The 52,993-nt window shown below is 40.0% G+C and carries 52 protein-coding genes; 24 read left to right on the forward strand and 28 right to left on the reverse strand.

Translation table 11 applies throughout. The features are described from left to right. Positions 1–213: 213 nt before the first annotated feature. The 3 genes from NMK36_RS28445 (at position 214) to NMK36_RS28455 (ending at position 5,589) form a co-directional block, all read left to right on the forward strand. Positions 214–867, forward strand: a complete 654-nt coding sequence (locus NMK36_RS28445; protein ID WP_254175242.1) for a ceramidase domain-containing protein — start codon at positions 214–216, stop codon at positions 865–867. Between the two features lie 95 nt (positions 868–962). After that, entirely contained in the window at positions 963–5,204 is a 4,242-nt protein-coding gene (locus NMK36_RS28450) for an ELWxxDGT repeat protein (protein WP_254175244.1), read from the forward strand. A gap of 202 nt (positions 5,205–5,406) precedes the next feature. Beyond that, positions 5,407–5,589 (forward strand): hypothetical protein, encoded by a 183-nt coding sequence (locus NMK36_RS28455; protein WP_254175245.1) that lies wholly within the window; start codon positions 5,407–5,409, stop codon positions 5,587–5,589. A gap of 206 nt (positions 5,590–5,795) precedes the next feature. On the opposite strand, the gene NMK36_RS28460 is transcribed toward NMK36_RS28455, so the two are convergent. The 10 genes from NMK36_RS28460 to NMK36_RS28505 form a co-directional block, all read right to left on the reverse strand. Next, on the reverse strand, positions 5,796–8,792 hold the full coding sequence (locus tag NMK36_RS28460) for an ATP-binding protein (protein WP_254175247.1): 2,997 nt from the start codon (positions 8,790–8,792) through the stop codon (positions 5,796–5,798). 10 nt (positions 8,793–8,802) lie between these two features. Then, positions 8,803–9,387, reverse strand: a complete 585-nt coding sequence (locus NMK36_RS28465; protein ID WP_254175249.1) for a hypothetical protein — start codon at positions 9,385–9,387, stop codon at positions 8,803–8,805. Continuing rightward, a complete protein-coding gene (locus NMK36_RS28470; protein ID WP_254175250.1) occupies positions 9,387–12,452 on the reverse strand; it encodes a DUF1156 domain-containing protein in 3,066 nt (1,021 codons plus the stop codon). Before NMK36_RS28470 ends, NMK36_RS28465 begins: the two co-directional genes overlap by 1 nt. A gap of 21 nt (positions 12,453–12,473) precedes the next feature. Beyond that, the gene (locus NMK36_RS28475) at positions 12,474–13,202 is read right to left on the reverse strand and encodes a hypothetical protein (protein ID WP_254175252.1); all 729 of its coding nucleotides are present in this window, start codon (positions 13,200–13,202) and stop codon (positions 12,474–12,476) included. Positions 13,203–13,239: 37 nt separating this feature from the next. Further along, positions 13,240–14,493, reverse strand: a complete 1,254-nt coding sequence (locus NMK36_RS28480) for an AAA family ATPase (protein WP_254175254.1) — start codon at positions 14,491–14,493, stop codon at positions 13,240–13,242. 13 nt (positions 14,494–14,506) lie between these two features. Further along, complete coding sequence (locus NMK36_RS28485; protein ID WP_254175256.1) at positions 14,507–17,338, reverse strand: protein NO VEIN domain-containing protein; 2,832 nt, start codon at positions 17,336–17,338, stop codon at positions 14,507–14,509. A 221-nt stretch (positions 17,339–17,559) separates the two neighbouring features. Then, positions 17,560–17,817: a ribbon-helix-helix domain-containing protein gene (locus NMK36_RS28490; RefSeq protein WP_254175257.1), complete on the reverse strand. Its 258-nt coding sequence runs from the start codon at positions 17,815–17,817 to the stop codon at positions 17,560–17,562. After that, positions 17,814–18,404, reverse strand: a complete 591-nt coding sequence (locus NMK36_RS28495; protein WP_254175317.1) for a ParA family protein — start codon at positions 18,402–18,404, stop codon at positions 17,814–17,816. The genes NMK36_RS28490 and NMK36_RS28495 overlap by 4 nt, the downstream gene beginning before the upstream one ends. A gap of 122 nt (positions 18,405–18,526) precedes the next feature. After that, a complete protein-coding gene (locus NMK36_RS28500) occupies positions 18,527–18,970 on the reverse strand; it encodes a type II toxin-antitoxin system VapC family toxin (RefSeq protein ID WP_254175318.1) in 444 nt (147 codons plus the stop codon). Beyond that, positions 18,971–19,216, reverse strand: coding sequence for a hypothetical protein (locus tag NMK36_RS28505; protein ID WP_254175258.1), 246 nt, complete (start codon positions 19,214–19,216; stop codon positions 18,971–18,973). Between the two features lie 168 nt (positions 19,217–19,384). On the opposite strand from NMK36_RS28505, the gene NMK36_RS28510 reads away from it, so the two are divergent. From NMK36_RS28510 to NMK36_RS28520, 3 genes are all read left to right on the forward strand, one after another. Beyond that, entirely contained in the window at positions 19,385–19,801 is a 417-nt protein-coding gene (locus NMK36_RS28510) for an element excision factor XisH family protein (protein WP_254175260.1), read from the forward strand. After that, positions 19,789–20,124 (forward strand): XisI protein, encoded by a 336-nt coding sequence (locus tag NMK36_RS28515; protein ID WP_254175261.1) that lies wholly within the window; start codon positions 19,789–19,791, stop codon positions 20,122–20,124. Before NMK36_RS28510 ends, NMK36_RS28515 begins: the two co-directional genes overlap by 13 nt. A gap of 256 nt (positions 20,125–20,380) precedes the next feature. Continuing rightward, positions 20,381–20,650 (forward strand): relaxase/mobilization nuclease domain-containing protein, encoded by a 270-nt coding sequence (locus NMK36_RS28520; RefSeq protein ID WP_254175263.1) that lies wholly within the window; start codon positions 20,381–20,383, stop codon positions 20,648–20,650. Between the two features lie 99 nt (positions 20,651–20,749). Here the strand turns inward: NMK36_RS28520 and NMK36_RS28525 are convergent, their stop codons facing one another. After that, the gene (locus tag NMK36_RS28525) at positions 20,750–21,670 is read right to left on the reverse strand and encodes an IS5/IS1182 family transposase (protein ID WP_072717485.1); all 921 of its coding nucleotides are present in this window, start codon (positions 21,668–21,670) and stop codon (positions 20,750–20,752) included. Between the two features lie 79 nt (positions 21,671–21,749). On the opposite strand from NMK36_RS28525, the gene NMK36_RS28530 reads away from it, so the two are divergent. Further along, positions 21,750–23,084 (forward strand): IS701 family transposase, encoded by a 1,335-nt coding sequence (locus tag NMK36_RS28530; RefSeq protein WP_254173241.1) that lies wholly within the window; start codon positions 21,750–21,752, stop codon positions 23,082–23,084. Positions 23,085–23,191: 107 nt separating this feature from the next. Beyond that, entirely contained in the window at positions 23,192–24,043 is an 852-nt protein-coding gene (locus tag NMK36_RS28535) for a hypothetical protein (protein ID WP_254175265.1), read from the forward strand. Between the two features lie 176 nt (positions 24,044–24,219). On the opposite strand, the gene NMK36_RS28540 is transcribed toward NMK36_RS28535, so the two are convergent. From NMK36_RS28540 to NMK36_RS28565, 6 genes are all read right to left on the reverse strand, one after another. After that, a complete protein-coding gene (locus NMK36_RS28540) occupies positions 24,220–24,522 on the reverse strand; it encodes a fertility inhibition FinO-like protein (protein ID WP_254175266.1) in 303 nt (100 codons plus the stop codon). Positions 24,523–25,348: 826 nt separating this feature from the next. Next, the gene (locus tag NMK36_RS28545) at positions 25,349–26,215 is read right to left on the reverse strand and encodes an endonuclease/exonuclease/phosphatase family protein (protein ID WP_367997226.1); all 867 of its coding nucleotides are present in this window, start codon (positions 26,213–26,215) and stop codon (positions 25,349–25,351) included. 76 nt (positions 26,216–26,291) lie between these two features. After that, the gene (locus NMK36_RS28550; protein WP_254175267.1) at positions 26,292–26,516 is read right to left on the reverse strand and encodes a hypothetical protein; all 225 of its coding nucleotides are present in this window, start codon (positions 26,514–26,516) and stop codon (positions 26,292–26,294) included. A 151-nt stretch (positions 26,517–26,667) separates the two neighbouring features. Further along, positions 26,668–27,144: a hypothetical protein gene (locus tag NMK36_RS28555; RefSeq protein WP_254175269.1), complete on the reverse strand. Its 477-nt coding sequence runs from the start codon at positions 27,142–27,144 to the stop codon at positions 26,668–26,670. Positions 27,145–27,501: 357 nt separating this feature from the next. After that, positions 27,502–27,951, reverse strand: coding sequence for a hypothetical protein (locus NMK36_RS28560; RefSeq protein WP_254175271.1), 450 nt, complete (start codon positions 27,949–27,951; stop codon positions 27,502–27,504). 202 nt (positions 27,952–28,153) lie between these two features. After that, a complete protein-coding gene (locus NMK36_RS28565) occupies positions 28,154–28,453 on the reverse strand; it encodes a hypothetical protein (RefSeq protein ID WP_254175273.1) in 300 nt (99 codons plus the stop codon). A 333-nt stretch (positions 28,454–28,786) separates the two neighbouring features. On the opposite strand from NMK36_RS28565, the gene NMK36_RS28570 reads away from it, so the two are divergent. From NMK36_RS28570 to NMK36_RS28590, 5 genes are all read left to right on the forward strand, one after another. Next, a complete protein-coding gene (locus NMK36_RS28570; protein WP_254175275.1) occupies positions 28,787–29,239 on the forward strand; it encodes a hypothetical protein in 453 nt (150 codons plus the stop codon). Further along, on the forward strand, positions 29,184–29,963 hold the full coding sequence (locus NMK36_RS28575) for a hypothetical protein (protein ID WP_254175277.1): 780 nt from the start codon (positions 29,184–29,186) through the stop codon (positions 29,961–29,963). Before NMK36_RS28570 ends, NMK36_RS28575 begins: the two co-directional genes overlap by 56 nt. A gap of 183 nt (positions 29,964–30,146) precedes the next feature. Then, positions 30,147–30,677, forward strand: a complete 531-nt coding sequence (locus NMK36_RS28580; protein ID WP_254175278.1) for a hypothetical protein — start codon at positions 30,147–30,149, stop codon at positions 30,675–30,677. Between the two features lie 105 nt (positions 30,678–30,782). Next, entirely contained in the window at positions 30,783–32,399 is a 1,617-nt protein-coding gene (locus tag NMK36_RS28585) for a hypothetical protein (RefSeq protein WP_254175280.1), read from the forward strand. A gap of 145 nt (positions 32,400–32,544) precedes the next feature. Continuing rightward, complete coding sequence (locus NMK36_RS28590; protein WP_254175282.1) at positions 32,545–33,012, forward strand: hypothetical protein; 468 nt, start codon at positions 32,545–32,547, stop codon at positions 33,010–33,012. Positions 33,013–33,171: 159 nt separating this feature from the next. Here the strand turns inward: NMK36_RS28590 and NMK36_RS28595 are convergent, their stop codons facing one another. Then, positions 33,172–33,408 (reverse strand): hypothetical protein, encoded by a 237-nt coding sequence (locus tag NMK36_RS28595; protein ID WP_254175284.1) that lies wholly within the window; start codon positions 33,406–33,408, stop codon positions 33,172–33,174. 513 nt (positions 33,409–33,921) lie between these two features. Between NMK36_RS28595 and NMK36_RS28600 the strand changes: the two genes are divergently transcribed. Further along, positions 33,922–37,182 carry a DUF3987 domain-containing protein gene (locus NMK36_RS28600; protein ID WP_254175286.1) on the forward strand — a complete coding sequence of 1,087 codons (3,261 nt, stop codon included), beginning with the start codon at positions 33,922–33,924 and terminating at the stop codon, positions 37,180–37,182. 94 nt (positions 37,183–37,276) lie between these two features. Here NMK36_RS28600 and NMK36_RS28605 read toward each other — a convergent pair whose 3' ends face one another. Further along, entirely contained in the window at positions 37,277–37,957 is a 681-nt protein-coding gene (locus tag NMK36_RS28605) for a hypothetical protein (RefSeq protein ID WP_254175288.1), read from the reverse strand. A gap of 26 nt (positions 37,958–37,983) precedes the next feature. Then, positions 37,984–38,334, reverse strand: coding sequence for a hypothetical protein (locus NMK36_RS28610; protein ID WP_072717330.1), 351 nt, complete (start codon positions 38,332–38,334; stop codon positions 37,984–37,986). A 645-nt stretch (positions 38,335–38,979) separates the two neighbouring features. Here NMK36_RS28610 and NMK36_RS28615 point away from each other — a divergent pair. The 4 genes from NMK36_RS28615 (at position 38,980) to NMK36_RS28630 (ending at position 40,457) form a co-directional block, all read left to right on the forward strand. Beyond that, complete coding sequence (locus NMK36_RS28615; protein WP_254175289.1) at positions 38,980–39,519, forward strand: SWIM zinc finger family protein; 540 nt, start codon at positions 38,980–38,982, stop codon at positions 39,517–39,519. A gap of 13 nt (positions 39,520–39,532) precedes the next feature. Next, positions 39,533–39,775: a hypothetical protein gene (locus NMK36_RS28620; protein ID WP_254175290.1), complete on the forward strand. Its 243-nt coding sequence runs from the start codon at positions 39,533–39,535 to the stop codon at positions 39,773–39,775. Positions 39,776–39,830: 55 nt separating this feature from the next. Beyond that, positions 39,831–40,019: a hypothetical protein gene (locus tag NMK36_RS28625; protein WP_254175292.1), complete on the forward strand. Its 189-nt coding sequence runs from the start codon at positions 39,831–39,833 to the stop codon at positions 40,017–40,019. 138 nt (positions 40,020–40,157) lie between these two features. Next, positions 40,158–40,457: a hypothetical protein gene (locus NMK36_RS28630; protein WP_254175294.1), complete on the forward strand. Its 300-nt coding sequence runs from the start codon at positions 40,158–40,160 to the stop codon at positions 40,455–40,457. Between the two features lie 60 nt (positions 40,458–40,517). On the opposite strand, the gene NMK36_RS28635 is transcribed toward NMK36_RS28630, so the two are convergent. Beyond that, entirely contained in the window at positions 40,518–41,999 is a 1,482-nt protein-coding gene (locus NMK36_RS28635) for a relaxase/mobilization nuclease domain-containing protein (RefSeq protein ID WP_254175295.1), read from the reverse strand. Continuing rightward, positions 41,996–42,334: a plasmid mobilization protein gene (locus tag NMK36_RS28640; protein WP_254175297.1), complete on the reverse strand. Its 339-nt coding sequence runs from the start codon at positions 42,332–42,334 to the stop codon at positions 41,996–41,998. The genes NMK36_RS28635 and NMK36_RS28640 overlap by 4 nt, the downstream gene beginning before the upstream one ends. Positions 42,335–43,081: 747 nt before the next feature. Between NMK36_RS28640 and NMK36_RS28645 the strand changes: the two genes are divergently transcribed. From NMK36_RS28645 to NMK36_RS28665, 5 genes are all read left to right on the forward strand, one after another. Next, positions 43,082–43,402 (forward strand): hypothetical protein, encoded by a 321-nt coding sequence (locus tag NMK36_RS28645; RefSeq protein WP_254175299.1) that lies wholly within the window; start codon positions 43,082–43,084, stop codon positions 43,400–43,402. Further along, the gene (vapC, locus tag NMK36_RS28650; protein WP_254175301.1) at positions 43,392–43,811 is read left to right on the forward strand and encodes a type II toxin-antitoxin system tRNA(fMet)-specific endonuclease VapC; all 420 of its coding nucleotides are present in this window, start codon (positions 43,392–43,394) and stop codon (positions 43,809–43,811) included. The genes NMK36_RS28645 and vapC overlap by 11 nt, the downstream gene beginning before the upstream one ends. Before the next feature lie 97 nt (positions 43,812–43,908). Then, a complete protein-coding gene (locus NMK36_RS28655; protein ID WP_254175302.1) occupies positions 43,909–44,193 on the forward strand; it encodes a UPF0175 family protein in 285 nt (94 codons plus the stop codon). Continuing rightward, the gene (locus tag NMK36_RS28660) at positions 44,194–44,397 is read left to right on the forward strand and encodes a hypothetical protein (RefSeq protein ID WP_254175322.1); all 204 of its coding nucleotides are present in this window, start codon (positions 44,194–44,196) and stop codon (positions 44,395–44,397) included. A gap of 106 nt (positions 44,398–44,503) precedes the next feature. Next, complete coding sequence (locus NMK36_RS28665; protein ID WP_254175304.1) at positions 44,504–45,361, forward strand: tyrosine-type recombinase/integrase; 858 nt, start codon at positions 44,504–44,506, stop codon at positions 45,359–45,361. An 80-nt stretch (positions 45,362–45,441) separates the two neighbouring features. Here NMK36_RS28665 and NMK36_RS28670 read toward each other — a convergent pair whose 3' ends face one another. From NMK36_RS28670 to NMK36_RS28695, 6 genes are all read right to left on the reverse strand, one after another. Beyond that, positions 45,442–47,868, reverse strand: a complete 2,427-nt coding sequence (locus NMK36_RS28670; protein WP_254175306.1) for an ABC transporter substrate-binding protein — start codon at positions 47,866–47,868, stop codon at positions 45,442–45,444. Positions 47,869–47,894: 26 nt separating this feature from the next. Continuing rightward, on the reverse strand, positions 47,895–49,028 hold the full coding sequence (locus NMK36_RS28675; protein WP_254175307.1) for a DUF1822 family protein: 1,134 nt from the start codon (positions 49,026–49,028) through the stop codon (positions 47,895–47,897). A gap of 53 nt (positions 49,029–49,081) precedes the next feature. Then, positions 49,082–49,726 carry a sigma-70 family RNA polymerase sigma factor gene (locus NMK36_RS28680; RefSeq protein WP_254175308.1) on the reverse strand — a complete coding sequence of 215 codons (645 nt, stop codon included), beginning with the start codon at positions 49,724–49,726 and terminating at the stop codon, positions 49,082–49,084. 28 nt (positions 49,727–49,754) lie between these two features. Next, the gene (locus NMK36_RS28685; RefSeq protein ID WP_254175310.1) at positions 49,755–49,952 is read right to left on the reverse strand and encodes a hypothetical protein; all 198 of its coding nucleotides are present in this window, start codon (positions 49,950–49,952) and stop codon (positions 49,755–49,757) included. Positions 49,953–50,059: 107 nt separating this feature from the next. After that, positions 50,060–51,478 carry an ABC transporter substrate-binding protein gene (locus NMK36_RS28690; RefSeq protein WP_254175311.1) on the reverse strand — a complete coding sequence of 473 codons (1,419 nt, stop codon included), beginning with the start codon at positions 51,476–51,478 and terminating at the stop codon, positions 50,060–50,062. A 41-nt stretch (positions 51,479–51,519) separates the two neighbouring features. Beyond that, positions 51,520–52,221 carry a PspA/IM30 family protein gene (locus NMK36_RS28695; protein WP_254175313.1) on the reverse strand — a complete coding sequence of 234 codons (702 nt, stop codon included), beginning with the start codon at positions 52,219–52,221 and terminating at the stop codon, positions 51,520–51,522. Positions 52,222–52,473: 252 nt separating this feature from the next. On the opposite strand from NMK36_RS28695, the gene NMK36_RS28700 reads away from it, so the two are divergent. Then, positions 52,474–52,993: Crp/Fnr family transcriptional regulator (locus tag NMK36_RS28700; protein WP_254175315.1), on the forward strand; the 520-nt coding region annotated here is incomplete at its 3' end.

The raw sequence follows: 52,993 nt of genomic DNA on the forward strand, positions 1-52,993 counted from the left end.
TGGGAATTGCCCAAGAAACCTTAAGCCGAATTCGCGCGAAACAGGAAAAGCGTCAACGTATTTATCAGCATAAACTCCATTAAAATTAATTCCAAGAGAATTTGATAAAAATCAAAAATTAGCAGTTTTTTGATCAAGATCAAAAATAAAGACTTTACGGGATTAGGCTGGGAAGTTTATTATTAACAAGATAAGCTCTTGAGGAGGTTATCTGTGGATTATCTTGATTTGTACTGTGAACGTTTGGCTCCAGGTTTAACAGGCGAACCTCTCAATGCTTTGTCAAATATTGCTTTTTTTATTGCCGCTTTGGCTCTATTAAAATTAGCCCGTCATCAACAAAAGATTGCAACTGAAATTTGGCTGCTCATTGGATTAATGGTTGCTATTGGAACCGGAAGTACCTTATTTCATACCTTTGCCACTCAATGGTCAAATCGGCTTGATGTTATACCTATTCTTCTGTTTCAACTGTGTTTTCTCTGGCTATACACCCGTCGAGTTTTGAGAATTAAACCCTTATTTGCAGGGATTTTAATCGCTGGATTTGTATTAGCCAGTCAATGGAGTCAACAATTTTTTCATCTTCTTAATGGTTCCTTATCCTATGCTCCAGCATTGCTAATTTTAGGGAGCTTAGGAATTTATCACTATCAACAACAAAAGCAAGAACCGTTGATTTTATTGGCAGCAACAGGGGTTTTCTTCGTTGCTTTGTTTTTCCGTACCCTGGACAAAACAATCTGTCCTGAGTTTCCCTTGGGAACTCATTTTCTCTGGCATCTGTTGAATGGTGTTGTGCTGTACTTATCCACACGAGGATTGATTTTGAACTGGCTAAAAACTGAAAATTGTAAAGTTATGTAACGAATCAGGTAATCCTTTAGAAACAGCCTGACAAGCATATAGGGTTGATTAACCCAATTCCTAAAACCATGTATTTTATTAAGGAAATAACTGATATGGCTACACTTCAAGATTTAGCTAAAACTTCTGCTTTTGGAAATTCTTTTGGCTTCCCAACTTTTAATTCTGCTGCGGTGCAAGAAATTTTATTCCTCGATACAGGAGTAACAGATTATCCTTTGTTAGCTGCTGGAGTCAGAACAGGTGTAGAAGTGGTTTTAGTGCATTCCTATGAAGATGGAGTGCAACAAATTACACATGTTCTCAAACAACGGCAGAATATTCAAACCGTTCATATTGTTGCTCATGGTTCCCCAGGTTGTTTGTACTTAGGAAATAGTCAGCTTAATATTAAGACCCTAAGCTATTATGCTGATCAACTTCAATATTGGTCTGTATCAAATCTATTACTATATGGCTGTTATGTCGGTGCTAATCCAATTTTCTTACAAGAGTTAAAACAGTTAACAGGTGCAACCATTGGTGCAACACAAACAATTATTGGTAATTCTGAGCTAGAAAGGAATTGGGATTTAGAAGTAACAACTGGGGAAATGAATATTTCTCCTGTATTTGAAGAACAGGTAATAGCAAGTTATTCTTCCATTTTAGGTGCAGTTTTAGTTAAAGATATCAATCCTAACGGAAGCTCTTCTCCCAGCACTCTAGATATGGTTTACAATCTTACAAACATCAACGGTACTTTATACTTTAGAGCCAATGATGGAATTAATGGCTTTGAATTATGGAAAAGTGATGGGACTCCAGAAGGCACTATTTTAGTTAAAAATATAAACCCTGGTAGTAGTGATTCTTTACCAGGATTTTTAATCAATGTAAACGGTACTTTGTACTTTCACGCCAATGATGGGGTTCATGGCATTGAGTTATGGAAGAGTGATGGCACAACAGCAGGTACTGTTCTGATTAAAAATATACGGCTGGAAAATATAAAACCTGGCTTTGTTAGTTCTGTACCAGAGAATTTTGTAAATCTTAATAACAGTTTATTCTTTCAGGCTGATGATGGAGTTCATGGTAGTGAATTATGGAAGAGTGATGGTACAGAAGCAGGTACTGTTCTTGTTAAAGACATTTATCCATATTTCGGTTCAGACGGTTACCCTGGTATTGACTCTTATACTCAAATGGTTAATATCAATAATATTCTATATTTTTCTGCTGATGATGGTATTCATGAGAGTAGTTTATGGAAAAGTGATGGTACAGAAGCAGGTACTGTTCTTGTTAAAGATATCAATCCTTTTCCACCAGCTACGGGGCAGCCAGAGCACTTTAAAAATGTCAACGGTACTTTGTATTTTATATGCGATGATGGGGTTCATGGTAGTGAATTATGGAAAAGTGATGGTACAGAAGCAGGTACTGTCCTAGTTAAAGACATTAATCCTGGAACTGTTGGTTCATTTATCGTTTATCTTGCTAATGTTAATCAAACTCTGTACTTTGAAGCGACAGTCGATGATCCAAATCAACCTGTTGGCTTATGGAAAAGTGATGGCACAACAGCAGGTACTGTTCTTGTCAAAAATATTGAGATTTGGAACCCCCCCACGAATGTTAATGGGATTGTGTATTTTACAGCTTATGATAGTAATAATGGGCTGGAACTGTGGAAGAGCGACGGAACTTCAGAAGGCACTGTCTTAGTTAAAGATATTAATCTTGGGAGTAATAGTTCTAACCCTAACTATTTGACTGATATCAATGGAGTTTTATACTTTACAGCGACTGATGGTATTAATGGTGTTGAACTGTGGAAAAGTGACGGGACTCCTGAAGGTACTGTCCTAGTTAGCGATATTAATCTTGGGACTGGTAGTTCTTACCCCAATAACCTTATTGATGTTAATGGCACTTTATACTTTCAAGCTAATGATGGTATACATGGCTATGAGCTTTGGAAATTATCCGATGTTGATACTATCTCACCGATAGCCACTACTTTCACTCCCACTGATAACACTACCAACGTTTCAACAAATACTAACCTGGTAATTAACTTTAGTGAACCGATTCAAAAAGGAACTGGTAACATCGTAATTAGAAAAGTTCCTGATAACTCTACAGTTGAAACTATTGATGTTACCTCTACTAACGTTACTATCACTAATAATAAGATGACAATCAATCCTAATCTTCAGTTAGAGGGTGGGCTGCAATACTATATTCAGATTGCAGATGGAGCGATTAAAGATAGTAGCGGAAATAAATATTCAGGTATTACAAACAACACAGATTGGAATTTTGAAACCTCTCGAACAGGAACAGCAACCGATGATATTCTCAATGGTACAGAAGCAGATGATACCCTTTCCGGTGCGGGTGGTAACGATTTATTGATTGGCTATAGTGGTAATGATTTGCTCAACGGTGGAACCGGAGCCGATACATCTAAAGGCGGTACAGGAAATGATACTTATGTTGTTGATAATGGAGGAGATATTGTTACAGAATTAGCGGCTCAAGGAACGGATTTAGTTCAGTCTTCTATTACCTATACTTTACCTGCGGAAGTGGAAAATCTCACCTTAACAGGGACATCAGCAATTAATGGGACAGGCAATATTTTAGCTAATACCCTTACTGGGAATACGGCTAATAATATTCTCAATGGAAGTACCGGAGCCGACCAACTTAAAGGTAGTTCAGGAAATGATACTTACATTGTTGATAATGCTGGGGATATTGTTACAGAATTAGCTTCTCAAGGCACAGATTTAATCCAATCTTCTGTTACCTATACCTTACCTGGGGAAGTGGAAAACCTCACCTTAACTGGAACAACCGCTATTAATGGGACAGGGAATGCTTTAGCTAATATTATTACTGGAAATACCACCAATAATATTCTCACAGGGGGTGCAGGAAACGATACTTATGTTGTCGCTAATGCGGGAGATATTGTTACAGAATTAGCTTCTCAAGGAACAGATTTAATCCAATCTTCTGTCACCTATACCTTACCTGCTAATGTTGAAAACCTCACCTTAACCGGAACCACAGCTATTAATGGCACAGGGAATACTTTAGTTAATATTCTCACCGGGAATACTGCTAATAATATCCTGAATGGTAGTAGCGGAGCCGACCAACTTAAAGGCAGTACAGGAAACGATACTTACGTTGTCGATAATGCGGGAGATATTGTTATAGAATTAGCTAGTGGAGGTACAGATTTAGTCCAATCTTCTGTAACTTATACCTTACCTGCTAATGTTGAAAACCTCACCTTAACTGGAACTACTGCTATTAATGGTACAGGGAATACTTTAGCTAATATTATTACCGGGAATACTGCTAATAATATTCTCAATGGTAGTACCGGAGCCGACCAACTTAAAGGTAGTACAGGAAATGATACTTACGTTGTTGATAATGCTGGAGATATTGTTACAGAATTAGCGACTCAAGGAACGGATTTAGTTCAGTCTTCTATTACCTATACTTTACCTGCGGAAGTGGAAAATCAGATCTTAATAGGAACTTCTGCTATTAATGGTACAGGCAATACTTTAACTAATACCATTACCGGGAATACTGCTAATAATATTCTCAATGGCAGTACGGGAGCAGACCAACTGAAAGGGAGTACAGGAAACGATACTTACGTTGTTGATAATGCTGGAGATATCGTAACTGAATTAGTGGCTCAAGGAACGGATTTAGTTCAATCTTCTATTACCTATACCTTACCCGGGGAAGTGGAAAATCTGACTTTAACGGGAACTGCTGCTATTAATGGGACAGGTAATACTTTAGCTAATATTATTACCGGAAATACTGCTAATAATATTCTCAATGGCAGTACCGGAAATGATAACTTAATTGGGAGTAGCGGTGCTGACCAATTGTTAGGGAGTGATGGCAATGACTCTCTCAGTGGAGATGCTGCTAATGATACTCTAACGGGTGGACTCGGTGCGGATAAATTTATCTATAATACCAATGCTGTATTTGCGACTTCTGCGGTGGGTGTAGATACAATTACAGACTTTAATATCTCACAAACTGATCAAATTGTCTTAGATAAAACAACCTTTACCAGTATTAGCAGTATTGCGGGAACTGGGTTCTCTGTCGCCACTGAATTTGCTAAAGTCACCACTGATGCCTTAGCTGCTACCAGTGCAGCCGATATTGTTTATAATACCGCGACAGGCGGATTATTCTACAATCAAAATGGTGCTGCGGCAGGTTTTGGAACAGGCAGCCAATTTCTAATCTTAACTGAAAAACCTGTATTAGCGAGTAGTCAATTCCTAATTCAAGCGTAGGAAAAATAATAAATTGAATGACTTCTCTTGTTTAAATATCTGAATGTTTGGACATCCAATTCTGGATGAATAGCGCTGGTATATCGCTGGATAGTTTATGATAACTCTAATCTCAATTTGCAGATTATAGCTGAATGCCCTTTTAACCAAGACCCGATTATTTATCAACCTCAAGTGTGGACACAAATTACAACTTCTAACGATGAATAAACCGATTCCTGATAAATTATCAAGCCAAATTGACACAGGTGTAAAACTGGCTATTGCTAAAGCCGTAGATAGACATCGAAAATTAGGAGAATCCATTAGTATTTGGCAAGATGGAAAAGTGATCACGTTAACCGCAGATGAAATTCCTCAGCCTCCATCAACGAATCAAAGTTAGCTTTAGAGACGGAAAAACTGCCCCTGATGAGACAGTTTAAAGAATCATGATTTTGAGGTTGACAAAGGGATAAAGCCGAGATAGCCGCAAAACAGGACACGCTGTAACGATTTATTACGACTAATCGCTGCAACCCTTACACAGAGGGGATTTTCATGGCTACTTTGCGCTTCATGACACGTTCGCTATTTCGCTCTCGATCAACTTCAGTCTAAATGATCATCAAGTCCTAACTCTTGCAAAGCCACTTTGGTTTCATCTCGTTTTTGTTGAGAAATCTCCCCTTCAATAGAAAATTCGATTTTTAAGGTTAATTTTACATCCTGATCTGTTGTCAATTTAGATAGAACTCTCATATAAAAATTCATCCATTTTTGCGGTGTAATTTCTCCTTTCCAACTTAACCCTTGAGGGAGTTTAGTCGTTTCTTCAATGCCTAAATTCTCAGGAGTTTTATAAGATTCTCCTTTCTCCTTAACTCGTGCTACGGCGGGAGATAGAATCGAAACATTGATATTTGTCTTAATCTCTTCAACGGTAGCGGTAATGATAAAATTACCAACATCATGACCCGCTTGGAAAACCCCATCACTATCAATCGTACCTCCTGTTGCTTTCCAGGTAATTTCATCAAAAGTTAACTCTTGTTCATATTGATCAAATCCTTTGACGGTAAAGGTTTGTTTGCATCCGGGTTCTAGGGTTAGGGAACTGGGAGAAATGACTAATTTTGTTAATTTTGGGGGATCTGTAATCCGTTGCAAATAAGCTTCTGCCTCTTCTGACTTAATAATAAAAATATCGTCCGAAATTTCAACTTCATTAACGGATAAATCCGTTTTAAATAAAAAGGGTTCATAACGGTCATTTGACCCCTTGCTAACATAGGCTAAGGAACCTTCTTTAACGCCTCGTGCGATCGCTTCTTTAATCGCATCGGGTCTCAGAAGTCGGGGAAACTGGGGAGAAGCAAAAAACGCATCGCGCACAGATTTTGTACTCCATTCTTTAAACGCACCCGACCAATTTCTGATTAAAAACCGAGGACTAATTTGGTCTTCAACATCCCCATCTTGACGTAACCGATTGAGTATCAAACCGACTAAAGAGGTCGCCCCACTAGAGGTAATTAACCCCAAATCAGTCACCCGTAATTGATTATCTTTACCCAGTAATACCAAATATTTATAAGAACGCCAAATCGCTTCTGTTAAATCTCGTTGGGCTTTTTTCAAATTTTCTTGCAGTTGTTTTTTCTGATTTTCATCTAACCCTTGTTCCTCGTCTCGAATATCTTCCCAAGCGAGGAGTTTTCGAGCTTCTTCTCGCAGTGAATCATCAGAATCAGCGATCGCAAAAATTAAAGCACTTTTGCACGTCCGCGCCGAAGCTCCAGACTCTCGGATGATTGTTTCTACTAATTTTAACGTTTCTTCATCCCGTTTCTGTTGCTCAGGACTCATCACCACTAAGGTTAAAATCGGTCGGTCAGGAATCTGATTAGAATGGGTAGGAAAATGAACAATATTAACGCCTTGGGAACTGGTTAATAATTTTTGTACCTCAGTTTTAACTCGTTCTTGAATGCGTTGAGACTGGACATTTGCCCGACGATCTGCTAAAATTTTATTGAGATTCGGATATAAACTAAAGCGATATTTGGTTTGTTCAACGGTTAGATAATAACATTCACTGGCTAAGGTTTCTAAAACCGTTTCTACATTCCCAATATCTAAATCGGGTTCTCCAACCGCTAACCGAATTTCAGGAACCGTTGCTTCGGTTCGAGAGCAACCCCCATTCGATTCAAAGAAAATTGTCGTTCCGACTTTCCGGTGTAAGCGAGATTTTTTGATGGCGTCTACGGCTTCAATATCTAATCGAATTGCATGGGCATCTTTTTTCCCACAAATATCCGTTGTCACCGCAGATTCTAAGCGATTTTCCCCCATTTGATTAAACACGGCTTCTCGAAACATCGGGTCATCTAAGGGTGCAGTTCCTAACCCAATTAACGCATCTCGATGCTGACCTTTATACCCCTCTTGATACGCTTGAGACACCCAAAGGGCTAATAATCTTAATACCCCCCTCGTCCGTTGAAATCGAGGTAAAGATTGCCATTTTCGTTCAAAAACGGATAAAACGGTGGGATGAAAAGGGTAGGTCGAGGTAAAGATGTCACGAGCATAATCAACGGGAAACCAACTCGGAAGTTGTTGTCGATGGTCAAGCACCCAATCTGCATATTCAGAACAAGTGTTAATCGCATCTTTAGGGAGAAGAATTTTACCTTCGCTACTCACCGCTTGAGCATCCCATTCAAACAGGCGACGACGGATAATTTCTGAGGTTTCTGACTCCGCAGAAATCACCACCGCTTTCCCCAGTCGGTCTAACATTTTTTTGAACCGTTGTTCATCCGATTCATCGGCGGCGGTATATTCTAATTCAGAAGCCGGAATCGATACGACTAAAACAACATTATCTTCTCCTCTAGCGGTTTCTGATAACGCTTGAATAAAGTTATACAGTTTATCGCCATAGCCTTTTTGACGATAGGTACTGGCATAATTAATAATTTCATCTAATAAAATTAAACAAGGTTTATCTTTGGGGAGAAATTTCCGAATCACATCCCCTTTCGGTTCAATAAATTGGTTTTCATGTTCAGCAACGACCGCTAACGCGGCTTCTCCCCCTAATTGATAAGCAATTTCTCCCCAAGGGGTTTTCCGTTTCGGGGTTCCGTCGTCTCCGCCGCGTCCGGTGAGAGAATCAAATTCAGTTCCGACAAATACCGCAACGGCTGCTTCTGGAACTGAGTTAATTCCGGCTTTTTGAAGGAGTTTTTTAACGCCTGTCCAGTTATTGGCTAATTGACCGTTTTTAGCCAGATGATAGAGTAAAGTTAACGCATGGGTTTTTCCGCCTCCAAATTGAGTGGACAGGTTAAAAACGGCGGAAGTTTCTGTTTTTTCTCCTGATAAGCGCCGAATGACTTGGGCGGCTAAATCAATTAAATATTTGGTTAAATACGTTCGGTCAAAAAAACGTTCGGGTTCTTGATAATCTGCGGGTGCTTTTTGGTTGCGAACTTGATCTAAATGTACTGCAAATTCGGAAGCATCTAAAGGTTTTCCGTCTCGGAGATCTTCACGGGGAATTAAACCTTCTATTTTGTACCAGGGTTTAGTTACCATAATTCACCTGCTAGAGTATGCTAAAGTTTCCGGTATTTGTTTCAAACTGCCACCATTTAAAAAAACCGTAGGGAAAGGTAGCAGAATCATCTCGACTACCTACGACTACGATGGTTTCACCGTCAAGTTTCATCCTGTCGGGTAAACTGATGGCTTGTAGCACTTCATCGCGTAGAAAACTAATTAGGGAAGCGCGTTCTTCTGCACTGCTACGGTAGCAAAAAACGATTCTTAAAGATGCACGGATACATAATACTTTCCAAAGCGAGTAGGCACTGCGGTTAATATCTTTACTATTCTCTAGTTCCATAACGGCGATAGGAAACCGCCAGCTTTTATCACCAGCAGTAAAGGACATAACATCTAAAGCTAGGTATTCACTGGGAGATACAGGAAATAAGCCTAGTGGATGTCCTTTGGCGGAAGACTGCCAACCCATTGCTGTAGAAGTGGAGACAACGGTGGTAGTTAAGGCTGTTGTCCATTTACCAAGTTGTCCTTTTAAGGCTGCTTGTTTTAAGGGTTCAGCATTTTCAGGTTGCTGTAGGGTTTGCCAGAATTTAGTTTGCCACTGATAGGCGATATTTTGCATCATCAGAACCCCAACCCCTTTTTCCTTGCTAATACCCCATCGACCCAACGCTTTTCCTCACTAATACTAGGATACAACGCTGATAACGCTTGGGCTAATGTCCAGAACCGTTGGTCTTTTCCGACTTCATCATCGACTAAAAACCGTTTTAGGGCTTCACTGCGTCCGGCGGCGAATAAAATCATGCTTTGGTGAATGCGGTCTAATACGGTTTTACCGAGGGTATCAACGGCCGTTTCTCCCCAACTGTCTTCGGTTTCTGCTTCGGGAGTCTGGGCAAATAAACCGGGAATGAGAAGTTGTTTATCGGTTTTTTTCTTAGTTTTTTGGGTCGGGGCTTTGGCGCTTTCTTTTCCTAACAAATAGGAAGACCGTTCTGATACAGGTAAGAGTCGGGCTTTATCTCCTTTAACTTGCACGAGGGTTGTTAAGGTTTCTAAATAAATGCCTAACCCCTGGGCAATTTTGCGGGCGGCGTCGAATTCTAAAAGATAACCACTGACTTTGGGGGCTTTTTTAGCGGTGTCTTCTTCGTCGTCTTCTGACTCTACCGTGTCGGGGTCTTCTGTTTCGGGGTTTTGAGTTTGGCTATCGGTGGAAAGTGTCCACAACCAAATGGCGGTGAGTCGGGCGTCGGCTTCAAACCCGGTAGCGTCGGCGTTGGCAAAAATCATACTGAGGGCTTCTTTGGAAACGGCGGCCCAAACGTTTTCTAAATATTCCCGCAGGGTGACAATTTCCCCAGAGGCTTTTTCGACGCTGGAGTAACGGGAGAAGATTTCTAAGGCTGGGCCAAGGCAAGCAAAGATGGCATCTGCACCGACAACGCCTTCTGAGGCGAGTCTGGGCATCCAGTCGTGGATGCGTTGGGGGAGTTCTTGTAATACGTCTCGCCAGTCGCCGATATCATCTGTGCGGAAAGAACCATCAGAGTTTTTGCGAGGACGACAAACAAGGTGAACCGAGGAGGCTAAAGCAGCAGAATTCATCGCCCGAAGTCTTGTTCCCATTTCGGTGTCAATAGGCCATGAACCTGTAATTATCCAACCAGCGTTGACCATTGCTTGTAATTGTGCTTCCCATCCTGCTGTTGATTTGTGGGCAAATACAATAATGCCTATTCCTTCTGGGGCTAAAAATCGGCATCCTTCCGACATTGCTTTTTGCATTTGTTGTTCAAAATAGGTTTTATCTTTACCTTTTATCTCATCAACAATACACTCATCTTCTTTTGGGGTTAATTCATCAGTAAATACAGTTTTTAAGGAATTAGGTAATGTACGTTTTAACCAAACATAGAAAAAATCAGATAAGTCGGCGTAGGGGACAGCATCATAATAAGGAGGGTCTGAACATAGACATTGAATTGAATCAGGAGGAAGATAATAAACATTATCAGCATTTGCTTGTTGGGTTTGACCTGGATAAGGTAAAAAAGCATTGGATTCACAAACATCTAAAACCCAGTTAATAGCCCCATTTAACCCCCCCGTTGCACCTGAAAATAAATTAGCCTCTGCAATATCCCAAACCATAGGAATCGCTTGTCTAGCAAATAAACCTTCTATCTTTTCACCTGCTGTATTCCAACGAGATAAAGATGTTAATGTATTGGCTTGCCTATCAACTGCCAACGCCAAACAAGTTTGAACCGCATCAGCCAACCCTTTATCTTCACTATTAGCTAACTTTTCCCCTGTTTCTTTTATTAATCTTACTAAAGTAGTTAATGCCAAAGCTTGACGAGATGTAAATAAATTGCCCCAATATTCCATCCCGTAAAGCTGTACGCGAAAGCCTAATGCACCTTGAGGCGGTAAAGGTTCATTAGGAACTAAACTTAATTCTCCTTGATGCGCTTTAATTCGTTTTTCTAGCTCATTTTTTGCCTTTTCAATCGCTTCTAAATCAATAGGATTTGGTAAACGATAAAATCGACCTTGTTGATTAGGTTTTGTTACCACGACACAGAATAAACGAGCATCATTTGCACCGCCATGACGTGCTTTTAACTGTTTTCTCACAGAAGCCACTGGCGTTGTAAATCCACAACAGGGACAAGTTGCAGAACCCCGTTTTACTGTTCCTTCTAAATTAGGATTTTTGACCTCTAATTGATGATTATCTGCCTTAACCCATTTCTTCTTCACTTTTTCAATAATTTCAAAATCAACTCGCTTTTCTTCTGGGTTGGGAATCAGTTGTAATGCAACAGATTTATTACTTTTTTTACACAACCATAAAGATCGCATTAACGGTACTTCTGCCCCACAACCTGGCCCCTCACAAGTAATTGTTCTTGCCCATAAGTATGCAATTGGTGTACTACCATCAGCATCTTTGAGATAAAATTCTGCTAACTCTTTTTCCGCTTCTTCCTTCACCCATTGCCCCCATTTTCGCACCTCATCCGCTAAGGTTTGCCCATACCGGGGAATATATTCCAAAACCACTTTATTGAGTAAAACTGCAACGGGATTTAAGTCAGACGCAAAAGCATTCGCCCCCACTCGTAACGCTTCTAACGGAATAGACCCCCCACCTGCAAATGGGTCAACTACTAACGGTTTAGTTCCTAGAATTCCCCCTAAAGATTCATGGGCAATTTGCGTTAATAATCGACTGGTTTCTAAATAGTCCGGTTGAGTGGAATTATCCCAGTTGGCAAAATCCGCAATAAAATCTAATAACCGATATCGTAAAATATTGAGATGGTTAAAATTGCTGACATCCAACTGATTTTCGGGTTTCGCTAAAACCTGCCATTTCTTCAAATTGTCCGTTGAACAATGGTTCAATATTTTAGCATTGGTTGCCGCTTTTTTAGCAAAATTTGTGATAATTTTAGCCGCTTCCTCTTGAAACAGAGGTGAACAGTTTTTATCAACGGGGTCTGGCCATAATGCCGCACAAATCACCGCCCGACAAGCTGCTAAAGGTCGCCTCGCCCACCAAATATGTAATGTAGAAATATGTCCATGTCGAATCGATTTTTCTCGCCGCGCATGGGCAGAAATTTGTTTAATGGGAAGGTCAACTTCAATTAAGCGTTTCGGGTAATCATTCATGGTAACAAAAATAAAAATAATTTATAAAAAACAGGATACTTTATAAGCGGATAAAGTTTGAATAAAAGAGCGAGATTCGGGAATGTGATTAAAGATATTATTAATACCTGGGAGGGTAATAAAATTAAGTGCTTTTTCCTTTAAATCATCTTCGCTAACGGTTCTATCGTCAGGAACGTTATAAATCATTTGTTTTAATTCTAACGGTTTTTTATTATAGTAAGTCACGGGATTTAATCCTTTAGCTGCTGCAATCAGAATTTCGGTTGAAGGAAAGGTAATAATGGGTAAGACTAGGGGAATCTTATTCTGAGAATAACTCTGTTTGAGAATACTGTCATAAAATTTAATCGAGGCTTCTGATAACAGATGAAATAATTGAATCCCATATTTGAAATAATCCTGATCAGATTTTAAGACTAATTCAGAATCCGTTGTTAGAATAATTAGATCACAATTGCATAAATCAACTTGATAAATTAACTCTATAAATCCACTATACAATACACCGACTACCGCCTTAACTAAATCTTGAGGATTTTTGGTCTGGCTATTTCTTTTTTCTGCGATTAAATATTTTTCGATAGCATCATGGATGGTTTGGCGTTGTAACTCGATAATATTACAATCAATAAACTCTTGAGCAGTTTCTTCTGTTAAAATACAGTCCACCAGTTTAGCAAAAATTTTGCGGTCAGTTGGGCCGTCTCCAATTATCCCAATATTGCGTTTAACTTTACCTGTCGCCATATCCTCATTATTCCTAAATTGATTTGAATAAACTTGATTAGCCAATTGTTCCTGAGTACCACAGTTCTGCTAGTTGATATTTCGGGATTTCAACGCGGCGGTTTCCGGTTTTCTCATCTTCAATAATATCCCCTTCTACGGTTCCAATTCCGATTAAGGTATCTAAGGCTTGATTCAAGTTTCTGACATCGCTTTGATAGTTGCGTTTATTTAATCTAAAGGTATAAACTGAATCTAAATTTTGATGAAATTCTCGCAGCACAGAAGGACTATGAGAGGTTAAAATAAATTGGGGGCTAATGTCTTTTTGATTAGGCGCCGTTGCTTGCCAAATCCATCCGATTAATTCTTGAATATTACCCGGATTAATACCATTTTCGATTTCTTCCATTAACATTAAAGCCGGAGGATTTTTAATCGAAACTAATAAGGCAATGGCAGCCGCTTTTAGTAAGCCGTCGGAAATGACTTCAGGCGGAAATTCATCCAGTAAGCGATCTGTTGTGGTTCTTCCTAAATCAAATTCCCATAATAATTTAGACTTTCTTTCATTTAAACGAATCCCTACAAAGTTTCTATTGTCTGCAAATCGTCTCATTAATGCTAGAAACCGAGAATAAACTCGTTCTTCTTTAGTTTTTATATAATAAATTAATTTTTGCAAGTTTTTTCCTTCATTCCCTAAAACAGCAGGAATTTTTATCTCTTGATTTAAGATATTGTCAATTTCTAAATTATCATGAATGATTCCTTTTAAAAAAGAAGGTTGTAAATGGTAACTAAAAATGTTCTCACAATCTTTAAAAAATAAATTTAATAATTCTTTTTCTTCATTTCCCAAGATTTCAGATTTTTCCAGATTTAATCTCATCTCGATTGAATCTGTTTCTGGCTCATATCCATTGGTCAAGGTTTGTAGGTTTTCTGACAAATTAACAGCAAACTCTAGTTTTTCTCGACACCCTACCTTTTCTAAAAATTTCTCGTTCTGATAAAGCTCCAGATAATATCTGACAAAATGATTATTTTTGCTCCATTCAATTTCAATCGACATCGTATCCTCCTCAGAGGCTAAACGATAGCGATGGCTAAAATAATCTTTAGCTTGAACGGTTCGGTTTTGTTCTTTAAAAGGATTTCCTTGTTTAATTAATCCTGAAAAATGTTGTATTCCTGATAAAAAGTTGGTTTTACCAGAACTATTATTACCAATGAGTAAAGTAATGGGTTTAAGCTCTAGGGTTGTTGATTTATGAGTTCTGTAGTTTTTGAGGGTGATTTTTTTAAACATAATGTTAATTCAGTCAGTCTTTTTCTGGATAATTCTTGGGAAAACGCTCTAAAATTTCCGAAGGTTCTAGTTGATAATGCTCAATTTTGACTAAAGGTTGCCATCCTAATTTTACAGGATCTGGAATCGGATAAACCGTTGGAGTCGTCGCGCAATTAAACACCACATATAACCAATAGTCCTGTTTTAAACGTTCTGCGGTTTTATACTCATTGGTGGTTAATGCCACTTCCCCCACTTGTGACCGTCCTTTGACTTCAATAAATCGAACAGCAATGGCGGTTTGGGAATCTTCTGGGTGGGGTTTACGGGATATTAAATCAAAGCCTCGGTTTTCGGTTTCCACACTTTCCACTTGCCATCCTCGCGCTTGTTCATATTCAATCACCGTTTGAATGGCAATGCGTTCGATTTCTTGGTTGCTGACCATTGTTGCCAGTTCTGGAGAATGGCGTTGCGGATGGGGAAGTACCCAAGCGCGACCGTGATGTTGAATATCGGTAATGGTACAATTTTTTTCCTGTTTTAACTGTTCTCGGCGCGACTCTAACCGTCCATTCCGTTCAAATAAACGGTCTTCCATTTGTTTGAGTCGTCCCTCCAAACCGATTTCTTTTGACTCCGATTCTTTTTGCATTGACAGTTCAGCAAATTGACGTTGTACCCGGTCAATAATATTAGTCAGACTAATTTCGGTATGGCGGATAATAATTTCGACTTCCTTTTGCCTTTGGCTTTGAATTTCGGTTAAAAACGGTTGTAACGCTTGTTCAATTAAAGTTTGTTCAACCTGTTGGCGTTCAGGTAAGGTTAAGTTTTCGGGGGGGAGAGTGTCCGGGTCTGCTAACGTAAAATCGAGGAAAATCGTAGGTTGGCGGATATAAAAGGTTCCATTCATTGCCGTTTCAACGACAAATAAACGTCGATGTAAAATCCGTCCTCGTCCATCTTGAATGGTAGCGGAAAAAACATCTAAACCAGAGGGTTCACTGCGATGCAAATCATAGAAAATCGCCCCTCGGCGTAAATCATCTTGTACCTCTTCCCAAACTTTTTCTCGAACCGTTTCAAACAGAGGATGTCCCGGTGTGACCCATTCTAAAGTCGGGTCATCTTTTAAGCGGTCTTTATCGAAAATAATCTGTTTATAGTCTCGTCCGAGTTTACCATATCTGGGTTCTAAGCGATCGCCCACTGACCACAACGTGCGAGGAATTTTTCCGACTCGATAAGTATGAGAATTTTTTCTAACTTCTTTGGGATGAATTCCCGCAACGGTTGCAGCTTCTAAGAAAAAATATTCAATACTTTCAGGAACTAAACGCCGTTCTTTTGCTTCCACCGACTGACCAATGAGTTTAGATAAATTTAAGCTTTTTTTCGCTAATCCTTCTAAGGTAGAATGGGTAATTTTTCTAAACTCATTGAGGTTTACTTGTTCAACAATTCGGTCTTTTATGCTATCTTCGGTTAAGTTTTTGGCATACATTTCCCGCAACATTCGTTCTAATTGATTAGCCGGAAAAATATCCCCTAAAACATTAAATACTTTTCCCGTTTGTTCGGGGTCTAAATCTCTCTCAATCGCTTCTATGCGTTCAAAAAGTTTCCACAAAACTCGACCTTCCCGTGTATTGGTGGCGACAAAGTTAAAAATTAAACAATCTTTATCTTGACCATAGCGATGAATTCGGCCCATACGTTGTTCTAAACGAACCGGATTCCAGGGAATATCATAATTAATCATAAACCAACAAAACTGCAAGTTAATGCCTTCTCCGGCGGCTTCTGTGGCGACTAAAACTTGACAGTCTTCTCGAAATTCCCGTTCTGAGGTTTTAACCGTGCGATTGGTAAATAGTTTTTGGACTTGTCCGGTTTCCGGTTCGGGAAATGTGACTAAGGCTTCTTTGGTGCGACGTAAATAAAAGGGAGCCACATTCCGTTTCATGGCTTCTTCTAAACTTTTAATATCTCCATAAACATCAGGATCTAATAACTCTAAAAATAAACGGAAATTATCGGGATCTCCTTTATGGGGGGTCGCTGTCATCAGTAAATAGTGATCGGTCATTTCCGATAGTCTTTCCCCCAATTGGTAAGCGAGGGTTTTCTTATCGGAACTGTAAGCACTCATTTTATGGGCTTCATCGACAATAATTAAATCCCAATGGGATCTGAGTAAGCTATCTTTGGCATCGGGAATGCGAGAAACCCAAGAAACGGAAGCGACGACTTGGTTCTTTTCCTGCCAAGGATTTTGACCGTAATTCGCTCGAAGAATATCCCCTTTGACGACTTCAAAATCTTCTCTAAATTTATCTTTCATCTCCCGTTGCCATTGGAAGGTGAGGTTGGCGGGAGCGATAATTAATGTGCGTTGTACCAGTCCTCGGATTTTGAGTTCTTTCAGGAGTAAACCCGCCATGACGGTTTTTCCGGCGCCTGGGTCATCGGCGAGTAAGAAGCGAATTCGAGCGAGTTTGAGGAAATAGTCATAAACTGCTTCTAATTGGTGGGGAAGGGGATCTACACGGGCAATGGCCAAGGAAAAGTAAGGGTCGTATTCATGGGCCAGTCCCCACCGCAGGGCTTCTACTCCCAACCGAAAGTTCTGGGGGTTGCCATTAAAGGGTTCGTGTTCGGGGATGATTTGTAGTTGAGTTAATTGTTGAGGATTGAGAATGGGTTCATAAACTTTTTGGGTTTGTAGTCCTTTACCAATGAGTTTGATCGACTGTCCCATTGGAATTGTTGTGATCACTTGCACAGGTTCAGGAAATAACGTCCCTTGCACAATCGTATTGGGTTTTAACCGATCAAAGTCAATCTCAGTTGGAGTCATGAGTTAAAAGGAATGAGGAATGAATACCGGAAATTTAATTAAGTCGCCGGATTCGGGTTAAGTTAATTCGATTGTGTAGCGGGGATTTAATTATTACTTTAAAGCTCTAGGAACAATTAACCAAGCGTATATTTACGGAAATTTAGATCATTTATATTTTTTAAATCTCTGTAAATATACGTTATTTTCAACTTTTTTGTTGCCTTCTCAAAGGCAAATGTTTAAACATCTGAATGTTTAGACATCCAAGCTTTTAGGAGTTGTTCTACAATTTCGCTCATCTCTTCCCCTTCGGTGGCAGCGATCGCTTTCAGTTGACGGTGTAATTCCTGGGGTAAATACACCGTTGTCCTGACATAGTTCGGATCTTTGCTCTTACTTAATTTTTTAGAAGGTTGTTCCGTTTTGTTGGGGGGAGCTTGTTTTTCTGGAGGGTCTTGTTTTTTGGCTGACTTAAATAAATCATCAAAACGGCTCATTGCAGTACCTCCTTCCCGACTTGTTGGTAACATTGCCATCCCGCTTTGGCATAGGGGTCATTCACTTGGTTGACAGGAACCCCCTCTAAAGCAGCTTTTTGAAATACGGCTAGTCGTCTAATTCCCGTTTTAAATAAAGGCAGTCCGGCATTTGTAATCGCCAGTCGGGCTTCGTTTCCACTGCGGTTGGGTTTAGGGGGAATTAAGGTCAGAAGGATTTTATAGTTACTTTGAAGACTATGCAAAGCATCAACCATTTGTAAGGTAGCTCGGAGAGCTAGAGCATCAGGGGAAGTGGGCAGAACGAGTAAGTCGCATCCCTGAGCAATGGTTTTCAAGTCTTCTGGGTCGGGTCGGGCGGGAGTATCAATCACGATATGTTCAAATTGTCTGGCGAACTTGACTCCCTGTTTTTCATCGACAACTTTTATGGGAAGATTGCCTCGACTTGCCCAGTCCAAGGCACTGCGGTTTAAGTCCCCATCAACTAACAGGGTGTCTGCATTGGATTGCAGGTAAACCGCCAAATGGAGAGCCGTTGTAGACTTCCCAACTCCCCCTTTGAATGAAGCCACTGTTATGATCATCTCAACATCTAAATGTTTAAACATCTAAGCTTTATTATACTGAGCATAGGAGCTTTGAGCTTTAACTGGGTTAGCTAGATGTTTAGACATTTAAGTGTTTAGATGCTTGGATGTTCAACAGATTAATCAGTAACATCTCCAGGGTTTACGGGAGTAATTTCTACATAACGGCGAAAATCCTCAATATTAAAAGTTAAAATATGCGTTAAATTATGTATCAACATAGCAGCCACTAAACGAGCATCATGAACATTAACACCTTTGACTTCATAAGTGCTGACTAACCTTTCCCATTCTGTATAAATAGCACTGGTATCCAGCAATAAGGGAAACATCGTCTTTAATTTGGCAACTTCCTCTCTAGTTTCTGTAATTGAATATCCTAATCCATTTTTATTTTTAGGACGAGTGCAGACATTCCAAAACTCAATTAAATTTTGCGGTGTAATATACAATTCTTCACCCCATTTTAACAATAGACTAATGGCTGTAGTTGCACTAGAAAACATTGGATGGGAGGGTTCTGAACTTCTGAGCAAAATATTAGTATCTATTAAATAAGATATTTAACCTCTGTCTCCATAAATGCTTTCTCTACTAATAGCTTCATCCGATAAAAGGGGAGTATTCAAAGGATGACTATTCGCCCACTTTAGAAAAACCTTAGCTTTTTCTTCTGGGCTGGCTACTTCATAAAAAGGACGGTGTTGAATCTCAGTATTTAGATTGATTTTCCGGTTTAATAAATCCTTTTCTTCCGCCGTTAAAGACTGAATAATTTCAGCCAAAGATTCCACTAATTTAGGATTCATAACAATTTCCCTCCCTAATTGATTCTAGCCATTAAACGGAGATCATCTCTATTGTAGACGATTTGGCTAAATTTCTTCTAGGATTAAGGTGCGTGATTATTAGTTTTGCTGCGGGGATTGTATAATTGTTAATAAAGATTAGTCAACCTGAGTAAACTTGATATCCTGATGTCTGCCAAGGATGTTTATCACGATATAGTTAAGGCAGCCCTGCAAAAAGAGGGTTGGCTGATTACCCATGACCCACTGGTGTTAGAGTTGTCTTCCGGTCGGCTAGAAGTTGATTTAGGCGCAGAGCAATTAATTGCTGCCGAGAAAGAAAGCTTTCAGATTGCTGTTGAAATCAAAAGCTTTTTATCCCCTTCTCTAACAACAGAATTTCATCATGCTTTAGGGCAGTTTCTTAACTATCGGGTCGCATTAAAGGTCAAAGAGCCAAATCGCGTTCTTTTTTTAGCAGTTCCAACTAAAATATATCGTAACTTTTTTTCTGGAGAATTAGCACAGTTGAGTGTTTCTGAATACCAGGTTAAGGTTCTCGTTTTCGATCCCGGACAAGAGGTGATTGTACAATGGCACAACTAGAACAATATCGTCAATTCATTCAACAATTACTTGCAGAACACAATAAGTATAAACCTTCTTACGGAGACCTAGAGCAATTTACGATCATCGATACGCAAAATGACCATTATCAGTTAGTAACAGTTGGCTGGGAGGGCGATCGCCGTGTGTTTAGTTGCTTGATCCATATTGATATCAAGGGCGATAAAATTTGGATTCAGCATGATGGTACAGAAGTAGGGGTTGCCAATCAACTGATTGAGTTAGGAGTACCTAAACAAGCCATCGTCCTTGGTTTTCACGATCCCAATGCTCGGAAATTCACAGAATTTGCTGTGAACTAAAAAAATAACTCACCGAAAATTTCCACGAATCTAAAAATAGCCCATTAATTTCATTATTAAACTGCGTTTAGCTTTTTGGTTTTCAAGAGTTCAATCAAACCCTTAAGTGACAACAGGAAAAAAATAAATCAACCCATTGGCTGATTTACACATTAGAACAAGATGACCAGAAGTTAGAGCCTTTTTCCTTTGAAAAGCCAATAGACTAAACAGGAGACGAACTAACTTTTATCAGTTCAACACAAAACTTAGGTCAATGATTGGCAAACAAATCATCGGGAAAAACTTCACGAAACTGCTTAATTACCTCTTTTCTAAAGAAGGTGCTTCTTTAATTGGAAGCAACATGATGGGAAAAACACCACAGGAATTAGCTGTTGAGTTTCGCTCTTTTCTCCATTTGAACAATCGAGTGCAAAAACCCGTTTATCATGCAGCGTTAAGTGTTCCCCAGAGTGAGGCTTTATCCAATAGACATCTCCGAAAATCTCCAAATGCCCTCTATCGCTACTTTTGGAATCTCTAGCACTCCTGTGCCGGCTTCTCCAAAAGTAACGGATTCATAGGCTTTTTCAGTCACATTAATAATAACTAATGAATTTTATCTCTGATATACAATTATTTCTCAAAAGAATTCTGGGCAATTCTTAGATGGTAATACAATCGCTCCTATTCGCCATCTTATTAATCCACATACTGTCAAGATTACTGCTTCATAATTTTGCCTCTTTAACCGAAATCTTTCTGAAGCAACTCGATAAATTTTTATCAGTCTTATTAAATGTTCAACTACAATCCTTTGTTGGGCTTTTAACCGATTTTCTTCTCGCTTTTCCGCCGACATCTCTTGATTCCTCGGTTTCTTATACGGTGTATTAATTGCTGTTTCTCCTACATAAGCTTTATCCCCTCTGTATTTTTGATTATTCCCCAATTCCTGGCTTCTTTCTCTCCACAATTTCAGATCACTTGTTGCTCCGGTATAACCCACAGCTACATCCACTATTTCTTTTCCATTTGGCATGACAATGACTTGATTTTTAAAGGTATGTGTCTTTTTCTTTCCTGAGTAATATTTTTTCTGCTCTTCATTGTCTGTTGGTCTTTCCCTGGGCTGTTCATAGCTATCTACTACTAACTCAAATTCCACCAGAATTTTTTCTACCCACTCCCAATCACTCTCGTTTTTTTTTACTTGCTCTAGCAAACTCGCTGGTAGTAATTCTCTCAAGATTTTTATCCAGTTATGGAAAATATCATTCGCTGTTGATTCACTGACTTCAAACTGTAACCCTAACATTTGAAATGTGGGCATTTGATGCAGATAAATTAGAGTCAGTAAGATTTGTTCCTCCACAGATAATTTCTGCCGACGACCCCCACCTGCTTTAATCAACCTGATTTTAGTTTTTTCTTTTTCCTGTCGTTTTTCTTCTTCTAATAACTCCGCAGCTTGAATGAGTTCTATCATCTGTTCATATTCCATCCCTAATAGCCTTTTTGCTTGCTGGGGATTCTTGTCCAGATAGTCTCTTAATTTACTCATCTCTAACCCTCTTCTGTCAGTCTCCGAGGAGTAAAATTAGAAAATAAACCAGATGGGTAGCTAGAAGGGGGATAGGGTAATGGATGTAGAATTACAGATGCTCAAACATTTAGCCCGAGATGCACAACCAACAGTTTCAGTGATTGATGAATATTGTCAAGGTTATAAAGACCTATTCCCAGAAGTGAGAAGTTACGAATGTTTTAAATACTTACATCTAGGAATTATCTCACCAATTCCGAGAAAATCTTTACCGGAAATTGCTAAAATAGTAGGAATTAGGTCGCCACAATCACTGCATCATTTCTTAGCCAATTCGCCTTGGTCAGCAAGGGAATTAAAGGAAAGAAGATTAGCCCGAACTCTAAAAGCATTGAAAGGAGAGAAGATTATAGTAATAATTGATGAGACAGGAGATAGGAGAAAGGGAAAAAAAACCGACTATATAGCTAGACAATACTTGGGAAGTGTGGGCAAAACAGATCGGGGAATAGTATCAGTTAATGCTTACGGTGTTTATAAAAATATAACCTTTCCTTTAGTGTTTAGAGTATTTAAACCCAAAGGAACATTAAAAGAAGGAGATGTCTACAAAACTAAGATTGAAATCGCATCAGAAATTCTAACAGAATTGGTTGATTGGGGATTTCAGATTGAATTGGTATTAGCAGATAGCCTTTATGGTGAAAGTAGTTCGTTTATCAGTACATTAGATCAATTTCAAATTCCTTGGGTACTAGCAATAAGAAGTAATCATGGAGTCTGGATGTCAAGCGAGCAGAAAGTTAGAGCCAACAAATGGTGTAAATTTGAGAGGATTTTTAGCAATCAAGAATCAGAAACCAGATATATTAGAGAAATCATATTTGGGAAAAGAAGTACAAGAACCTATTGGGAAATTACCACAGATCCAGAAACGATGCCAGAAACATCAACTTCGTTTGTCATGACAAATTTAACAGAGAAGAGAAGCCAGATGAAAAAGACATTAGGTAATTTATACGGGTTAAGAACATGGGTGGAATATGGATTTCGACAATGTAAACAAGAACTGGGTTGGACTGATTATCGGTTGACGGATTTTCCCGATATAGAAAAATGGTGGGAAATCATTTTCTGTGTGTATTTAATGATTAGTTTCAACTCCGAAGTTTTCCGGTCTTTAAGTCAAGGCAGTCCCCGAGAATCTGAGAGCAAAAAAAACACCACCGATTGCTCAACTCATCAACAATGGAATCACAAAGAGGGATGGAAAAATGTTTTAAATAATCTGCGTTTAATAATTCAGCCTACTATTATATTGTGGTTGATTGTCCCGTGGCTAGATATTTTTCCCGACCGCCATTTATTAGTGGGTTTTCATAAATTAATTGAGAATATTAATCAATTTCAATCTTATTTTCCCAATGGATAACTCTACTTTTTATTACTTGTTGATTTCGGAGAGTGACAGAAGAGGGCTAATCCGGGGTAAAATTTAATTTTATCATCTTTTTACCCCTCCTTTTTTCTATTTTGGAGATGTCTATTGAGCATTCACAACTTGAATTTGAAGACAATTATCAAGACAATAATAATACTCATTTACCCGAATTAAACTGGATTGAGCATCAACAAATTGAATGGGGAAACGATTCCAAAGTCAATAATACTAATTCAACACAATTTAACTCAATTTATCATCAGCTAATCGAACCTATTAACAATGATAAAATTGATCAGTTAAAATTAAGTTATTATTGGGATTTAGTTCGAGAAAATTTAGTAGAAATTTGGGAATTACCGGCTGAACTAATAGACTTAGTACACCAGAAAGGATGGATTAATACAGACGAGCAAAATTGTGCTGTTTTTACGCTTCGTACCTTGGACGGACACAACACAGGAACTAGCACTTTAGAGCCGAATGGAGAATTTTCTATTCGTCTTAATCTCGAAGATGATCTCGTTAAGAATCAGTCGAGTGAAAGCGGCTTTTTCTGGATAGCGACTCAACATAATATTGAACGAGCTATTATTACCAGTGATCCGATAGAAACTTTATCTGTACTCGCTTTAGACCCGGATTTTAATATTAGACCAACCTTGTACTTAAGCATTGATGCTATATCTTCATTACCAACAGATTTTTTAAGGGATATTCCCACTATAGTTGTTGGTTTAAAAGGAGATGAATTCGGCGAACAACTCTCTCAACAAATTATTGAGTTTCTCCCACAAGCTCAACGAATCAATCCAGGGTTTTATGGGTGGAATCAACTCTTAATAGACCAAAATCAAGACCTAGAAAACCAACGGGATAAACCTGATCAAGTTAACAATCAAGTACAGCAAGAATTACAACAATGGACTGAAGGCATTAATTTGAATTAAAATAGGATGTGGTGATTTTCGCTAAAAATAAAAAGTTGACTTTTGCTAGATAAGGCTTTAATAACAAAAATCAACTTTTTAGTGGTGTTGGGTTGGACGACGATGCTACGCCTAGCCTTCGGGCGATCGCTTCCAACATTCAACATCTTTACCTGGCTCTATCTTGATGTTTTTATCTACTGAGGTGCAGCTTCCTTGGGTTCTTTCGGTTTTTTCTCAAACACTTGAATTGCGGGTTCGAGCAAGACAAAGCCATTGGGAGTGGCTTCTCCCAGTTTCCCAGCTATCGCTGCTACCCACATCGGATAATTCGCTTGCGCTTCCTCTAGTTTTTTAAACATTTTCGGCTTCACTGTTATTGTGAAGATTCTGCCATCACAGTCCACAGTAAATTGCTTCCAGTTATTCTCAACAATCTGAACATCCGTTGGGTATTCCGTAATTTTCAGGGTTAATTCCAGCTTTCCTGTAACTGCCATATCTGAATGGGGATGATTTCAACACCATCCAGATTGTAAACCCCAACGTGAGTTCTGATTGTGATTGTGGCAACTTGAGTACCCAAGCTGAGGGTCAACGAGTTTTGAGAGCGTTCCTTAATGACCCATTCAAACTTGATAGCGATAAGGACAGGGTAGCGTGTGAGTCGTTGCCGAAATGAAATTAACCGCCTTTGAATAGGCAAAGCTTTGACGGTGATGAAAGCACTTTTTCCACGAGTGTCGGCGGCAGCCCCTATTGCAACTCTCTATGTCATCACACAGGAGTCAATGGAAAATTTTCCATTGGCTTTTGTTACATTTGTAGTATTAAAATTACAGATTGACTCTTTCTTTCCACACAAGCCCAAAAAACGGCTAAAAACAGGGAGGAAAAAATAGGGAAAAGTAGGGGAAAAATGCACTATTTTTCCTCTTATTTCCTCCTGTAATACGGTGTATTATATTAAATTTGGTATCTTATGTAACATTTTGCCGTTTTGTCCAAATCATAAAGAGGGAATTTATGCACTGTTTTCCCTTCTTTTTCCTTTTGTTTCCTCACTCGTGGAACAGCAAGCCATGTCAAAATTCCGTATCCCAATTTAGTAAGTAAAACTACTCATTTTAGTGGGTTATGATTTTGATTGATTTGAATCGGAATGAATGCGAGAAGTCTAACAAGTTGGGATGTGATCAGCCTTAACCCTCTACGATATGGTGTTGGGTTTTGCGATCGCGCGCGCCCAGCCTTCGGGGGATCGCATCTCTCAGTTGCGTAAGTCCTGTTGGTGTTTCTGACCCATTCGTTATCGGTGTTTAGGGCTTAATGGAGGATGTACAAATCAGCCATGATGCCAAAATGGTCAGAAGGATAGAGAGTACGACTGTTAGAAGCGGGTTGGTTCAGTATTAATTGGCAGTTCTTGACCCGCAGATGGTGATTGACAAAGATGTAATCTAAGGTGCCTCGCCAAGGGCGAAGGGTCTGATTAAAGCGCAATTGCCTCAACCCATGCCACAGCACTTTCTTCCAATTGCGTCGCACTAGGGGAGTCGGGCAGGTATAGACTGGCTCTTGACCGTGGTGTGTGGCATAGGCAGACGTGAACTGTTGCCGCATAAGGGCGATCGCTGAGGTCTCAGGGGTTCCATTAAAGTCTCCGACTGCGACAACGGGTAGTTCTGGTGGAAGCTGTCCTAGCCAATCTAAAACCTGCTGCACTTGAATATCCCGATCCCGATGAGATCCGGGGTACCAGTAATAATGTCCATTGCAGAGGACAAGCGGTTGCCCATCTACCACAACCTGAACATATTGAGCAACGCGGTTCTGCCCTTTCAATGCCAGCATCTCTTGCTTGACGAACGGATAGCGGCTGAGAATGGCGATTCCTTCAGACAGAGCGGTTCCTTCATCGTTGACTTTAGGAACGAGGTACACGTAGGGCATATCTAGCTTTTCTGCAAGCCAGGCTCCTGTATCTTCCGGTAATTTGACGACCTCCTGCAAAGCAATTAAATCAGCATTCTCTGCCGCCAGTCCTTCAACCAGGAGTTCCCGTCGCTGTGTCCATTCTTTGAGGTCAAATAAGATGTTGATTGTTGCAACTTTAACCATATTTGTTTTTCTATAAAAGTTGAGTTTAGCTGATGGTTTTTCAGCAATCTTGCGTGCAAGTTTTGAGAGCATTGCGCTTTCTCAGTTACTTGGGGAACTTCAAAAGTTGGGGAGTAAAACAAGTTAGCCGCGTTCCGAGTGCTCAACGTTAAAAATCATCATCATCAATAATTAATGGGTCGCCCTCAGAGCGAGTGATTACCCCTTCTATTGATGGTTCTTTCTTATCTCTGTTGGCTTCAATTCCCATCAAAAATTGGTTGATTTCATTAACTAAAGCCCCAACTTCTGAGTCCTCTTGGGTGAGGCTTTGCAATCTAAGGATAAGTCCTTTTAATCGGTTAAATTCTTCCTCTGAAAGCGTTGTAGGCATAGTTTCTTTCCTAATAATTAAACTCTGACTTCATCAAAACCATTAACTCGCATTAATTAGAATTTTTTCGTCTGGTAAATTTGTCATGGTTTCAATTTTCAATCCCCATTACTGAGGATTGTTAGGTTCCGATTGCCAATCACATCACTAACTAGGAAGCTGTTACCACTTCTCTTGCATCACGATGAGCTAAAGCCAGTTCTCGGAATGTGGGATTATCTAGCTTTTTAATCGGGGTAATTTGCCAACAATTCCCACGATATTCGAGCAAGGCAACCAAGGCGTAATTATCAACGGAGTAAACATAACTGGTTTTTGTTCCTTCAGGGGGTGCGGGTTCATCCAGTCTTGTGTTTAAAAAGCTAGATAAGGCGGTTAATGTCAACAGATCATCAGTAGTTAATCGATAACGACATTGTGAATAATTAGCTAACACTTTTAACTGTGCTTCGACAACCCGCCGTTTTTTCCATTCATCCTCACTGGAGTTAAAGTTAGCCCATTTCTCATCAGATATTTGCAATGCTTCCATCGCTTGTTCAACAAACTGGGATTTTAAACCCGGTATCGGAACAACCCCGCCCGAACTATGGACTATTTGATTGTTTTTGATAGTAAAATAGCTCATCTGTTTTCCCCTAAATTTCTTTGATAATACAGGTGTAACGTTTGAATCCTGGGAGTAAATCTCCTTTTTTTGCATTGTCTTTAACTCTTAGACGAAATCGAGTACCGGGGTAAGTTTCCTCATATATTTCTTTGATTTGCTGACACTCCTCTAAGTTGTCTGTCTCATGAATAGCCGTTAATTTTTCGTTCAACTCCTACACCCTTTTTTTAGGTTTCCATTTCACTTTGATAGTGTTTCTATTAGTTCCCAGTCAGCAAGTCCTGAGACACCTATTCTGACAGGAACACCCAGATAATTAGCGGTGTAATAGTCCGTCTGATATTGTGCCATTGACCCATCCGGTCGTCCTCAAAATCAAGCGATAGGACTCAAACAGGGTACAACGTCCAAACCGCAAGTAACCTCATAAATTGCTTGAGTAACTGGACATTGGATTAACCGAAATTCCGAAGTAAACCGTCTCCAGTTGTTGTGCGTGGTGTCATGGACAATATAGGAATATTCAAGCTTAGAGTTAGGATTGTTAGGTTCTAAATCTTGGCTAATCCGTTGCCAGTTGTCAAGGTTGGGCAAGTGCCAGTAATCTTGTCGCCGCCGTTTTACAACATCCTCTAAACTTACTCCCGACTTTAGAACCTGAGAGCGCACCGCCTCAGATACAGCAAGTTGTCTTTGATCAGAACGACGGACTAGACCATAACGACGCTCTGGAAATTCTAAAAATTCCTCAAACACTTGCAGTAAAGGGATTGAAAGCTTGATACTGTCCAGTTGTATTCCGGGTAAATAAATAGATTGAGTCATCTTGTTAACCTCTTGTGGCTCTAAGCAAACTGGAATTCTAATTGGCTGTTCACACCGGGGGTAATAAACTCGACACTCGTTACATCCCCAATTAACAAGCCATTGGATAATCACATCAGTCTGGTGTCTAACAAAATTAATAGCTTCAGATTTTGATGGGGCAGTAAGTACAAAAGCACCGCCCCCTATTCGGATATCCCAATCACTTACGAGCTTTGACACCATCATGGTTCCTCACACAATCACAGAGGGCTTTTAGTAATTCAACGCTTACCCCAATCTCATGCGCTGCAACTACCAACTCACCATTTTGGGGTAAATTTTTTTCTTCCAACCTTCTAAGGAATTCACTGGCAGGGATATCGGATTTAGGTACTCGGCGCTCAATGCCTTCCTTAATCATGATTCGGATCATTTGGTTAAGGGTGCGTTCATCATCAGCAGCCAGTTTTTCCAGTTCACCCCTATACCCCTCTATATCAATAGAAATCCTATCCGGCATACATTTTTATAGTTTTACGCTTCACCTTAAGTCTATCTGATTCTTTGTGGTTCAGTTTTTTTAATGCTTGGTGCATTTCTATAATGGTTCAATTTATGCAACAACTGGTGCATTATTTTAAATTTTTGGTTCATTATAATTGACAATAGCACCAATTTGGTGCTAACTTCTAATCATGCCCCCTGAGAACCGACTCACGGAACACTCAGGAATCACTCAGGGCCGACTCTGAAACCCTGAACCTCGACAAACGAATAGCAAACCTAGCCTTACCCTGTGGGGGATGGTAAAGGGCATTTTTGAAACAAATTAGTAGATTTTGGATGAACAAAAATGGATGATATTCCAGTAATCACACCTGAAATCATCCCCAATGAAATTAAGCGATTCAGACCAATTCGCACGGGGGATGAGAACAGTAAATATTGTTCCAAAGAAAAGTTTGCAAGGCGACTCATCACAGAAATTGAGGGTGATAAAACCAGAAGTAGAAGCGTAGCAACAATCAATAAATGGATCATTTTATTACTTGAAAATGAACCCAACTTCTATCGCTTTTATAAACCGGAACAGAACCTTAATGACTATGTGATGTGGTGTTTGGAACAGATACACCAAGAGGATTTAACCCTACCCAAGCGGGGGAGAGGAAATCCTAAAATTATTGCCGAATTCGTCAAAAACAACATTCATCTTTTTTCAGCACAACGCTATCAGGAACTATTAAGAAATGAACACGCAAAAGAACAGCCAATCGACTCTGCAAAAGCTATCATCGCAGCTTAAAATTAATGAGCAAAAATTAATCATTGCTATCCGAGAAATGGGTTTAAATCCCTGTGAAGCTAACGAGTCTTGGTTGGATGCGATTAAAGCACATTTAAACGGAACAAAACCGCAGGTAATCAAGGGAACAAAACCCGAAGCTACCAAGGGAAATGATGAACCGGAAAGCTTCAGTATTGAGGACTCAGACGACTTTTGCTCAATGGATGAAATTATTGATGAGTTGGGAGATGAACAAACCGCCATCACTTTAATGTCGGAACTGGGTTTAGAGCCGGAAGCAATTACCCGCAGTGACTTGGCAGCACTCAAGGAATTGGCTCTGATCAACCCAGTGGCAGAAGACATGATGAACCATATCTCTGCCGTTGGTGGTTTATCCGGTGGGTTAGTGGATGAGTATCTACGGCAGCAACGAGACAATGCTCAAGCCCTTGCAGATGCCGGAAATATTGAATTTGCTAAGACTTTATTACAGGGACAAATGGAGGGAATTAAGCAGGTTGTCGGGCTGCAAAATTTGTTAGCCGATGACTTCCAAGCCTCAATTCAACAACGGATTGAAGAACTGGGAAACCGGGGGAAGGAACGCCCAGAGGAACTGATAAAGGACTTGGGAAAAAAAGCAACAGTTGCCCAACAAAGCAGTCAAAAATCGACAACAGTTCGACACAACAAACTGGATTTAGTCGGGCTGAAGTCGAAAGTCTCAAACAAGAAATAGAGCAATTAAAACAGGCGGTTCAACGGATTGAGAGCCGCCTCTGTGACAGAACATCTACACATGAGGAATTATCATCTATGAAATTTATTTTATCAGGAATTCGGAAATTAATTTTAAGATTAGAGGAAGTCACGCCTCATTATTATGATGCCTTAGCCATGCAAATGTTAGGAGGATTATAAAATGGGAATTTTTGATTTAATTGGAAAGATTTTTGGCGGTTCTCAATCTAACGAGGTAGATTCTCGTATAACTGTCAGGGGGGATGTTAGCCCTATTCCTCAAAAGCTTATTACTCCTGATTATCGCCCTAAAGATGGAGTCTACATTACCAGTGCCGCCGACCTTTTAAGGGAATGGGAACAGAGAAGTTGGATGCTTTCACCCGAAGATTTGCAGCAACTTAAAACAATGCACCAAACCTTACAGAATTACGAAAAATTATCAAAAGAGTACGGCAAGGAACTCGGTAAATTTGCAAGGACAGAAGCCAAGGTAGTTAACACCGTTACAAAAGCCATCCCACAGGTTGCCGGGGGAAATTTTGCTCAATATGGTCACAACCAACGGCTTAATAGTGACATGGATAAAATTGCTGCGGAATACCAGAAAAACATTGCTTTGAGGCAAGCTGAAGCCCAAAAGGTTCAGCAATCCTTATCGGAATTTAAAGCCAAAATGCAACAGCGAAAAGATGGGTTAAGAGGTCAGTAAAATGTCAAGATTTAGTCTCTACTTTGGGACTGGATTAACGAGTACAGGATTAGGTCATTTTCTCAGCTTGATAGCTCGTTCCGTTCCTAACTTTAACTGGCTATATTGGTCAGTTTTTTTATGCTTAATTGTCGTTTGCTTGGTGATGTGCACCCGAATAGGAAGGCAAATTTATTCAGGGCAGTTTGCAACATCATCAAGCGTTTTATTAACAATTTCAGCCATTACTTTGATTGCATATTTAATGGGGGTGATTTGGGGATGGGGTTTTTGAATGATTTTATAGATTGGCTAGAAAATCATGAAGCTGCGGTTAGTTCCTTAGTCTGTTGCGCTGGTGGGTTCCTTGCCCTTGGTTGGAGTACAGTAAACCCCGGACTTAACCCTAGTCGCTTCTACTCGGCAGGGGTCACTGGACTGTTTGGAGTTGGGGCGATCGCCCTTTCAATCAAGGGCCTGAAGGAGGAGGAACGCAGCATTATTAAACGCGACACCCATGACGAGATTTTTTCGATTTATCAAGCTGCGGAAGTGCAAACGGTTCAGGGTGCTTTATTCCCGCCGCCTCCAATGCCTTCACCACCGGGGGTGATGAGTAACTACTATCAGATGGAATTTAACCAACTCTCTGAACAGTTGGACTTTTACAACTGGGAAAATTTAGCCGATGAAGCTTCTGGAATCTTAGTTGGGGGGAACAGTGGGAGTGCTAAGACTTCACTCGCTGCGGGGTTTATTGTCGGAAAACTAACGGCCGTTACTCCTGCGGAAGTAATCGTGTTGGACATCCACCAAAGAAAAAATATCATCTGGAAACAGATGGGTTTCCCAAGGGTTGAAAGTGATGTCGAAACCATCTTTCAGATTATGAAATGGTTGATAGATGAAATTGAGCGCCGGAAACAGGAGGATGGACATCCGATGATCATCTGTTTGGATGAAATTAACGATACTCTCTCTGAGTTGGAACAGTTGGATATTGTTAAACCATTGGGCGGTAAGGAAAAACGCAGAAACACCTTTATCTATGCCATCCGCAAACTTTCCAACGCTCGAAAGTTTGATATCTGTTTATTGGGCTTCATGCAGTCTCATAACACGGAAGCCATAGGGATTGATGGCAAGTTCAGGAATAACTTTTTATTGGTGCTTTGTGGTGCGAGTGCTAGGGGAGAAATTCAGAACATTTGGAAACATGATGACCCCCGTTTTCTGCACATTAAGAATACAGCTTATCCGGTTGTTATTTCAGGATCAAACCCTCACCAAATTGCGGAACATCCAACCCATAAGCATCATACCCAGTACCGGAAAAAAGGGAACGCACCCGCTAATTTAATACAACCTAGATTCTTAGATAAATCATCTATTCCGGTCTATGAATCAAGGGAACAATCAGAGGACTTTGAGGAGGATTACCAACCCCGTCAAACCTCAAAGCCAGAGCCACAGTTAGCTAAATTTAACTTTCAAAAAGCACCGGAACCACCAAAGGCTAAACCAATCATTAACGGGGTGGAGTTACAACCGGAATGGCTGGATATCTTAGAGTTAGCTAAACAGAATGGGTCAATCTCTACCCGTGATGCTTGCCGTTCTGCCATGGGTCAAAGGCTTAAATTAAATGCAATAACCGCTAGATACATCTTTGAAAAACTGCAAGATGCAAAGCTTGGAACTGTTGCAGAAAATAACGGTAGTTGCACTTTCACCTTGTCATGAGTGTCATGGGTGTCATGTCATGTCATGGGCTGTCATGGCTGTCATATTGTTGTCATGACACGGTATAGGGGGGTAATTTCTGACTCATGACACGATGACATGACATGACAGCTTATTGATTTACTAACATTAACCCTGTGGGATTATGCAAACAATTAATATTAGCCCGACAACTTCAACACTGGATGACAACAAACCGCCTAAGCTAATACTTCTAAAAGGGATTGCGATCGCTACCATCACAGTTAGCTTGATTGGGGGAATTGTTCATGTAGTTAATAGCCGTCAAGCTATGACCAAAGCCAACCCAGAAGACGTTATCTACCCCGGCAGCGGGAGACGAAAACTAACAACACCAATCCAACCATCGGAACCGCCTTTAGTTGTCACCAAAAAGCCACAGAAGCCTATTGAGATTGAGGAGGGGTCAGAGGCTTGGTTTTGCATTAAAAACAATGGTGGGTCATCTTGTGTTGACCGTTCGAGAACTGCTCCTAATTATCGAGTAGTTCAACAGCAAAAAAACTATGAAGATTATCTTGTTCAGTACGATATCAGACCCATTAACAATTGCCCACCGGAGATTTCTTGGCAACCCAATTGTCAACATTAAAATAAAGTAGAATAGAATTAAATTTAGGTAAAAAAATGAATAAAAAATTAGAAAGTTAAAATTTTAAAATGATGCGTGAAAATTTAATTCAAAAAATCCGGCGTAACAACCAGATTTTTAATATGGATGATTGTTGCACCTTTAATTTTTATATAAAATTTACTTAATTTTAGCAACAATTTTCTGTTGATTTTCACCAGATTTTACCACCTCAATCTCACCAACTGCAAAGGCTTCTAAAAATTCTGCTAAATTCATTTTTAATTCTTTTAATTTTTGTTGCAATTCTTTTTTTCCCGATGGAGTTAAACGGGCTGAGGCATGAACTGTCCGGGCTTCACCATTGGCTGATTGTCTGGCTGCGATGGTAAGGTTGGCTAATGATGCCTCGTTCATTCTCCTTTTCATTGTTTTTGTTGTCATAGCGTTTGGTGTTCGCTTCCCTTTATTTATATTGTAACACATTCGATTCTGTGTTATACTCAAAATATCAAATCACCCTCTACCGTTAGCGCGGTCAAGGGTGGAAATCGAAAAAAATCTAATAAATTCTTTTGTTACTACCATGATAAGACTTTTGTTATCTGTTGACAACCCCCTAGGGTATACGTTTCAACCATCAAACGCTATCAACCCCTCACAGCATAGTTTTCCGATACATGGGGAAATTTTAGGGACTGCCTTGGGTATGTTCCTCGGAACTATCGCAACATTCAAAACTCTTATAGCAGAAAAAAGATAAGCTCTGGCATTCCCTTGAATCCCAGAGCTTATCTTTTTGTTGATTTTAAATATAGGAATTTAATTTTTCATCTTCTGACCTATCATCCATCACTCAAGTAATAGACCCCAAGGAGAATCTATACCATGACCTCGACAAATAACATGAACCCTACAAACAATATTAACATGAACAATGACAAAAAATCAACGATTAACTGGATTTTAAAGTACAACCGGACACCGTACCCTTACTCACCCCAAAACGCCGCACTAAAAGGGATGGAACCAAAACAACCGGGGTATTTCGACGGGAACTATTTCAAGCAATTAAAATGGAAAGATTACCAAGACTGGGGAAGCCTTGATGAGAATTTTAAATCTAAATTAATTAAAACTTGGCATGACGATGAACGAATAGAAGGCATCGGGTGCAACGCAGGTTTCAACGGTGAATTTTACTTTTCAATGATTGATTTTGACCTCAAAAATTTTGAATCATTAGAGGCATTAGAACAAGCGGTTACGGGGTGGGAAAACCGCAATCCTGGTATAAGCTTATGCCCAAGGGTGCGAACTCAAAGCGGTGGCTATCGGTATTTTATAGGGTTTGAATCTATCCCTAAAAATTGGGGAAATACGATTCAATTCACCTTGACTCAAGGGGGTGAGAAATCTTTAGGTGAATTGATGGTTGGGTCGGGAGGATTGGGGATTATTTTAGGCAAAGGTTTGAAGGGGGATTACTCGTGGGATAGGAATGCTTGTGGTGATGTTTCGGTGTTTCAATCTCCTGAATCGGTCGGATTATTTGAAAGAGACAAAGTTCAAAAAATTAATTCAATTTATGACAATAAAAGCATCTCAGAAGAAGCACGGGAAGCCCTAAGTTTTATCCCAGTAAGCCAATTTGATGAAGATTATCAAGGCTGGATTAATTTGGGGATGGCTTGTCGTGCGGCGGAATTAGATTTTGAAGATTGGGATAATTGGAGCCAGGGCAGTTCAAAGTATACAAATAGTAAGGAAACATTTAATCATTGGAAAACGTTCAAAGGTGGGGGAGGCATCACACCGGGTACACTTTTTAAATTTGCTAAAGATAACGGATGGAACCCACCCAAGCGGAACTCTAGCTATCAGAAGCCATTAATAAATACCTCAAATTCTCAAGGCAATGTGTCAGGAAATAATGCGTTAAAGCCAGATAATCAATCAAACGTAGTGCCTTTTCAACGGCAACAACCCCAATTCAACATTGAGGACATAGAGGAAGAATTACGCCAACTCGCTGAACAAAATTTATCTAAATCTAAACAGCAATTAAAGCTTAATGAACTGGCTAGAAAATTCAACCTTAATTCTAATAAAGCCTCAGAAATCTTCAAAAGTATTAAAGATGAAGCGGAGGAAGAAACCAACCTAGAATCGCTAAAAGTCGAACTTGAGGAACTCCTAAAAAACCGAAATCAATCCCTCGATTTAACTCAATATTTACCCGGTAATCTGGCTAAAATTGGGGAGTTTGCTAATCGGTTGTGTTTGCGTCCCGAAATGGGTTTGAGTGCCTTTTTGACAGTTGCTAGTTCTTTATTGGCTGTGGGTTCAAAAATCGATTTATTGGATTATACGGATTTTGACCAACCGATGGGAATGTACACGGCTATCTGTGCCGAACCTAGTCAGAAAAAATCACCATTAATTAACAAGATTGCCTTAGAACCGTTGCTCGAATTACAGGAGAAAGCCCGGAAACAATATGAGCAAGAAATGATAAATTATCAGATTGATTATGCAGATTGGGCCAGCGATAAGAATAACCCCGACCCGGAGCCGGAAAAGCCTATTTTACGACGATACTTTATTAATGGTGGGTCGCAAGCGGGTATTAGAAATGTGTTGAACACCCACAGCCAAAAGGGTTGGGGTGTATTGGTTCTCACTGATGAACTCGCGGCTAATTACAAAAATAATGGTAAAACCTATAACGCGGGACTTTTGGAGGACTTCCTAACCTATTATGACGGCGTTGGAAAGATTGAGGCGTTAAAGGATGGTTTTCTGGGTGACTTCTCCCAATGTTTGGTGAGTATGCTTGGAGGGATTCAGCCCGGAGTGATTTCAAATTACATGAATGGTAGCGACGGGAACGGCCATTGGTCACGAGTAAATATTGTTAACCAACCCGTTAGCCCTTTCCTGATTCCCGACAACCCACCGCCTTCACTCGATATCAAAGTAATGTTGGTTGACTTCTACAAAAAATTATCTCAACTGCCACGACTCAATTTAACGTTAGATGCCAAGGCAAAAGCAGGATTTACCAGAATAAACAATAAATGCGAGTTGTACCGGGTCGGAGCCAAAACCCAAGCCTTGGCTTCCTTGTGGGGAAAAATGCCCGGTAAGATTGGACGGTTTGCAGCGATGATTCACATCATCGAACAGGTTTGGCAATATGGCACGGTTCAGAGCTTGGTTGTGGGGAAAGCGACGCTAGACCGGGCAGTTAAACTCGCAAAATTCTATTACCAAGAATCATATTCGTTGTACGCAGATTGCAGCCCGGTTAAAGAAGAGTTAGCCCCTCAACTGATGAAAATTATCTCTATCGCCGAAAAACGTCAAACTGCCATCGGAGCAAGCGATGTTAAACGTTTTGACCGTGAACTCTCAAAATTAGCTCCTGATGATATTCGAGCCTATTTTATCCAATTGGTAGAGCTTGGTTATGGTGAGTTAGTTGGTAAGGGGTGTTCCTTGAAATTTCAAATAATAGACAAAAATAGACAGAAAATAGACAAAAAAATAGACGCTGAAACGACTGTGGATAATGGGTTACAGCCAATAATAGACAAAATAGACAAAAAAATAGACAAAATTTCAAATGAACCTCAACCTAACCCTTGGGATGACATCACCCATATAGATGATGTTGCGGAAAATGCGGAACAGGGGGAAAAATTGTCTATTCTGTCTACTAATCCCACAAACGCTTACACAGAGCCGTTTACAGCGTCTACTGATTTGTCTATTAATTGTCTATTTTTGTCTATTATTCCGTCTGATAGTGACGAGCGCCCTCCTGAACCCACCCCAACACCCGACCCTGAACCACTAAATTTTGATGATTTGAAGGAAGGCGATATCCTATTCGATGATGAAGGGAACCTGCATCAAATCACGAAATTTGACACCAGGAATAATATGTGGCAGTCGCACCGCCAGGACAGATACATCTCACGGAACGATATCTCTACCGGACAATTTCACCGGGCAACTGTTGAAGATATCACCAAATTAATCAAGCTAGTCATCAAAGGTAGAAACAAGATTCAAGCTCAATGGTTGTGCGGCGTTTATGGTGGTGATGCTAATAGCTTGATGGCTTTAGCCATTGATTCCAATGATTCATTAATTGAAATCTACGATTTTGATTATTGGGAGTAAAATTAATAATTGACTGACTGAGAGATAGCGATCGCGACTCAATCAAAAAGCCCCAATTGTGGGGGCTTAATGGAGTTTGGAATGTGGGAAAATTTTACAGCAATGTGAAATGAAGGGTTCCCCTTTTGTCCTTGTGGTTGAGTCTAAACCCGTATTTCTCCTGTACCGCAGTCCGGTTTTTGTCTGAATTTTTTTTAGGGTTGAACCAATCACGGACATTTTGATCACTGATGGGCTTCTCTGGATGATGGGTTTTATTAATCCATTTAGCAAGTTCACCCGGCGTTAATAATTTGGGTTTGGTGGTGCCGCTTGACGGTTCAGAGTTGACTGTTAACGGCTTTGCACTGAGCTTGCCGAAGTGTTGACTCTTGACGGGGGGTGATTCAGTATTTTCTGTTTCGGTTTTAGGAGTAACGGCGGCTTGTTCCTCCGGTGTGGGGAATAACTGCAATTGTTCGCCATGTGGCTCATCCGAAGCAAGGGATACCCCATACTTGAATCGCTGTAATTCCTCACTGAGAAAAATCTCATTCTTAGCCGCTTCAATTAGAGAGGCTTTTAGCTTCTGGTTCTCGGTTTTGAGTGTGGCGATCGCCCTATCCTTCTCCTCAATCTGTTTGATGAGTTCCTCTGCTCTAAACCGTTCTGTCTCTAGCCGTTCCTCAGCCAGTTTCCGGTCACTTGTTGCGTTTGCCAGTTCTAAAGCGAGTTCACCACGAATAACCCTCGATGCTTCTAAATCACGTTGAGCGGTTGCTAGTTCCTCCCTCACCCGGTCAAGTTCACTGGTGAGGGCCGCTACTTTTTTTCAGTTATGCTGTTAGCAAGTGTTACCAGTTCCTCACGCAGTTGCCCTAATAACTCAGCCTTTAACGCTTCAATGTCCAACTGCTTACCCGGTATAGTATCAGGTACTAACCCGGTACTGTCACCCCCCAATCGATTCTGAGACGAATAATGGTGTAATCCTATCTCCAATAATTCCAGAATCACAGGGGACACCATCGGACGGCCAGTGATGTGGTGCTTCTTCATTCCCTGTTCATTGGCAATGGCTTCGAGTTGGGCATACATCTCAACCGGAATTCTTAAATCGGCTCTGACGACTTGCTGGTTAATCCCCTCGACTCTGGCTTGTGTTTTACTCATGGCTGTTCCCTCTATCGGGTTCTATCATGTACTACCCCATACTAACAGACAATAACCGCTAGTAACCGACAAATAAGCGGCTGAACAGGAACCCGATACAGTACCGGACACTACCTCCCAAAACAGAAAACAACCCCTATCAGTCGGTAGTGCAGCGTTTAACCCTTCAGAAGCCTCACTGGATGACCTTAAGCGGTATGTACGAACCTATCAGCCAGATGACACTACCCGGCAATATGGAACCCTCACCCGTCGCAGTACATGGGAAGTCGCAGCTAAAAAACTCTTAAACTCCTAACCACTGACAACTCTATAACCTCTATCAGATATCAATCCTAGGCACGGTATCTGGTATAAACCCGACACTAACTGATAAATAAGTTTAGCTTACCCAATCTACCTGGTACTATCAGGAATAACAATTAATAAATGATTGACAGTAGCAGATAGTATCAGTTATAACTAAAGTATGGACAGATGAGAGGAAAGCAAACCCTGAAGCTGGGAGCCGTGAAGTTTGAGACGTAGCGGTGATTCAAAAAAACTCTCTGATGCCTATAAAAGCCAAGAGACAAGCGGTTCTAGTTTGGTCGCTGTACCGCTTGCCTCTCTCAATCCCACACTTTGTAAATGAGGATTAATCTCATGGTAGCTCAAGTCTTCACCGACATCATAGATGTTGAAATCCGTGTCGTTTGGCATGATGCAACCACTGGTTACACAAACGGGTTTTTGTTTGAAGTCGATAACGAACAGGTGATTTTCCCTAACTCCGACATCGACAAAACTGACCGAGACCTGTACCGAGCGTTGGGCATGGCAGTCCGCAAAACTCCAGAATTCACCGACGCCAAACGGGAGTCAAAATCAAATCATTTAACAGTAACTAACGGCAATTTTCCGGGTGTCTACAGCGTCTTTAATCCTTTAAATAGCAGTATTTACAACGTCATAATCCATCCCAACAAAACATTCTGTGAATGTGCAGACCATCAGTACCGAAACATCCAATGTAAGCACATCAAAGCTGTTAAAAAACACATCGAAAAAGCTTTAGAACCTAAGCTTAAACTCCGGTCATGGAACATCGGAAAGTTGCCAAGTGCAGGGAAATTGAAAGCTATTCACGATTATGAAATCACCGATGAAATGATTTCCAACGCACGGGCTTCTTTAGGGATTTAGGAGAGAACAACCGATGAACGAGATTAAACCCTTCCCTCGTTCTCGGTGTCAGTTCCTTCGACACCTGAGAACAGCCCCAACCCTTGATGCACGGCTTTTAACACTCGATTTAGGGCGGATTATTCAGCCAGAAGACATCATTATCGGTGCATCATTTTCTAATGGTTTAGTAGCTTGGTTATTGCGAAATGGTGAGCGAGTTTGTATGGCTCAAAACCAACTTTCACAATACCTTGAAGACTTAGCAGAACTGTAAATTATTGGGGGGTGAAATCCCCCCTCTGACCGCCACAAATTAACGGAGCAAAATAATGAATAGATTTGAGCAAAATTGCCTTGAAAGTGAGGAAATAGCAGAAGACTTCATCATCAACAACATCGAGTTAGTTGACGTGGGAAACCCTGAGTTCTGTAAGTTTGAACGTGCTATTAAATTCGAGGGTTCAGTCCCGATTGAATGGATTAATGTTTACGGGTTTCGGTTAACGACTCAGATTTAGGGTGCAAAACATACCCAAACCCCTACCCCATAAAGCTTTAACCCTGCACCCTAAACCAATCTAACGACTCAGATTTAGGGTGCAAAAACACCTCAACACCATACCCCATAAGCCTTTTAGCTGCACCCTAAAAAAACTATGGCACGACCCAAACAAATCGGACTCAACTTAGAAACTGTTGTTAGATGGGCTTCTACCTTAAGCCAGTCCAAACTGTGGGAACTGATTAATGCACTGTTGGCACTGGCTGAGGCTGTAGAAGATAGCGATCGCTCTCTCAGTACCAACGGCAGTAACGGCGGTGGCAACGGCAGTGGAAGATTAGGGGGATATGTGGAACTGAAGATGATTAATGGCTGTGGGCCGTATCGGTACTTACGATTCAGGAGTCAGGGACAATACAAGTCGGTTTACTTGGGCAAGGCTGAATCAGATTGATTTTTCTGTCCCACTTGCGATCGCAACACTCACACCCTAAAAAATCCTTAATGGATGAAGCTAAAGCTCAGGCTCTAACAAGTTTGTTTTTTTCTGGGTACAGGGAAAGGGTTGAACCGGAAGTTGAGATGAAGACAAAGGCAAAACTTGTTCCGTTTGATTTGTAGTCATTTGATTTGTAGTAATAACAGAACTTTTCATCGCCTTCATAATAGGGTGAGAAGAGCCATTATGAGGGAGATTAAGCAATTCAGGAGTAGTCACAAACGATGCCCAATCTGTTAAATGGGATTGATTGAGGTAATGAGAAACTACTCCTTTCCCGATCCATTGTTGATGGCCATAGTCATATTCAGCCAAGAGAATAGGAAACAAGCGATCGCCATCATCCGGTTGACTACAATAAAGCCTAAGTTCTTTCGTGGCATCATCCCAAGTCATCGTGTAGGTAGCGTTGCGAGTTGAAACAGAATCCTGGGTTGTGTTAGCTGTAATTAGAGAGTAAGCGACCCTAGTAGCTACAAAATTGATGCGTTGCTGTAGCTGACTCATTCGTTTCTCATATTCCTGTTGTTCAGTCTCAAATATGCCACGAGGACGACTTAAACTATAGCGTGGCACAGGAAGTTGGCTCTTCTCCTGCTCCCTTTGAACCAATAGAGATTGAGGTAAGCTGGCTTGAGAACTTAAAGACGGGGAAGACTCTGAGCTTAGTTTTTGCTGCCATTGTTGTTGTTGTGCTTTTCGTTTTTGTTGGAGACGAAGTTGTAGCTGAATCGCCCTTAATATATAACTCTCACCCAATTGATAGCCAGCAAAGTGAATTCCATTCAGTTCATATCGAATTCCCTGGGAACTTAAGGCTGATACAACTCCCCTCGACTGAAGGGCTTTTGTCAGTTCCCCAATGGAGGTACTATCCACAACAGTTTCATCAACAGCCTGCTGAAGAAGTTGCCGAACAGAAGGTTGGGGCTGTTGGGTGCGGGGATGATCTACAGCCAGAAATTCTGCCGTTTCCCGTGCTAAACGTTGAATTTGCCCTTTGGAATTACTGCGTTTAGCAACTTCCCAAGAGCAAGGCACAGAAGTTAAACCATAGCACTTCTCAAGATGTCGCAGTACCTTCTCAGTTTTGGGGTAGTCCCACCAGACATTAGCGACTTCTCCTGTACTGCTGACTAAATTAATGACTAAATGGACATGGGGACGCATAGAACCATCGGGGTAAGTGGCATCCCTATGAAGCACCGCAATATATTGATGCTCTGCTAGATGACGTTGCTTTAATAAATCCTTGATCAATTTTAGCCATTGAGCCATAGATAAAGTATCTCCTTGTGCTGGAGAAATGCTAAGGTGATACACTGGCTTTTTGACTCTAGGATTAGTTGCTGCTGTGACTCGAAACGCTTTGGCTAAATCGGTTAATTCTCCATATCCACTCGCTACATTAGACATCATCAATTCAGCATTGGGCTTGCCCATCACATAGCGCAATACTCCAGTAAAGTTAGAGCCACGGGTAATATTGGCAATCATAAAGACACCTTATAAATTTCTGACAGCAGTTGGGCAATGGTAACAGCCCGTTCACTAATATCACGGTGGTTGGTGCTGCGCGCAATTGTATTCAAGGCACTCAGTTCCTCAACAAGCTTTGACACCAAGATAGAAAGAGTTGTCTGTGAGGAATGAGTTGGAGGGCGAGGTAAATTCCGCTTCAAACTACAACGGCGCAGATACTCAGAGATGGAAAGCTGACACTCTGTTGAATATTGCTGCAACAAAAGTAACTCAGCTTCGCTAACGCGAACATTAATTTGTTTGAGTTTAGGTTGATTGTGATTAGGATTGGGAGTTTTCGACTTGTTCATAATAGCCTTAAATTAGCCAAGATTTTAATGAACCTAACTCTAACTTTAGATATACATTTGTACGGACAATCCTATTGCTTGCTCCCTCAATTCTCCTCAGAAAACATCAAGCTTTGTCTGAAACTGTCGTGAGTTGCTGGCGAGTGATTTTGAGCAAAATTTGAGTAAAATTTGAGTAAAATTTGAGTAATTTCTGCACTCCTCCTCACCGAAAACTAGGGCGAAACTAAAGGGAGTGAGTGAGAACAAGTGCAAAACCCACTCAAAAAAGTGTACAAGAAACTCAAAAAAGTGCAAAACCTACTCAAAAAAGTGCAGAAAGATCTCATTAAATTCTGAGTAAAAATACCGAATCGGCAGAGAGAGAGGTATGGAAAAAAATACAACGAGGCTCATCAAAATTTGAGTGGATTTAGGAGACTCCTCAATCAGTCTTTTGAAATTTTGCGCTCGCGACCACTCCGTTTTTAATCTAATCTCTCCACATCCCTGATTGTCAGAAGGAACAGATCACTATAGGCTGAAGAGTATTGACAGTGGATGTAATCCGATGAATTGCACCCTTGATGCAACTAGCCGAAGTCAAAAACAAGCGCCAGTTGATAGACCTCTGGCTGCATTCTAAAAGTCAGCACTCCCAAAAAGCATACCGATGCGATCTGGCTGCATTCCGAGCGTTTGTGGAAAAGTCCTTGTTAATGCCTTTAAGGATAGAATATAACTGTAGAATTGAGAAATTGGAAATTTATGCAACTTACCATTAATTTACCGGAGCAGTTAACGGAAAAAATAGGAGAGCAATGGGGAGATTTACAACAAAAGATTATTGCTAATCTTGTGTTAGATGCTTTCCAGGAAGGATTGATTAATTTTGAGGAGCTAAAAGAGATCCTCAATTTCTTTTCTGATGCTGAAGTCAAGGAATTTTTAAAACAAAACAATAGGCTTCACTCTGGGGGAATACTTAATCTATATGGCGCTTGTCCTGATCTCGACTTTGTAGAAGACGAGCTAGGAATTTCTGATGATATAGATGAGGCTTTAATTGAGGTTATTGATGAGCAATAATTCTTTAGTTTATTTGCTAGATACAAATGTTTTTATCCTGTATCTGAAGGGGAGGTCACAGAATATTAATAATTATATTAATAATTTAGAACCGGAAAGCATAGCGGTTTGTTCTGTGGTTAAAGCGGAGTTATTTTATGGCTCTATGAAAAGTAATAACCCGAAAAAAAACTTAAATCTTCAAAAATCTTTTCTGTCACAGTTTGTCTCTTTACCGTTTGATGATTCCTGTGCCGAAATTTATGGAAAGGTTCGGGCTGATTTAGCTAAGGCTGGAACTCCGATTAGTTCAAATGATCTCCAAATTGCTTCTATTGCTTTAGCGAATAATTTAATATTAGTGACTCATAATGTTAGGGAATTTAGCCGCATTGAAGGGTTAAAAATTGAAGATTGGGAGGCTATGTAATGGGAAAATATAACGCTTATGAACAAGATCTGGATGCGGTATTGAGGGTTTGGGGTTTAAGGTTAAAATATAACTGGAGAGTTGGGAGAGTTTGAGGATGGCTTTAACAATTGCTGATGAAGCGTTAGAAAATATTCAGCTTTCGGCTGAGAATCGAGAAAAAGCTTTAGAAAAAGCGAAACAGGGGTATGTTCTGGCTTTATTGGAGATAGGAGAAATTAGCAGTGGTAGGGCTGCCAAAATTATGGGGGTTTCTCGATTAGACCTGATTGAAATTATGAATAAATGGGGAATTTCTATTTTTGATGATTCGCAGGAGTTGGAGGAATTACGCCAAGAAGTTGAACAAGCTGAATTGATTTTGAATCCCAAAGGTTCTTAAATGATTATTGTGTCTGATACAACACCCATTAGTGAATTAGCTAAGGTTGAACTTCTTGATTTATTGCCTCAAATTTTTGGGAAAGTGGTGATTCCGCAGGGGGTATTTGATGAATTACAGACAGGTCAGCATCCCGCCGCGAGTTTTGTGCAGAATTTGGCTGGGTTAATCCTTTACCCTTCTGAAAATAATTTCATGAGGTAGGCTGGCGACAGTTTGGGGTTCAATCCTTCTACTCCACATCACATTAGAAACGTAATGTGACGAGATTCATGGGATGATGGCATTATCTTGATCAAAACCAGATGAAATGCTCAAGAAAATTTCATCAAAAGGTCAATCAGTTTCCCCGGTGGTCAAAGCCACTGATGCCATTGCCAACGAGAAAATCCTGGCGCTGTGGTTGCATGGCAAAAGTCCCCAAACTGTCGCCAGCTATCGTCGTGTGGCGGAACGGCTTATGGCTTATTGCAATCACAAACCGATTCAATGGCTCAAATTAGAAGATTTGCAAGGGTTTATTGACGAAGAACTAAGCCAATTTAAAGAAAGCAGCCAACGGACATACATCGCCGGATTGAAAAGCTTATTTTCCTTTGTGGCGAAACTAGGAATCGTTAACTTCAACATTGCACTGGTGATTAAATCCCCCCAAGCAAAAAACGAACTGAGTCATAGAATTTTGGATAAGCCAACGGTAATCCGAATGATTCAGGAAGAATCCGATTCACGCAATCAGTTAGTCCTCAAAATTTTTTACTACACCGGAATCCGAGCCTCCGAATTGGCAGTTTTGCAATGGAAAGACTTAAATCATGGCGTTTTAACCGTTTTCGGCAAAGGGGGAAAGACACGCTACATCCGCATCCCAGAGTCCCTAAGTTATGAACTCGAAAGGTTACGACAGCAACCCGATAATTATGTGATTCCAGGGCGAAGCGGGAAACGAATCAGCCGTGAACATTTAACCCGAATCGTTAATGCTGCCGCCAAACGAATTGGGGTAAAAGCGTCAGCCCACTGGTTGCGTCATGCCCACGCCAGCCATAGCCTCAAAGCTGGAGCATCAATTGCATTGGTGAGTCAGACATTGGGCCATTCCGATGTGGCGATTACCTCCAAGTATCTGCATTGTGATCCGAGTGAATCCAGTGGGTTGTATCTCTGAGGAATTGATCACCTGATAACGTTTGCTAATTTTACCTAGCTTTCTTGAAGTGTTTGAATATGTCAAGGAATTTTTCAATTTTAATTCAATAAAGGAACAAATTCATAACCTGTTCCAGTTAGGTTGGGTTGAATTTGAACTAAAATTCCTGTCGCTTTGCGATCGCCCGATGGTAAAAACTCAATCTCACCCATTGCACCCCAGGCAGAAAAATCCGGCTTGGATAAGGTTTGCTGTAAACCTTCACGAGTCTGGCTTTGTTTTAATGCTGTAATCACGGCTTGAGTTGCATCATAGGCGGTTGCACTCCGCCAATTTACGGCTCCTCCCCAAGTTTTCATGGCATTTTCTACAAAAGAATGATCAGCAAATACTGCTGGATGCCAAGGTACAGAAACCACTAAACCATTAACTTTCTCTCCCGGTTGTAATGTTCTGGCAGTATAAAGGGAGTGAGTTCCAAAAACGTTCAATCGGTTCTGATTGGCTCGCATTACATCAATGGCTAAATCAATTCTTTCAATATGAGTCGCCAATAGTAAACCCTCTGCACCCGCATTCAGGGCTTGAGAAATAACTGTAATTGGATTAAAATTCGGATCGGAAAAGTCACAAGGAATCTGAGCAATTTCCAGATTCTGATTAGCCGCTTCACTCACAAATTCATTTTTAAATGAATTATCAACCGCTTGGGAATCAAAACAAATAATTATTTTTTTTATCTGTTGATCTTCTAAAACATATTGAACTAACGGACTCACCATAAAGCGAACACTGGGAATCGTCCGAAAAATATAACGACCAAAACCCGATAGTTGATTGGTGGAACTCGTGGGAGAAATCATAACTAATTTTCCCTGCTGATAGATGGGAGCCACTGCTAAAGATGTCTCACTGGCATTATGTCCAATAACAGCAATGACGGTTGAATCTTTAACAAACTCAGTGGCGATTTCTTGGGCGATCGCAGGCTCATTTTCATCATTAGCAATTTCAACTTTTAAGGGAAGTCCTTGTATTTTCTCTTGGGTGTTAATTTCGTTTTGACCTTGAGCTACACCTCGCAAAATTTCATTGGCAATATTTAATTCTTGACCGATGGGAACGCTCACAGCAACTTTAACAGCACGTTGATTTCCAATTCTGGCATTATTGAGATAAATTAAAGCTTCTGGATCATTCCGATTGACCCGTAAAGCTGATTCAAAGTTTTTAATTGCTGTTGCAAAATCTCCGTGAGAAAAAGCTTCTGCTGCTTTTTGTTTATAAGAATTCCGTTCACCTGGAACTAAAATCTTATCCCCTACGCTGATCCGGTTAGAGGTTGGATTGGGCAATTTTGAGGGAGGAGAATAAAAGATTTTTAAGCCAATTAATGCTAAACTTGTACAAAGTATTCCACTGAATAAAATCCAGATACGACGATTAATTTTAGAATTTTTATGCAGCCAAGTTAAAGGTTTTTGAGCCGGATTTTGGTAAATAACCGGGAGCCAAGTTGCACAAGGAAATTGAGCTTCTAATCCTTGTAACTGTTCTCTAGCTTTACGAACAGCTAAATAAAAGGGAATATTTTTAGCAAAAGTTTCTAGGAAATAGCTTAAGAATTTTTGAGCAACTTGATCCGGTACAGGTTCCCGCATGACAATGACTTGAGGAATTTGTAAATCGAAGAGCGATCGCGCTAACCCTAAACCCTCACAAGAATTAAAAATTGCTAATTTTAAACCTTTATCAACAGCCGTTTTTAAACTATATTTTAACTGTTCTAAGGTCAAGCTTTCGGTTTCATTAATATAAATTCGACCGACTTCTGACTCAGTTTCCGTTGAACTATGACCCGCAAAAAATAAAATATCCCATTGTTGTTTCCATAAAAGATCATTCAATTGTTGACGCTGCGGTTGTACCAATAACGTTAAATTTGCATCGGGAATTTTTTCAAGTAACTGTTGATCCAGTTGGGTATTGATCCCTTGGCTATCTCCTAAAATCGCTAAAACTTTAATTTTTCCTTGGATGGGGATGGATAATGGTTGTTTAAAATCGGGTGCTGCTAAAGCAACTTCAGCACGAGGATAGCGTTCAAAAAGTTCACATAAATTCCAGGGTAAACGCTGAATTAAAGCATCTTGAGTTTGAACCAAGATGAGAATTTCTTGATTTTTTTGTAAATTTTCAATTAAGGTTTCTCTAACTCTTCGGAAGGGTTCAGAAGTGAGCCATTGATTTAAGCGATCGCATAAAATTCGACCTAAATCTTCACAGGTTTCAACATAGGAAACATGAGTAACTTGGGTTGGAGGAACTTTAATTCGCATTCCTCCCATTTGTCGATATGTCGCTTGCCATTGACGATAAAGCTGAGGAAGTTCAGGAAAAGGTGGTAACTTTCCTGTAATTTCTAGTGACGGAAGTTGTTCTTTTTCGCGAATTTGCAGAGTCACTGGGAACCCTTGTTCAAAATTGCCCTCACCAATTTTAAAAATGACTAACTGCTCGACCATTGTTTTTCCATTAGTCTAAATTTTGCCTAAATCATAAAACTTTCGACAATAGAAGCTTCCCCACAACTGATTTTAACACTAAATTGTTCTCCGAGTTGACCCGTAAATTTTAATTGAATGTAATTATCGGCTTTTCGGGATGTCACTTCTGAGAAAATATTACCCATGTCGTCCCTCGCCGTCAACTGTAAACCTGAAGGCAAATAGGTTTGATTTGCCATTGGATAAACCCGTAAAAGCACAGAACTTTCTCCCGGTTCAAAAGATAAAATTGCCACCATTAAGCCAACTTCATGACCCTCTAACTGCATTCCTAAATCCTTAATCCGTTTAACTCCTGCGTCTCGATTTTCAGGGTCAAGTATCCATAAACTTTCAACGGCTGACCATCGGGTTTCTTCATCCGTTGTTGTGTACAGAAGATGGGTTAAAGCAGCAATAACTTCAGGATCAGGTGTATTCAAATAACCCAAATTTTGAGCAGCTATTTTTCGTTGTTCTTCATTTTGACTGCTATAAATTTGCTCAATCAGTTGTTGGGTATTTTCAGAGGAAATAACCCGAACATTAGAACTTCGGAAGGCAAAGGTTAAATTGGTTTCTGTTGTTCCCAAGATTTCCTCAAAACTCTGCCAACCTGCGGAAAAAATCTGATTTAACCATTGACTCAGTTGAATAACTGTAACAGGTTGTTGGTGCAACCGAATTAATAAATGTTCTAAGGATTGAAGTTGATTGAGAGGCAGTTCTGTAGAAGATACCGTTGAGGCAAAACCTAAGAGAATGCCTTCTCGTTTTGATTCATTTAATTGCACAACCAAATAGCCAATTCTATCCCACCAAACTTCAGGCGGAACATAACAAATGTTTTCATTCATTAAAACAGGACGGCATTCTAAATGTCCGACTTCAGGAATATCGAGATCGGCAATATTCCCACATAAACGACCAACGGGGTTCCAGCTATAGCTGGTTTTCAAATTTGTGGAAATTTCCAACATTTCTAAGTAGTCTCGAACCACTAACACGGCTAAAGTATTGAGATAAACTTGTCTTGCTTTTTCAGAATTCGGTTGTTCTTGGGAAAATTTATCGGCTGTATTTATTGCCGCTTGGGTAATGGGAATCGTTAGGGTTAAATGTTCGATTGAAGAAGCCATAATTCGCTAAGAGTCAAAAAAATATAAAAGGAAAGTTGAACTCAGATTGAGATTTAGTCTAAGTAACCTTGTGATTTGCCAAAGTTAAGTAAACGAGGAAAACATTCACGCTGATAGAAATTGCTTAAGGTGGGAATCGGGACACCCCATTTTTGAGATAATGCTTCCCAAGAAGTTTCGGGTGGTAAGCGATATTGAATCAAAATATAGCAGTTAATATCAGGGCGATTACGCACATGAATTCGACTAAGTTGACGTTTTTCTTGTTCTAACCAGTCTCGAATTTCTTCTAAAATCGGAGGTGCAGTCGGTTGTGCGGGTAAATTATCGACGGGATCAAAACATTCATCTTCATTAGATAAGGGAGAAGTTGCCACAATTAATTGTTCCTGTGCTATTTTTTGTTGAATATCTTGAAGTCTCCTTTTGAGGTAAGCATTCAGCCAAGTTGTCACACTGGCTTGGTTGGGATTATAACAATCTCCAGTTGTCGCTTCACAGAGATTTCGGCAAAAATATAACCAAGTTTGTTGCAGTGCATCTTCATAGTGGGCTGTTTTTGCGCCTCTAAAGAGTTTGCCAGATTGTTGAATTTGACTCACAATTTGATTGAGTCCTCGCTGTCGTTCTAAACTGCCTTTAGGATAGCTACAGGTCTTAATGATGAGGGCTTGGAGTTGGTCATCGAAAGTATCCATACTTTGATTAGATTTGCAAGAGAATTGATTAATTAATAACCCAAAATCCTTGATGACGCCATTGCTGCTCTTTTAACGCTGTAGTCAGGTCTTTTTCAGAAATACAACCTTTTTCGAGTAACAATTCTCCAATTCTTTTAGAGTCTGTTCGTTGTTGGAATAAAGTCACTTCTAATTGATGTTGAGAAATTAACTTTCGTTTTAGCAAGATTTCACCTAATTTCATGTTTTGAACCTCTAATTTGAGTTGACCAGTTCTCTAAACGGGATGAGGCAGGTTTAATCTACTTTCTGATGGGTTTTGAAGAGTGTCTTGAACCCGCCTCTAAAAAATTATTGTTGTAACGACACAAATTCATAACCGGATGAACGGGGTTGTACTTGAACTAATGTGCTATCTCCTAAGCGTTCTCCTGAAGGTGAAAACTTAACAATCTCACTCGCACCTTGAGCGTTTAATTCAGGATTATGTAATGCTTGTTTTAAACCTTCCCGTGTGTTACTTTGGTGCAAACCTGCGATAATTGCTTGTGTGGCATCATAAGCCATTGCTGTGCGCCAATTAACGGTTCCGCCCCAATAGTTTTGAGCATTTGCTGCAAAAGAATTATCAACGCTACTATCAGGATGCCAAGGGACGGCTAACACCATGCCATTGACATTTTCTTGTCCCTCTTGCAAAGTTTTAAAAGTATATAATGTGGATGTGCCATAGAGGGTTAAACGCCCTTTATTGGCTTTAATTATGGCAATTGAAGGATCAAAGCGATCAATATGAGGATTGAGTAAAATTCCTTCTGCACCATTAGCAACCGCAGCAGAAACGATAGCATTTGCATTAAAATTTGGAGCGGCAAAATCACAGACTGTATCAACAACTTGACTACCTTCCGCTTCAATAGCAGAAATAAACATCTTTTGAAAATAGATTTTTTCGCTGGCTTTTCCATCAGAACAAACCAGGATTTTAGTTTTGCGATCGCTTTTAACAATTTGACGTGCTAACCTTTCCGCAACCAAGCGATTATTAGGAACAGCACGAAAAATATAATCGCCAATCTCTGTTAAATTTTGAGCCGAACTGGTAGGAGTAATTGCAACTAATTGACTTTTTTGATAAATTGGAGCAGCTTCTAAAGAAGCATCACTAGCATTATGTCCAATGACGGCTAAAACGTTTGAGTCTTGAACTAACTTTGTGGCGATTTCTTTAGCAATTTCTGGGTTATTCTCGTCATTAGCAATTTCAACCAATAAAGGAGTACCATTAATTCCTCCATTCTGATTAATTTGCTCCTGCGCTTGTGCAACTCCTCGCAAAATTTCCTGAGCTACATTTAAGTTACTCCCAATCGGAACACTCACGGCAATTTTATAAGCAGGTTTGTTACCAATTTGAGCATTATTGAGGTAAATGAGGGTTTCTGGATCATTTTTCCGTTTTTGCAGAGATGCTTTAAATTGATTAACAGCTAGGGCAAAATTACCTTGAGAAAAGGCTTGAATTCCTGCTTTCTTTTCAGAACTTGCATCGGCAGAAATTAACAATCCATTTCCTATGCTCATCCGTTCTGTTCCTGTCGAATTATTCACAGAATTTGAAAGTTGAGCATTATTATGCTGTTGCCAAGAATCTGATTTTTGATGAGAAATAAACCAATAGCTTCCTCCTAAGAAAGCTAGAAAAGCAAGGATAAAAACAATAGGAGGAGGACTATTTCTTTTGATCGATGAACCTTTGGACTGACTCATAATTTCTCCGAGTTGATTAATTAGATAGTTGTTAAGTAATGTTAATTAGATTCTGATCTCGCTAATCGTTGCAAACGCTGAATAATTTCTTCATCTAACGCCATTTTTGTGAGGTTAGATTCGAGTTGATTAATACTAGATTCAGAAAGTTCAACTTGAGCAGAAATTTGTAAATTTCTTCGTTCTACAGCAGATTTAGCCGTTTCAAATTGTTCGCAAGCCGCATCTATTTTGAGGTCTGTATTGGCTTTAGCGATCGCGGCTAAAGCTTCATTAATTTCTGATACATCTTTAAGATTTTGCAGATGAACTTTATAGGTTTCTAACTTTTGTTGTTCTCGGCTTAACTTATCTTTAGCAGCCATCACTACTTTTTCAGCTTGTATGACTTGAGCTTTTAATTCAGGTAACAATTGTTCAATTAAAATTGCCTTACTCATGGCTAAATGAGCCATTTGTTCATTTTCTTGACGATAAGCAATGGCTGCTTGTTGTTCAAAGGCATAAAATTCTTTTTCTTTAATTTCATATTTCTGTTTAGCGCGTTGATAGGCTGCCATTACGGTTGATATAGTTTGTGTTAGTTGAATCACCGATTGTTGCATCGAAGCTAAGGATTCAGCCGCCACTTCTACCGCTATTGTGTTACTAGATTGTATCGGTAAACCCCATAACCAATGCCAAGAACTAATTAATACCCGACCCGCTTTATCCCCCATTAACCAATAAATTAATGTTTTCATTTTGTATCTCCAATGTAGGGTTTTGGAGTGAAAGCAGTTAACTTTCTCTCTATTTGCTTTTCAGGGGAAGCGTCCACGGTTATCTGATTCGTTACAAAACTTTACATTGAAGAGGAAGGAGTTTAAAAATCGGTTAGGACTGTCGCCTGTAGGGCAGATTAACCGATGAATCCCTAGAAGCACTATTAAACATCAGAAAGTTTAAAAGGTACTGCTAAACTACTAGCAAAGCCGTTGTGAGTCACTTCCAGAATGTACGAAAAATTCTTTAATGCCATCAACCAATTTACTAAACTCAATCCTCAACAACAAGGGGAACTTAGCAAGTTGATAAAGCCTCAAGAGTTGCCCAAGGATACGGTTTTATTGGAACAAGGGCAAGTTTCAAATTATTTGCATTTTCTTCGAGAAGGAGTGGTAAGAGCATTCTATTACAGAGATGGAAAAGAAATAACATCCTGGTTTGGATTTGAGGGAAAAGTTATCAGTTGTTACTATAGCTTTATTTCTCGCAAGCCCTCTTCTGAAAGTATTGTGGTTGTTTCCGACTGTAAATTGTTATCTATCAGCTATGAAAACATCCAATTCCTTTATACTCAAGATCCAATTTGGAATAAGTTAGGACGTTTAATGGTTGAACATTATTATATAGAGGCTCAAGAGCGTGTCACTGCTCTTCAATCTCTATCAGCGGCAGAACGTTACGATGAACTTATCCGACAATACCCTAAAATTTTAGAGCAAGTTAAACTCGGATACATTGCTTCCTATC

The organism is Planktothrix pseudagardhii, assembly GCF_904830925.1.
In the GTDB taxonomy this organism is placed as follows: Bacteria; Cyanobacteriota; Cyanobacteriia; order Cyanobacteriales; family Microcoleaceae; genus Planktothrix; species Planktothrix tepida.

Coding starts and splice junctions, on each gene's coding strand:
- NMK36_RS28450 (WP_254175244.1), top strand. CDS start 963: ATGGCTACACTTCAAGATTTAGCTAAAACTTCTGCTTTTGGAAATTCT.
- NMK36_RS28455 (WP_254175245.1), top strand. CDS start 5,407: ATGAATAAACCGATTCCTGATAAATTATCAAGCCAAATTGACACAGGT.
- NMK36_RS28460 (WP_254175247.1), bottom strand. CDS start 8,792: ATGGTAACTAAACCCTGGTACAAAATAGAAGGTTTAATTCCCCGTGAA.
- NMK36_RS28465 (WP_254175249.1), bottom strand. CDS start 9,387: ATGATGCAAAATATCGCCTATCAGTGGCAAACTAAATTCTGGCAAACC.
- NMK36_RS28470 (WP_254175250.1), bottom strand. CDS start 12,452: ATGAATGATTACCCGAAACGCTTAATTGAAGTTGACCTTCCCATTAAA.
- NMK36_RS28475 (WP_254175252.1), bottom strand. CDS start 13,202: ATGGCGACAGGTAAAGTTAAACGCAATATTGGGATAATTGGAGACGGC.
- NMK36_RS28480 (WP_254175254.1), bottom strand. CDS start 14,493: ATGTTTAAAAAAATCACCCTCAAAAACTACAGAACTCATAAATCAACA.
- NMK36_RS28485 (WP_254175256.1), bottom strand. CDS start 17,338: ATGACTCCAACTGAGATTGACTTTGATCGGTTAAAACCCAATACGATT.
- NMK36_RS28490 (WP_254175257.1), bottom strand. CDS start 17,817: ATGAGCCGTTTTGATGATTTATTTAAGTCAGCCAAAAAACAAGACCCT.
- NMK36_RS28495 (WP_254175317.1), bottom strand. CDS start 18,404: ATGATCATAACAGTGGCTTCATTCAAAGGGGGAGTTGGGAAGTCTACA.
- NMK36_RS28505 (WP_254175258.1), bottom strand. CDS start 19,216: ATGAATCCTAAATTAGTGGAATCTTTGGCTGAAATTATTCAGTCTTTA.
- NMK36_RS28510 (WP_254175260.1), top strand. CDS start 19,385: ATGTCTGCCAAGGATGTTTATCACGATATAGTTAAGGCAGCCCTGCAA.
- NMK36_RS28515 (WP_254175261.1), top strand. CDS start 19,789: ATGGCACAACTAGAACAATATCGTCAATTCATTCAACAATTACTTGCA.
- NMK36_RS28520 (WP_254175263.1), top strand. CDS start 20,381: ATGATTGGCAAACAAATCATCGGGAAAAACTTCACGAAACTGCTTAAT.
- NMK36_RS28525 (WP_072717485.1), bottom strand. CDS start 21,670: ATGAGTAAATTAAGAGACTATCTGGACAAGAATCCCCAGCAAGCAAAA.
- NMK36_RS28530 (WP_254173241.1), top strand. CDS start 21,750: ATGGATGTAGAATTACAGATGCTCAAACATTTAGCCCGAGATGCACAA.
- NMK36_RS28535 (WP_254175265.1), top strand. CDS start 23,192: ATGTCTATTGAGCATTCACAACTTGAATTTGAAGACAATTATCAAGAC.
- NMK36_RS28540 (WP_254175266.1), bottom strand. CDS start 24,522: ATGGCAGTTACAGGAAAGCTGGAATTAACCCTGAAAATTACGGAATAC.
- NMK36_RS28545 (WP_367997226.1), bottom strand. CDS start 26,215: ATGCTCTCAAAACTTGCACGCAAGATTGCTGAAAAACCATCAGCTAAA.
- NMK36_RS28550 (WP_254175267.1), bottom strand. CDS start 26,516: ATGCCTACAACGCTTTCAGAGGAAGAATTTAACCGATTAAAAGGACTT.
- NMK36_RS28555 (WP_254175269.1), bottom strand. CDS start 27,144: ATGAGCTATTTTACTATCAAAAACAATCAAATAGTCCATAGTTCGGGC.
- NMK36_RS28560 (WP_254175271.1), bottom strand. CDS start 27,951: ATGACTCAATCTATTTATTTACCCGGAATACAACTGGACAGTATCAAG.
- NMK36_RS28565 (WP_254175273.1), bottom strand. CDS start 28,453: ATGCCGGATAGGATTTCTATTGATATAGAGGGGTATAGGGGTGAACTG.
- NMK36_RS28570 (WP_254175275.1), top strand. CDS start 28,787: ATGGATGATATTCCAGTAATCACACCTGAAATCATCCCCAATGAAATT.
- NMK36_RS28575 (WP_254175277.1), top strand. CDS start 29,184: ATGAACACGCAAAAGAACAGCCAATCGACTCTGCAAAAGCTATCATCG.
- NMK36_RS28580 (WP_254175278.1), top strand. CDS start 30,147: ATGGGAATTTTTGATTTAATTGGAAAGATTTTTGGCGGTTCTCAATCT.
- NMK36_RS28590 (WP_254175282.1), top strand. CDS start 32,545: ATGCAAACAATTAATATTAGCCCGACAACTTCAACACTGGATGACAAC.
- NMK36_RS28595 (WP_254175284.1), bottom strand. CDS start 33,408: ATGAACGAGGCATCATTAGCCAACCTTACCATCGCAGCCAGACAATCA.
- NMK36_RS28600 (WP_254175286.1), top strand. CDS start 33,922: ATGAACAATGACAAAAAATCAACGATTAACTGGATTTTAAAGTACAAC.
- NMK36_RS28610 (WP_072717330.1), bottom strand. CDS start 38,334: ATGAGTAAAACACAAGCCAGAGTCGAGGGGATTAACCAGCAAGTCGTC.
- NMK36_RS28615 (WP_254175289.1), top strand. CDS start 38,980: ATGGTAGCTCAAGTCTTCACCGACATCATAGATGTTGAAATCCGTGTC.
- NMK36_RS28620 (WP_254175290.1), top strand. CDS start 39,533: ATGAACGAGATTAAACCCTTCCCTCGTTCTCGGTGTCAGTTCCTTCGA.
- NMK36_RS28625 (WP_254175292.1), top strand. CDS start 39,831: ATGAATAGATTTGAGCAAAATTGCCTTGAAAGTGAGGAAATAGCAGAA.
- NMK36_RS28630 (WP_254175294.1), top strand. CDS start 40,158: ATGGCACGACCCAAACAAATCGGACTCAACTTAGAAACTGTTGTTAGA.
- NMK36_RS28635 (WP_254175295.1), bottom strand. CDS start 41,999: ATGATTGCCAATATTACCCGTGGCTCTAACTTTACTGGAGTATTGCGC.
- NMK36_RS28640 (WP_254175297.1), bottom strand. CDS start 42,334: ATGAACAAGTCGAAAACTCCCAATCCTAATCACAATCAACCTAAACTC.
- NMK36_RS28645 (WP_254175299.1), top strand. CDS start 43,082: ATGCAACTTACCATTAATTTACCGGAGCAGTTAACGGAAAAAATAGGA.
- vapC (WP_254175301.1), top strand. CDS start 43,392: ATGAGCAATAATTCTTTAGTTTATTTGCTAGATACAAATGTTTTTATC.
- NMK36_RS28655 (WP_254175302.1), top strand. CDS start 43,909: ATGGCTTTAACAATTGCTGATGAAGCGTTAGAAAATATTCAGCTTTCG.
- NMK36_RS28660 (WP_254175322.1), top strand. CDS start 44,194: ATGATTATTGTGTCTGATACAACACCCATTAGTGAATTAGCTAAGGTT.
- NMK36_RS28665 (WP_254175304.1), top strand. CDS start 44,504: ATGCTCAAGAAAATTTCATCAAAAGGTCAATCAGTTTCCCCGGTGGTC.
- NMK36_RS28670 (WP_254175306.1), bottom strand. CDS start 47,868: ATGGTCGAGCAGTTAGTCATTTTTAAAATTGGTGAGGGCAATTTTGAA.
- NMK36_RS28675 (WP_254175307.1), bottom strand. CDS start 49,028: ATGGCTTCTTCAATCGAACATTTAACCCTAACGATTCCCATTACCCAA.
- NMK36_RS28680 (WP_254175308.1), bottom strand. CDS start 49,726: ATGGATACTTTCGATGACCAACTCCAAGCCCTCATCATTAAGACCTGT.
- NMK36_RS28685 (WP_254175310.1), bottom strand. CDS start 49,952: ATGAAATTAGGTGAAATCTTGCTAAAACGAAAGTTAATTTCTCAACAT.
- NMK36_RS28690 (WP_254175311.1), bottom strand. CDS start 51,478: ATGAGTCAGTCCAAAGGTTCATCGATCAAAAGAAATAGTCCTCCTCCT.
- NMK36_RS28695 (WP_254175313.1), bottom strand. CDS start 52,221: ATGAAAACATTAATTTATTGGTTAATGGGGGATAAAGCGGGTCGGGTA.